Raw genomic sequence first — 40,850 nt, 5'->3', positions numbered from 1 at the left:
CGATAAGTGGTGCATCTATCCGATGTACGACTGGGCCCATGGCCTTGAGGATTCCGTCGAAGGGATTACCCATTCCATCTGCACGCTGGAATTTGAAGACCATCGTCCATTATACGACTGGTTCCTGGACGAGCTGGGCGTTTATCATCCCCGGCAGATAGAGTTTGCCCGACTCAATCTCACCTACACCGTGATGAGCAAGCGCATGCTTCTGGAACTGGTACGGGAAGGGTATGTGAGTGGATGGGACGACCCACGGATGCCGACGATATCGGGTTTGCGCAGACGTGGCTACACACCGGGGTCCATCCGCAACTTTTCCCGGCGCATTGGAGTGGCGAAGACCGGCAGTACCATCGATATTGCCTTGCTTGAGCACAGCCTCCGCGAGGATTTAAACAAGCAGGCTCAACGCGTTATGGCAGTGCTGCGCCCGCTGCGGGTGGTCATTGAGAACTATCCGGAAGACCAGGTGGAAGAAATGGATGCGGTGAATAACCCCGAGGACCCCGGCGCGGGGACACGAAAGGTACCCTTTTCGCGCGTGCTATATATCGAACGGGAGGATTTTCGCGAAGACCCACCGAAGAAGTTCTTCCGCCTGGCGCCGGGCCGTGAGGTGCGGCTGAGATACGCGTATTTTATCACCTGTGTGGATGTGGTCAAGGATGAACAGAGCGGAGAGGTGGTTGAGCTCCGCTGCACTTATGACCCGGCCACGCGGGGCGGTGACTCCCCGGATGGACGGAAGGTCAAGGCAACGTTGCACTGGGTTTCGGCTGAGCACGCCCTCGAAGCTGAAGTACGCCTGTACGAGCACTTATTCAGCAAGGAAAACCCGACTGATGTGGAGGATGGGGCTGACTTCAAGGCTTATTTAAACCCCAATTCCCTGGAAATATTGACCTCGTGCCGTGTTGAACCCGGTCTTGCCGGCGCAACACCCGGAAATCGGTACCAATTCGAGAGGCAGGGCTATTTCTGCGTCGATACCGATTCATCTGCCGGGAAAATCGTATTCAATCGGACGGTGCCGTTACGGGATACCTGGGCAAAGATAGAGAAGCAGGGGGACAGGTGAATTTCACTTAAAAACCCCTGAACACTTATTTAAGCCCCAACCACAATAGAGGTAATAATTTATGGCTAAAGATGAATATTCCAAGATACCGGCTGAAAAGCTGGTGGAGCTGTGCTCACGAGGCGCCTATACGCTTGACGGCCTCTGGGTCACGCTGGTGGAGGAGAAATACGGTCTCGACGCGGCCTTGGAAATAGATATCGAGGTCTGGCGGCGATTATGTCTGACGCAGGCAAGACGGGTGCCGAAATATTTGCCGATTAAGGAAAGCAGCCCGATGCGACAGCTTATCAGGGTCATCGAGCTCGACCCGGTTCTGAACGTTTTCAAGCCGAAGGCTGTGGAGCTTACCGATGAGCGGGCGGTGCTGCGTTTCACCGACTGCCCGCCGCAGAAGGCGAGGCTCAGGGATGGGAGGGGTGAATTTCCCTGCAAGTCGGTGGGTAAGGCATACCTCAACTCCTATATCGAGGTTATTGACCCCAGAATCAAATTGACCTGTGTGACCTGTCCTCCAGACGAACACCCGCCGGAATACTGGTGCCAGTGGCAATTCGACCTTCAAGAGTAGGCTTGCTGCCATATTAGGGTAATAGGGGGAGGTAGTCAGGGCATGGTGAAGGAGAACACTAAGCGCACAATTAAAGACTGGCTTAAAGTTACTGTCCTGCTCCTGGACGAGGCGGTAGCCATAGCTTTGGTGTTGGCCGCTCTTTGGTTTTTTAAAATCAGCCTACCGCTCTGGTTAGCGATTGTGGTCGCCTTGTTACTGGGTACTTTAGTCTTTGTCATTCATAAACTGGTCATACCCACTTTTCACGCCAGACAGGTTACCGGTCGGGAAGGCATGATTGGTCTGGTGGGTGAAGTAATTGAACCACTAACTCCCAGCGGTGTGATACGGATTGAGGGTGAATACTGGAAAGCAAGATCGGTGGAAGGAAATGTGTCGGCGGAGCAAGAAGTCGAAATCCTGGATTTGAAACAGCACGTCCTAGAGGTGAAGCGCAAAAAGCAGTAATTATTGGCCATTGTAATTATGGAACCTGAATACATTGCGTTGTATAAGTCGGGCGAATTAGCGCATCGTGCCAGGACTCTGGAGGCGCGGTTGCGTTCCTGTGATATCTGCCCGAGGAAGTGCGGCGTTAATCGACTGGAAAGCGAGAAGTGTTTCTGTCATTCCGGCTACCTGCCGATTGTGGCGGCGGCCTGTGCCCATCATGGAGAGGAACCGGCCATATCCGGGGACAAAGGCTCGGGGACCATTTTCTTCGGCAACTGCAATCTGCGCTGTGCTTACTGCCAGAACCACCAGATAAGCCAAAACCACAGAGCACAGCAAAGCAAGCAGGTTGATTATAAAAATCTGGCCAGCTATATGCTTTATCTCCAGAACGAGCTGGGCTGCCACAATATCAACTTTGTCTCGCCATCGCACTTCGTCCCGCAGATAGTAAAAGCGTTGCTGGAAGCAGTGCCGATGGGCCTGCAAATACCGCTGGTATACAATACCAGCAGCTATGATTCTGTGGATACTTTAGAATCGCTTGACGGCATCATCAGCGTTTATCTGGCCGACCTCCGATACGCCTCAAATAGCTGGGGATGGAAACTTTCGCGGGTTTCGGACTATGTGGAGCGAGCCAGAGACGCGATTAAGGAAATGTATCGGCAGGTTGGTGACCTGGCGTTGGACGAAAGCGGTATCGCGCAGAAGGGATTGCTCGTGCGACACCTGATACTGCCCAACCGGCTGGCGGGAAGTCGGGAATCGCTCGCCTGGCTGGTCAACGAGGTTTCTCCGGCGGTCACGGTCAGCATCATGGCGCAGTATTACCCGGCCCACCGTGCTACGCGGATACCTTTAATTAGTCGCAGAATCAATGAGCAGGAATATGAAGAGGTCATCGGGCTGCTGGATGAACTGGGGATAGAGAATGGCTGGGTGCAGGAAGTTGACGCTTCAGATACTTATCAACCTGATTTTGCTCGCAGGGGGCACCCTTTTGAACCGGCGATGAGCCGGCACAAATAAGGTTTAGTGTCTACTGGCTCGATTTCCCCTTCCGTTTCATCCAGGCAAAGCGTATCTTCTTGCCGTTGCGCTTATCTTTCTTGTTTACGTTTTCAATAAATGTTTTAACATCAGTCAGAGACTTCTCGGTCATGATAAAATCCTTTCGAAGATTAACAAACCAAACACATTATACTATATCAGCGAGGTAAGGGCAAAATCGGCTCTTGGCAAAGTGGGCTCGGCTACCTAAAGTATCCATTATCAGAAGTAAAAAGGTACGGCATCAATGCAGGATATTGCACCCGTAATCGTTTTTGTCGGCGTCCTGGTCTTTCTGGCCCATCTCTTCACCGCCATTTTCAGCAGGACCAGGGAATACCGGTTTAATGTCAAAGATAAAAAAGATAAAACGAAAAAATAACGCCGTTCTATCCAAATTGATTTTGCGGCTAGCAAGGTGATACACTGGTAGCTAAATATGAATTTTACCGTAACTCAGGAGAGTTTCGACCGCCTCACTTCATACTGGAATGATCCTGGCTCTGGGTTGAAGTGGGGTTCTATTTTTGTTTTACCGGCGTGGCTGGAAGTCTGGTGGCGTACTTTTCAGCCAAAATCGGAATTATACCTGACCGCGGTACGTGATAAGTCAGGTATTATCGGTATCGCCCCGCTTCATCTCAAAGGCAAAGAAGCATGCTTTGTGGGCAATGCTGATGTCTGTGATTACCAGGACTTCATCATCGTGCCCGGAAGAGAAGCTGAATTTTTCAATGTCCTGCTTGATGACCTGGCCAGGAAAGGTATCCAGCAACTGGAACTGAACCCGGTGAGGCCGGACTCAAGCGTGATTACCAGCCTGGTAGCTGTGGTCGAAAAACACGGCGGCAGTGTAATCTGCCAGGAAGGCGATGTAACCGTGGAGATGGATTTACCCGCCAACTGGGAGGAATACCTTGAGGGACTGGACAAGAAACAGCGTCACGAGGTAAGGCGCAAGCTGAGAAGGCTGTGGGGTGCCGGAGACGTGCAATATCGCTGTCATGAAGTTGGTCCACAAGATGTCAGCAAGCTGACTGACACCTTCCTAAAACTCTTTTCCCTGAGCCGTGAGGAAAAGGCGGATTTCATGACAGCTCAGATAGAGACGTTTTTCCGAGCGCTGGCTGAAGCTATGGCGGGAATCAAACTGCTGCGATATGGTATCCTTGAAGTGGAGGCGCAGCCGGCGGCCATGATCATGGGCTTTGACTGCAACCAGGTGATGTATCTTTATAACAGCGCCTACGACCCCCAGTACGATTCCCTGAGCGTTGGTTTGCTTTCCAAGGTTCTCTGTATCAAGGAGAGCATCAATCGGGGCAGAAAGAAATGGGATTTTCTCAAGGGCGCCGAGAAGTATAAATACCAGCTTGGGGGCAGTGAAATCAGACTGTACAATTGCCGGGTAACGATTAAATAGAGGTACAAGGAGAGAAATATTTTGCCAAGCGAAAAATCACTCAAGATTGCCATGCTCAGTGCGCACAGCTGTCCGGTGGGCAAGCTGGGCACCAAAGACACTGGCGGCATGAGCGTCTACGTCCTGGAGCTGGCACGTGAGCTGGGCAAACTGGGGCATCGGGTTGATATATATACCAGAGTTCACGACTCCAAGGACAAGATAATATATGAGCTGGGACAGAATGCTCGCCTCATTCATCTCAGGGCGGGCGAGGATGAAGAAATACACAAGCTGGCAGTATACCCCCACCTCCCTGATTTTGCCAGGCGCCTTGAGGATTTCCGCAAACGTAACCACCTGCACTACGACCTGGTTTACAGCCATTACTGGTTGTCAGCCTGGGCGGGAAAGCATCTGCAGAAATGGTGGCGGGTGCCTCACATGATCATGTTCCATACCCTGGGCGCGGTGAAAAACGCGGTCGGCGTTGGGGAAAAAGAGCCTGAGCTCCGCATCAAAACAGAACGCTCCGTCATCAGCGATTGTAGTCGCATTATTGCTGCTACCGAAAAAGAAAAGGCAGACCTGATACGGCACTACAGTGCTTCGGCGGAAAGAGTCAAAGTCATCCCCTGCGGCGTAAATATGGATATGTTCAGACCGATGGACAGGGTAGAGGCCAAAAAACAACTTGGTCTGAATGATGATAAGACCATTATATTCGTCGGGCGCATTGAACCGCTAAAGGGCATCGACCGGTTGATGATGGCTATGACCTATCTTCAGAATGGTTGTCGGCCGCGACTTCTAATCGTTGGTGGTGGGGGGAACAGTCGACATGAAATCGAACGACTGAGGAAGCTGGCAGAGGAGCTCCGGATAGGGGACTCGGTCGACTTTCTGGGCTTGATGAAGCAGTCTGATTTGCCACTTCTCTACAGTGCGGCCGATGTCTGCGTTGTCCCGTCATATTATGAAAGCTTCGGCCTGGTAGCGCTGGAATCGCTTGCCTGCGGCACCCCCGTGGTGGCGACGAAAGTGGGCGGAGCGGAAAACATTATCAGGCATGGTGAGACCGGTTTCCTGGTCAATGACAATGAGCCCAGCAGGCTGGCGGACGAGATAAAGCTGGCACTATCGCGCTCAGATGACAATGGGCATCTGGCATCGATAATGCGGTCTTCGCTGGAGCCGTTTAGCTGGCCGAATATCGCCGGGGCTGTAGCCAGAGAGTGCCGTGCGCTCCTGGCGAACGGAACAGACGGAGCCGGCTAATCAACCTGCTTTTCATAGTATAAGCTACGTGCCGTAACTTGAAAGCCGAAAGATTTATAGAGTGAAAAGGCCGCCGGGTTCTCGCTGTCCACGGTTAATTCCGCAACTCTAATGCTCTTATCTTCGAGGTAAGACAGTCCTGCCTGTAGCGCCAGCCTGCCGATGCCCCTGCTGCGGTAATCAGGGTCGACGCCAAGCATAAAGATGCGTCCCTTTTCCTTCCCCGTTTCCGTACTCTTTTCACAGTTTATCTTAGTCCAGCAGTATCCGACAGGTCGAGCACCATCATATATGAGGACAACGTCTTCTGCTGAGGCACCGCTCAGGTTTAAAGCGTAGGCAATCTCTTGCGGCGTATTCGGATTGAAACCCCAGGTATCGGTGAAGCAGCAATTCTGGACGTCAGCCAGTCTTTTTTCCTCGCCTTGCTGAAGGTAGCGCAGAGTGAATTCACTGTTTAACGTATCCGGCAGCTTTGCCTCGGATAAAGAAAGGCTCATTTCGAGGAACTGCCGGACTATGCTGAAGCCAAACCTGGAGAGTATCTCCCGGGCGGCGGTATTTGCCTCCAAAACATTGACGTGCATTACCTCGACCTCTAGCTCTCTGGCGCGTTGTGTAACCTGCTCAAGAAGTCGCTTCGCCAGACCTTTGTGCCGATGCTGGGGATGCACCAGGCAATCAAGCAGCACCCGGCGGGTGATCATTTCCGTCTTAATATTCAGGAAGCCAACGATTTTCCCTGATGACTCGGCGATAAAAAGGTCTTTTTCCGGGTTATAGAGAGGTCGCTCCAAATATTCCCGGAGTGTTTGCCGTGAAGTACAGAGCCCCGACCGGTCTATCTTCTCTGCTTCAATGTGTAAGTTTACGTATTCATCGAAATCTGAGGGCCGGTAATTTCTGATGTTGTAGGTCTGCTGGCTCATTATGGCATATTCCTATCCCAAAATTGTATCAAGTACCCCGATGTTATACAATGCTAATTAGTACCTCGGAAACAAGGAGATTCCCCAATGTCAGTTAAAAAAGCCGATGTCCTTGTCATCACACCGCACCCGGATGACGCCGAGTTTGGCGTAGCGGGCACCGTGGTCAAATGGGTGGCGGAAGGTAAGGAAGTTGTCTACGTTGTCTGCACCAACGGTGACAAGGGTACCAGTGATTACAGCGTAAAGCCGGAGGCCCTGGCTGAAATTCGAGAGCGTGAGCAACGCTGTGCCGCTGAAGTGCTCGGCGTGAGAGAGGTTATTTTCCTGCGCCACGCAGACCAGAGCCTGGAAGATACGCCCGAGTTCCGCAAGGAAATCGTCCGGCTGATAAGGATGTACCGACCCGACATCGTCGTCTCGGCTGACCCGTATCGCCGGTATATCTGGCACCGTGACCACAGAGTTACCGGGCAGGTGGTACTGGACGCCGTTTTCCCATTAGCCAGAGACCATCTTGCCTATCCCGACCTGCTGGAAGAAGGGCTCAAGCCACACCGGGTGAAAGAGGTCTGGATGTGGACCATCATCGACAATATCAATCACCGCTCCGATATCACGGATACCTTTCATATCAAGCTGGAGGCACTGCGCTGTCACGAAAGCCAGGTAGGCAACAGCCGTTTTCCGGACCTGGAGGAAAGGATGAGGCAGTGGGCAAAAGACAGGGCCAAGGGAACGGAATACGAGCTCGCCGAGGCCTTTCACCGTGAGGAAATCCTCTGGTAGCTGAATCCATTATTAGGACGAAAGCCAGAGCACATCACCACAGAGGTTGGGGTCGCGTGGGCGTGAGGAGAAGATTTTAAATTCTTCTTTTTCCTTCTTTATAGTGGTTGGCTCTCCGTGTCCTGGATAAACCGGCGTATTATCATTCAGCGTGAAAATCTTATCCGTTATCGATTTTACAACCTGTGCGAAGTCGGCGGGTGTTCCCGTCTTGCCCGGCCCTCCCGGGAAAAGGGTATCTCCCGATAGCAGATAGTTCCCTGTTTTGAAGCAGAGGCTGCCCGGCGTGTGCCCGGGTGTGTGCAGGACAGTAATCTGAATCTTCCCGAAGTCAATGGTATCGCCATCTTCGAGCAATATCTCCGGTGGCGGAGACAATATGCTGGAATCAGCGGCGTGAGCCGCCAGGGGTATTTTCAACTCGGAACGGAGTTGGGCAAGTGCACCGATATGGTCCATGTGGGAGTGGGTGAGCAGAATATACCGGGGAGTAGTGCCTTTCAGTCGTGATATGATTTTATCCGCTTCGGCGGGAGCGTCCACGATAATGCTCTCTTTGGTTTCCTGACAGATAAGAATGTAGGCGTTAGTGCCAAAAGGTCCCAGCTGGAGCTGTTCAATCTGCAAACTGCTATCATTGACCACGATAGTCATAGCCGTCACCTCACTTTCTCAGCATTATTATACCACTTGGGAAAAACGCTATTGCGACAAAAACCATAAAAGTATCAGCCCTTTCGTTGACGTGTTGAGGTCCGCCGATTAAAATAGCAGCAAGTGAAGGAATAAGGAGCGCTTTATGAAACGGATCTGGGCGCCGTGGCGCATGCAGTTCATCAGCATGAAAAAACCGAGGGGCTGTTTTCTCTGTGAAAATCCCACGCAGGATGACGATGTTAATAATTATATCCTTTTCCGGGGCATTAAGAACTTCGTCATACTGAATAACTATCCCTATAACCCGGGCCATTTAATGGTCGCGCCTTACCGCCACGTGGCCAACCTGGAAGACCTCACTGCTGAAGAGAGAAACGAGCATTTCGAGATAGTAAGCCGTTGTATCGAGGTTCTTCGTCAGGAAATGAATCCTGAGGGCTTTAATGTTGGCATGAACCTGGGGAAAGTGGCCGGTGCCGGGATAGCGGACCATGTCCATACCCATATAGTGCCGCGCTGGCAGGGAGATACCAACTTTATGCCCGTTCTGGCCGATGTGAAGGTGCTGCCGGAGGCTCTGGCTGAGACCTATGAGAAACTCAAAGGCAAATTCTGAATAAAGTTCACCTGTCATACTTTCAGACCCGAATCAATGCGTTGACATAACTCCATACTGGTGCTAATCTGAAATCGATAGCCTGTAGTGTATGATAAGTAAATGTTGAAAGGTTGAGAGGGGCAATAGTGAACCAGACCAATGAGCGGATAAAGGCAGAGGTTGAAGGCATCTCCCTTGTCGATACGCACGAACATATCATGCTCGAGGCGGAACGCAATGAGTGCGCCGTGGACTTCAGTTACCTTTTTGCGCACTATAATTCCAGCGACCTGATTTCGGCGGGACTGTCGCCGCGCATGATGGAGGCCATACGCTTCCCGATGCACCGCGTGAGGGTGGAGGCGTATAAGAGACGCAAAGTACGCCGCTTCATCCCTGAACCGGAAAGGGCAGATATGTCTCTGGACGAGCGCTGGCAGGCGATGGAGCCTTTCTGGGAGATGATAAGGAATACGGCCTACGCAAAGCAGACGCTGATAACCATCCGGGGTATATTCGGCATTGATGATTTGAACCGGAATACCTACCGCCAGCTTTCCGAGGCAATCGCCAAATCCAGAAAGCCGGACTGGTATCGCTATGTTATGAGGGAAAAAGCAAATATTGCCGTGTCCATCGTTGACTGGCAGAGCACGGACCTGCAGCCAGATATCTTCGTCCCGACCATGCGGCTGGACCATTTCGTAGGCGTGCTGTCGCGGGCCGACCTCGGTATCCTTGAAGGGGAATCGGGAATAACCATACATTCACTGGATGACCTGGTAAAGGCGATGCGCACCGCGCTGGAGGGATATGTAGCCGGAGGCGCTGTGGCGGTCAAAAGCGCCCTCGCCTACAATCGCGTCCTGAAGTACGATAAAGTATCCCGGCATGAGGCGGAAATCGCCTTCAACCGAATTGCCAGCCACCTTGGTGAGGGACTCGCCTGGCTTGAGGCCAAACCGCTCCAGGACTATATGATGCATCAGGTAATCCGCGCGGCCATTGAAGTCGGGTTACCGATTCAGGTACATACCGGCCTGCAGGAAGGCAATGAAAACATCATCACCAATGCCGACCCCACCCATCTGGTAAACCTGTTTATTGAGTATAAGGAGGCCAAATTCGACCTCTTCCACGGAGGATATCCATACGTTCACGAGTGGGCAACGCTGGCCAAATACTTTGCCAATGTAACGGCTGACATTACCTGGCTGCCCATTATCTCGCCGGAGATGGCTAGGCGACTGCTGCACGAACTGATAGAGACGGTCCCCGGAAATAAAATCATGGCCTTTGGTGGAGATTCAATGACGGTGGAGATGGCATACGGGCATGCGGTAATGGCGCGTCAGATGGTGGCCCGTGTCCTTTCCGAGAAGGTCGATGAGGGCTACCTTAGTGAAGATGAAGCCGTTTCAATGGCACGGCGGATGCTCAGGGACAACCCGGCATCATTATACAAGCTGAAGGCAGCATAATGACTCTGCGCAGAAAAACCCGAATTATTGTCGGCACGATGTTTCTCGGACTCATCGTTATCCTCTATTTCCTGTCCGAAAGTATCCTGCTCGATAATAATGGTGCTGGTTCAGTCAGTATCTACGAGCAGGACGTGGCCATTGCCTATCTGATGCTGATGATTGTTGGTGCCGGACTGCTGTTTGGCATTGTTACTATCCTGCTATTGGAAAAGCAGGTGCTGTCCAGGCTTACCCACCTGAGCAATGGTATCCAGAGCATTGGCACCAGCGGTGATATTACAGAAAGGGTCCAGATGCCGGGGACAGATGAACTCTCCGTTCTGGCGGGCACTATCAATGGTTTACTGGCAGCAATAGAGGAGTCGGAGGGTGAGCTGCGGGAAAGCGAAGAGCACTATCGCCTGCTGGCAGAAAACGCCACCGATGTCATTTTAGCCATGGACGTGAATTTGAAGTTCACCTACGTCAGCCCGTCGGTGGTACGGCTTAGCGGACATAGCGTCGAAGAAGCCCGGGCACAGTCGCTGGACCAGGTTCTTACCCCTGCCTCCTTCGAACACGCGATGGACGTTTTTATGGAAGAAAGTGCCAGGGAAGGCGAGGAAGCAAAAGACCTGACCCGGTCGAGGACGCTGGAGCTTGAGGTAAAGCGCAAGGATGGCTCCACGGTCTGGGTTGAGGCGATAATGTCTGCGCTTCGGGATACTGAGGGACGTGCCATTGGCATCCTGGGAGCGGCCCGCGATATTACGGAGCGCCAGAGGGCGGAAGATAAACTGCAGGAACTCTATAACAAGGAGAGAGCACTGAGAAAGACTCTGGAAGCGGAGATACAAAAGCGGATTGAATTTACCAGAGCACTGGTACACGAACTGAAAACACCGATTACGCCGGTAATGGCATCAAGCGAGCTGCTGATGCAAAAGCTGAAAGACGAGCAATTGTATGGCCTGGCGCAAAATATCAGTCACGGAGCAAACAATCTGAACCGGCGAATCGACGAACTTCTTGACCTGGCCAAAGGCGAGGTCGGTATGCTGAGGCTGAATCCGGAACCCATGGACCCAAAACAACTTTTACAGAGGGTTGTTGATGAAGAGATACCGGTTGCCATTCGCAACGAGCAGACGCTCACCGCAAAGCTTCCAGACACACTGCCAGTAATCGTGGCTGATGAAGAGCGTTTCCGACAGGTTGTACTCAATCTGGTGAACAATGCGATAAAGTTTACACATCCCGGAGGTAAAATAACCTTGAAAGCTAGGGTAGAGCGTGATAATCTGGTGGTGGAAGTTCAGGATACCGGCGTTGGGATAAGCGGGAATGAGCAGAAATTACTGTTTGAGCCATACCGCTCTCTTGAGAGCGATCGAGAGCGATTGAGTGGTCTGGGGCTTGGTTTGAGCCTGTCCAAGAAGCTGGTGGAGCTTCACGGGGGACGGATATGGGTAAAAAGTGAAAAAGGAAAGGGCAGCACTTTTGGCTTTTCCATACCGCTGGCCGGAACCGGGCAGAAGGAAAAAGTTAACACAGGAAGTAAATCATGAAAGTTCTCATCATTGAGGATGACCAGGCAATCGTGGAAGCCATATCTCTGGCACTCCAGATAAGCTGGCCTGAATCGAAGGTGCTATCTACTCACCTCGGAGAGAGGGGAATTGAACTACTCCAGTCCGATAGCCCGGACGTCATCATCTTGGACCTCGGTCTGCCTGATATCAGCGGCTTTGAAGTACTGAAGCGTATCCGCCTTTTCTCAGATGTGCCAATCCTGATTCTGACGGTCAGGTCGGACGAGACTGATATTGTCAAGGGTCTGGAGTGGGGGGCGGATGATTACGTTATTAAACCTTTCCGACAGATGGAGCTTTTGTCACGGATAAAGCTGGTGACGCGACGCCGTGGCGTGTTTGGCGAAGGAACGCCCCTGATTTGCGGGCCGTTGAAGTTTGACCCCTCCGCCGGCCAACTTTTTTGCGGAGAACAGGAGATAAGCCTGACGCCTACTGAAGGCTCTATAATACATCACCTGATGAAAAACGCCGGGCGGGTGGTTACCCATTCCGGGCTGGCCGAGTCGGTGTACGGCATAGATTATCCAGATGCGGCGGATAGCATCAGGGTACATATAAGACGTCTGCGTACCAAAATTGAATCCGACCCCAGCGACCCCAAAATCATCCTCACCCGTGCCGGGGTGGGTTATCTGATGGCCAGGCAGGAAGAGTCATGAACTGGCTGCGGGATGCTTGACCTGTTCCTCAATCTACAGGCCAGCGAATTCCTCAAGAAGTTGAAAAACCGAGATGGCGTCTTTCTGACCAAGGCCACGGGCTCTGGCCATTCGATAAATCTGGTAAACGGTGCTGGACACCGGAAGGGGTATCTCCAGTGCTCGGACAGTGTCCATTATAATACCCGTATCCTTGATAAGGATGTCCACGGTAACCTTGGGTACGAAATCTCTGGCAATCATCGACGGACCCATCCGTTGTAGCACTTCGCTGGTTCCAGAGCTTCTGGTGATGACGTCATACACGGTCTGAAGGTTGATGCCCAGCTTTTCCGCCATGACCATCGCCTCGGCCACTGAGACGATGTTGGCGCTGACCAGGATTTGATTGACCATTTTCATTGCCTGACCCTGCCCGACCTTTCCCACGTGAAACACATTGCTTCCCACCGCTTTCAGGACATCTTCGTTTTCTTTTACCACCGCATCCTCCCCGCCCACCATCAATGCCAGACTGGCATCCTCTGCTCTTAACCTGCCGCCGCTTACCGGTGAATCGATAACCGATATACCATGCTCGCGGGCAACGCTTTCTACCTCGGTCACGTTCTGCGGTGTAATCGTGCTCGTAATTATGAGAGTGGTTCCCTTGCGCATACCGCCGAGTGCACCTTCGGGAGGTAACACTGCTTCTTTCACCTGTTGGAAATCGAGCACCATAACGATAACCGTATCGCTCTCTTCGCCGACTTTCCTGGCGCTTTTAGCCACCCGTGCGCCAAGCTTCTCCATCTCAGCGAGAGGCTCCTTTCTGACATCAAACACAGTGAGCGGGTAACCGGCCCTGGCAATATTCGTTGCCATCGCTTTGCCCATTGAGCCCAGACCGATGAAACCGACCTTCCTTGTTTTCATTGGCGTGCTCCTTCCTTATTACGTTTATCCTGTGATTCTGGAAAACTTTTCCCATTATGCTCTCTAACACCGCAAATGGCAAACCAGAGCATTGACACCCCGGAACAAAAATAGAAGCACCGGGGAAGCCTGTCAAAGGCAATTCAGAATTCAACCCCCTTTACTACTTGTCTTTACTGATTTATGATATATACGTCGTTCATGAAACGGGAGATAGTGTGATTAAGATGACGGTGGCAACAAGTTCAACGTATCCAGCACAGTACGAGACTGAAGTACTTCTGAAAGATGGCTCAAGGATACTGCTGAGACCGATACGTCAGGATGATACCGAGCGCTGGCTTGCCTTTTTCCAGCGACAAAGCCAGCAAACCAAATACTTTCGCTTTCAACGTGACCCGGGCGAAATGGGACCTGAGGACGCCCTGCGCTTCTGTACCGTGGATTATAACAACACCTTTGCGCTGGTTGGCGAGGTGCAAAAAGAGCAGCGCAAGGAAATCGTTGCCATCGGGCGTTATTACCGCCTTCCAGATAAGCGCTCGGCGAGAGTTGCCTTCGCCATCGAGGACGCCTACCACGGCAAGGGAATTGGCACTAAGCTTATCGAGTGGCTGGCTAACATTGCCCGTGATAATGGTATCGCCTTTTTTAAAGGCGACGTCCTCGCCGAGAACGAACGCATGATGTCCGTTCTCAAAGATTACGGATTCCACATTGACAGCGAACTCAGAGGCGGTGTCTACCACCTTACCATTCCCATAGCCAGAAGTCGGCGGGTGGAAAGGAAAGAGGCGGAAAGGGAACGCCTATCGACGGTCGCTTCAATACGAAACGTTATGGCGCCGCGCTCAATCGCGGTGGTCGGCGCTTCCAGGCAACCGGGCAGCATCGGGCAGCTGGTCTTCCGGAACATCATGGAAGGCGGATTCGCCGGCGTTGTCTACCCGGTGAACCCGAAGGCGGATGCCATAATGGCGGTGAAGGCCTATCCTTCCATACTTGATGTCCCGGGAGAAGTGGACCTGGCCATAATCATCGTGCCTACGCAGTTTGTCGCCAAAGTGGCGGACGAGTGCGGGCGAAAGGGTGTTCGTGCCATAATTGTCATCACCGATGGATTCAAAGAAAGGGGGCCGGAGGGAGCCGCCCGTGAGGAGGAGCTGCGTGATGTGGCGCTGGGCCACGGTATGCGGCTGGTGGGCCCCAACTGCATGGGAATCCTCACCACCGACCCTGAAGTGAGACTGAATGCCTCTTTTTCCCGCATCTATCCACCCCGCGGCAATATCGCCTTTCTGTCCCAGAGTGGCGCCATGGGGCTGGTCATTCTGGAGTACGCGAACGACCTCAATATGGGTATCTCCGACTTTGTCAGCGTGGGCAACCGTGCCGATATCTCTTCCAATGACCTGCTGCAGTACTGGGAAGATGACCCGGCGACGAGAGTCATCCTGCTCTACCTGGAGTCGTTTGGTAATCCGCACAGGTTCAGCCGTATCGCCAAACGTGTTTCAGCCAAAAAGCCAATCGTTATCGTCAAAGGCGGGACCACGCTGGTCGGCTCCCGCGCTGCCTCATCCCATACCGGCGCGCTGGCGACACCCGAAGTGGTCTCGGACGCTTTGTTCCGCCAGGCAGGAATCACTCGCGTCGATAGTATCCAGGAACTTTTTGACGTGGCAACGCTGCTTTCCAGCCAGCCGCTCCCTGAAGGTAAAAGACTGTTCATCGTGACGAATGGCGGTGGGCCGGGGATTCTGGCCGCCGATGCCTCGGAGCAGCAAGGGCTGACCCTCTCCGAGCTTTCTTCTGAAACGGCAGGGAAACTCGACCAGCTCATCAAACGGGATATCAGGATTGGCAATCCACTGGACCTCACCGGCAGTGTTACCCCGAAGGAATTTGAAGGTTCCCTGAGGGTGCTGGCCGAGGATGATAATGTCGATGCTGTCCTGGCGGTATTTGTCCCTGCGGCGGTCATAGACTCATCGCTGGTGGAAGAGTCCATCCGACGCGTCAGCACCCTTTATCAGCGGCGCAAGAAACCTCTGCTCGCCTGCTTCATGGGGCAGCGGGGATTCAGAGCCAGATTGGGAACGACAGGCAGCTTTGTGCCGTGCTATCCCTTCCCCGAAAACGCTGTCTCAGCGCTGGCCAAAGCGGTTGAGTACCGCGAGTTAACGAAAAAGCCAAGAGGCATCGTGCCCCGCATCAAGGGCATTAAACGGGAACAGGCACGCCGTATCATAGAAACGGCAATGAGCCGGAATAAGCAGAGGCCGTTCTGGCTTCCCGCAGAGGATACAGTGGACCTGTTAAATTGTTATGGCATTTGTATTGTTGAGACATCGGTCGCTAAGAGCGCGGATAAGGCAGCTGCCATCGCGGCGCAGGCAGGCTTTCCGGTGGTCGTTAAATTAAACTCGCCGTCCATCACGCACAAGACTGACGTGGGTGGTGTGATATTGGACCTCAATTCGAAAAATGAAGTGAAAACCGCATTTAATACCATTAAAGATAAGCTGGCGGCCATCGGGCGTGAATCTGAGATGGAAGGTGTAACCATCCAGAAAATGATTACGGGCGGCGTTGAAATAATTGCCGGGGTAACGCAGGACCCGACGTTCGGACCGCTCATAATGTTTGGCCTGGGCGGCGTGCAGGCCGAGCTGTTAAAGGATATCGTCCTCCGTCTGCATCCACTCACCGAGCTGGATGCCAGCGAAATGGTCAGTTCAATCAAAATGGCCAGTCTGTTCGAAGGTTTCAGGGGGGCGCCGCCCAGCGATATCCAGGCAATGCAGGATTTGCTGCTCAGGTTGTCCGCCATGGTTGAGGATATTCCACAGATTGCGGAGCTGGACTTCAATCCGGTGAAAGTAATGGCGAAAGGGGAGGGATACCGGGTGGTGGATGCCAGAATCAGCCTGAAATAAGCATAGCTGCTTCATTTGATGTTTTGTTCGACAGTGAATTAGAATAAGAGTAAGTAGAAAGGGATAAAAATGACTAAGTGGCTACTCCTGGCAATGATACCTGTAATAGTAATTGGTCTCCTGGCCGGATGTGGTGAGAAAGAAGAAGAGCAGCAAAAGTACGGCTTCCTGCCGGTGGAGAAAATTGAAGTTAAGGTAAACAATGAGTTTACCATCGCCCGATCGTTCGACCTTAATTCCGGCTATATATGGCGGGAAAAATACGATGAATCAATGCTCGAGCTACTGGAGAGTATGGTTGATAGTGAGACCAAGGAAGGCGGAACCATTGTGCTCTTTCAGGTCTTCCGGTTCAAGGCAAAGCAAAAAGGCAATACGCAAATATTTCTTGCTCACATCAGGGCATCCATGGAAGGCGATGATGTCCGCACGCAGGAGATATTCGACATTTACATAAAGTAATCAATCTTACTGATCCCAGCAGTATTACCCCAGCCTGTTCTGAACCAGTTTCACCACGTCCAGCGGGTATTCCGCCACATCAACACCTGCTTTTTGAAAAGCGCTGATTTTACTTTTTGTCGTGCCCCGGTCGCCCTGTACGATGGCTCCAGCATGGCCCATGCGCTTTCCCTCGGGCACGCTGTGGCCGGCGATGTAGGCTATCACAGGCTTTTTCATACGGTCGGCGATAAACCGGGCAGCGTGCTCCTCCTGCATGCCTCCCACCTCGCCGACGATGACAACAAGGTCCGTGGCTGGATCGGTATCAAAAAGAGCCAGCAGTTCGGACATGCCGGTGAATGGCACCGGGTCGGCACCCATACCCACAACAGTGCTCTGGCCCAAACCAGATTCGGCCAGGTCGACACATATCTCGTAGGCGAGTGTACCGCTCCTCGAAATGACCCCGATTCGACCGGGCTGGAACATGTTTCCGGGCATAATGCCCATCTTGGCCTCTCCCGGAGTGATGATTCCGGGACTGGTTGGCCCCAGAAGCCGAACGTTGCGTCCTGAAGCGTAATCCTTTATCTCCATGGCATCGTGTACCGGAACGTGCTCGGTGACCACCACAATAAGACTGACGCCAGCGTCTATGGTCTCAAAGGCGGCGTCCTTAACCGCTGCCGGCGGTACGAAAAAGACGGAGGCCTCCGCTCCGCGCTCGGCAACGGCCTGGGCGACGCTATCATAAACCGGTACGCCCTCCACCTCCTCGCCGCCCTTCCCCGGAGTCACGCCGGCCACGATATTCGTCCCGTACTCCAGCATCCATTTTGTCTGAGCCCGGCCCACCCGACCGGTGATGCCCTGCACCAGCACCCTGGTATCGCGATTCAAAAGGATGCTCATCTTGTTTCTTCCAGTCTTCGGAAAAGGTATTCCACACTTTTTTCCGTGGCCACGTCGGTGACCACCTCAACTCCTCCCTCTCTCAGTATCTGCCAGATTTCCTCCTGCCGATTTCCTCGCGCTCTGGCCACGATGGGGATGCTTGTCGGGTGCTCCTGAAGGAAACGGACGATTCCCCTGGCGCCTTCATGAATGGGGTTGATTCCGGCGAGAAGGTTGAGGAACACGGCCTTGAGACCCTTCTTCTGCATAACCAGTTCCATGACGCGGTAAAGAAGTTCTTCGGAGATGCCTCCTCCCGTTTCCAGGAAGTTGGCCGGGCGGTATCTGCGCCCGATGATGTCCATGGTTGCCATGCCCAGGCCTGCCCCGCTGGAGACGATGCCGACCTCGCCGTCCAGTTCCACGTAGGTTACCCCGATCTGACGCCCCTTCCTCTCCAGGAGGCTGGCAATGCGGTCTTCGGGTGATATTTGCAGCTCCGGATGACGGAACAGACCGGAATCGTCGATATCCATCCTGGCATCAAGGGCCAGGTAATCACCTTTTACGGTGCATACCAGCGGATTGATTTCAGCAATGGTGGCATCATATTTGCGAAAAACATTGTAGAGCCTGTGCAGAATCTCGGCTATGCGGGCTGATTCATCGCCAGTAAGCCCGGCTTTTTGAGCCATTTGCCTTGCTTCGGGCAGGCTCAGGCCGGCCGAAATGGAAACCTGCCTGGGAACAACCATTTCAGGGTGAGTCCTGGCCGTCTCCTCGATGGAAACGCCGCCGGAGGTGCTCAGGATAACCACCGGGCTGCCAGCGACACCATCTATGGTCACTCCCAGGTAGAACTCCCGGGCCACTTCCGCTTTTTTCACCACCATTACCCTGTCTACCGGTAGCCCTCTGATGGACGATTGCAGAATCCGCCGGGCAAATTCCTCTGCCTGCTGTGGAGACTCCGCAGGTTTAACCCCCCCGGCCAGCCCGCGTCCTCCGATCAGGACCTGAGCTTTAACCACGACGGGAACCCCGATTTTTTCGGCTGCTTTACGTGCCTGCGCAGGGCTGTCAACGACTGCGAAATCGGGGACGGGTATACCTTCCTGTCGAAACAGGTCGCCGGCTTCAAACTCGTAAAGCTTCATTTCTGCCTGAGGGAAGTTTACTCCAACCGGAAAGCAGCGTCAAAAGGCACCGCATATGTGGCTTAATTAACAGCAATAGACTGGAGACTGAGTACACGCTCTAATGTGTTCCCAATCTCTTACGGGCGGGGATTAGTATTTACCGCGTTATTCTGAAGGCAGAATCGGCACTATCACAGGTTAAGCGGGTATTTACCATACTCTCTTATGGCCCGTATCATCTCGGCATAGTTATCCGGGTTAACGGCGCCATGAATGGAATTGCCGGACATGCAGATGTAGCCTCCACCCTTGCCCGCCTTGCGGATGCAGTCCTTGACCGTTTCGCGGACCTCCTCTTTACTTCCCCAGCTCAGCAGTCTGCCGCAGTCAACGTTGCCCATGATACAGACCCTGTCGCCGTACTTTTCCTTTGCTTCTCCAATGTCCATGCCGGCTACGGGGTCGATCGGGTGGACGCCATCAGCGCCGGCCTCTACAATAAGGTCGAAGATGCTCCAGATGTTCCCGTCGGTGTGCTTGAGACACGGTATGTTCCGGCTGTGGCAGTAATCAACGACCTCTTTGAAGCCGGGGATGAGAAATCTGGCCGTATGCTTAGGTGACACCATGGGGCCATTGGTAAATGCCCAGTCAGCGGTTTCAATGATTATATCAGCCCCGACATCTATCAGGTTTTTGGTATAACGTTTGTAGTAATTGGAGGTAATTTCATTTAAACCCTCCACCAGTTCGGGGTCTCTTATCATGTCCTTTAACAGCTCATCCTGGTTGCGGAGGCTGCCATAAATGGTGCCGAAGGGTCTGACCACGGACATAATAGCCCGCTTCCCCTTGAATCTTTTCACCGCCTCTTCTAGTCTCTTGAACCGCCCTGGCAGGTCGGGGTCGGGAGGGACGTATTTGGCCAGGTCTTCCTTGGACTTGATTGCCGGCTCCAGAACCATGGGGATGGTACGTGATACCCCGGAGTACTGCTTGATGGCGCCCCACTGGTCGCGGACGAGGCCCTTGGCTTTATCCAGTACTTCAAAGGAGTCCGTTTTTAGCTCGTGATAGCAAATGGCATCCAAATCCATGTATTCGATAAAATCCTCGTAGGTGGCGCCAGGTTTGAGCGCCTCAATAATCCTCTCATCAATATCGAGTTCAAAAGTTGGGACGGTATCAGGCTCCTGGAGGTGAACCGCCTTCATCACACGCTCTCGATTGGTAAGCGTCTGCATCTTTATTACCCCCAATTATTTATTTAAAAGGCCCTTTGCTTTTGTCACCGCTTCCACGGCGTCCCGGGCAAAGGCATCAGCCCCGATCTGGTCGGCAAAGGCCTGATTCAGTGGAGCGCCGCCTACCATTACCTTGACTTTGTCTCTTAGGCCGGCTTCCTTGAGGATATTTATCGTTTCCGGCATCTTGGGCATGGTGAAGGTCAGCAGGGCGGACAGCCCGAGGATATCATAGTTTCCTTTTCTAATTTCCTCGCAGAAACGGTCCGGGGTGATATCTATGCCAAGGTCGGTGACTTCCCAGCCGTTTCCCTCAAGCATGAGAACGACGATATTCTTGCCGATGTCATGGAGGTCGCCCTCAACCGTGCCAATGGCGTACTTCCCGGCGTAGGCAGCCCCTTGGCTTGAAAGTTCTGGTCTCAGCAGTCCAATTGAAGTTTTCATGGCATCGCCGGCCATAAGCAATTCGGGCAGGAAAATCTCCCCGCTTTCGAAGTCGCTGCCCACACGGTTCATCGCTGGCAACAAGCCTTTGTCCAGTATCTCTTTGGCGGGCACCTGTGCCGCCAGCGCTTTCTGCGTTGCTTCGGCTGCTTTGGCAACCTGTCCATCAACAATGCTATTGGTTAGTTCATCGAAATTAAACATGATTTAGCATTTCACCTCCAATGATTTTTCAATTCTACCGTACTTGATATTGTATCACAGAACGTCAAGCAAGTCGGCTTAATCTCAGTTCAGGCCCAGCAGCGCCAGTGCATCCTGGTGGATTATTTGTTCCAATAGCTCCTGTGGAACCTCCGGGAGGTGGTGTTTTTTAATAAAATCATTCAGGCTGCGTAACCCGTCTATCGCCTCCTGCGGCATCGTTATGGGATAATCAGAGCCCAAAAGCAGCTTATCCATCACTCCCCATTCGTAGGCCATACGGATACCGTTGTAGAACGACCAGGGTCGATAAAACCGCCCCGAAATATCGGCGTATACGTGCGGATGTTTCCGTATCACGATGAGACAGTCCTCTTGCCAGGGGTGGCCGATATGGGCCATGACGATGCGCAGGTCGGGAAAACGAATGGCGATTTCGTCCATCACCAGCGGGTGGGCATAGCGGAGGGGTGCATCGCGTATGGGAGAGGTTCCCTGGTGGAACAGGACGGGCAGGTTCCATTCTTGGGCTTTGGTATAGACACGAAGCGCGTTTTGCCCCAGGGGTTCGAAGTTCTGATAGTTTGGCCCCAGCTTCAGTCCACGCAGCTTGAGCTCGTGGTAGGCCCTCTCCATTTCCTCAACTGCGTCCGGCGCATCCGGCCACACAGACATGAAGCCGATAACTTTCTCCGGTGCCTTAGCCACCAGTGCGGCTGTAGCGTCATTGGCCTTCTTCGCGTCTTTTTCCCCGATAACGGCGGGACGGTCCGGTGGCATGGCGATGCCGAAGGAGATGACCCGGTCCACCGGCTCCATTGCCTTGAAGAAATCACGGTGGGTGGTGGTGAGCCTGACCGGCTTATCCGGCCGCATCTGTTTGTTCACGATTTCTTCTGCCGGTGGTACCTCTGAAACATGGGTTGGCACGTGGGTGTGTACATCAACTATCATTGTTCACGCTCCTGTTAATGTAATCTGGTGACTGTTGCTCTGTGATACATTTTACCATTAAGCTAAATTTTACACCTGTTTATACTCACAAATCCAGCACGAAGAAAGGGGAGCCGATATCGGCTCCCCCTGAATGAAGACAGGTTGGAGACATTTCAAACGCAATCGCTTACTATGGTTGCGCCAATGCATCCTTTATCTTTTTGTAGGCATCGTCGGTAACCCAGGTCTTCCACGTGCTTTCGTAGTTCTCCAGATAGTAGACGGCGGCCTGTGACCACTCCTGGACCTCGTTTTCCAGGGCCCAGGCGGCTACCCTGTTGATGGCCGCAAGGCCCAGCTCCATTTTATCCATGACATCGACAAGCTCAGGCGCTTTATCGCGCAGCTGTGGGTTGATGCCCTTGTTGGTGGGAAGGGTTTCGTAGGCGCAGGCCTCTGACAGGGGACGCAGGCTCTGGTCAGTTCTGGCGGCGGTTATCTGTTCCCAGATCGCCTCGTTGTACGGGGGCTCTTCGAGGACATACCAGTCATACGCGCCCATGAGCGCTGTAGGTGCCCAGTAGTAACCAAAAACCGGTTCTTTCTTCATCTGCGGGCCTAAGAGGGCGGCATCCAGGGCGCCGGAGCTGCCAGGTGAGATGATGTTGTAGTACTCGGTGAGCCCGTAGGCTTCCATCTTCACCTCGTTGATTTCGGCGCATTCCCAGCCGATGATACAGCTGATGAAGGCGCCCTTGTTCGGGTCCTCGGGGTCTTTCACCAGCTCCCAGTGGTCCTTCATATCGAAGACCGTCTTTATGTTGTACTCGTCAGCCATCCACTGCGGAATGACCCAGAACTGGGGGCCACCCTCGTAGACAGGTCCCATGTTCTCGATTTTGCCCTCGGCGATGTACTCGTCGTATTTATCCTTCCAGTTCTGCTCCCAGAGCTCCACCCAGATGTCTATCTCACCGTTGGACAGGGCCAGTTCGGCGATGGGCGTGGTCATCTCAATGGTCTCCACCGGGTAGCCGTAGCCGTTCTCCGAGATATATTCGAAGACCGCGTTGATGATCCAGAGGGACTCCCACTGGGCATCAGCGAGTTTGATGGTCGGCTTCTCCTTGGGGCCGGCGCAGCCCACCACCATGGAAACTACGAGCAGCAACACGGCCAGAACCAGTATGCCTCGTTTCAAATGTGAATTGATTCTCTTCATTTTCCCTCCTAACTATGGTATCTCAAGTTGCTTGAGCGCAACCAGTCAGTTAACGAAAACGTTTATCGCTTATCTCTGAATTCATTCACCCCCTTTCTGCCGTAATCTTGGCTATTTGTTACCGAGATGCTGGTGCTATCTTGTCATAACTCTGCGTTCCTTCTTGGCAAATCCCTGGCTGATACGGTCCAGGATAATCGCGGTGAATACGATGCTGATGCCGCCAGTGAAGCCCCGGCCGACCTCAAGACGGGCGATACCGTTGAGGACCTCTGTCCCCAGCGTCTTGGCACCTATCATGGAGGCGATAACGACCATGGCCAGTGCCATCATGATGGTCTGATTTAGCCCGGCGAGTATGGTCGGCATGGCAAGCGGTATCTGAATTTTGCGCAGGAGCTGCGAGGCCGTGGCGCCGAAGGCTCTGCCGGCCTCGACCACCGCGGCATCTGCCTGCCGTATGCCCAGATTGGTGAGGCGTATGATGGGCGGAATGGCGTAAATAGTCGTGGCCATAACCGCCGGTGTTTTACCCAGCCCGAACAGCATGAGCGCGGGAATAAGGTAAACGAAGCTAGGGAGCGTTTGCATCCCGTCCAATACCGGGCGGAGCAATTCGTCAAAGCGATTATTTCTGGCTGCGGCTATCCCGAGTGGTAGACCCAGGATGACGCATATCAGGCTGGCGGTAAGAACGATGGCAAGGGTGCTCATGGTCAGGTCATACAGGCCGAGAAAGGACATCGCTATCAAGAAAGATACCGCGATGATGCCGAATTTCCAGCCGGCAGCGCGCCAGGCGATGAAGCCAATTAATATGATAAATACCCACCAGGGAATCAGCAGCAGGAATCTTTCAAAGGGCAGCAGGATGTGAAGAACACCGCTGTTGATTGCCGAGAAAAACGGGTCCCAGTTGACCACGACCCATTCAACCACCCCGTCTATGAATTTAATTACTTCCCAACCAAAATCCCATTCCTTGGGGAAATCCAGCATCAGGCTTTATCCTTTCCTCTCTTGGTGTATGAATGAAGGCACAGCGAACATCCGCATTTGGCTTCTGACAGGCTAGCGTTTCCCATTGGAGCCGTTCTGGGCGCCGTTACCACCGGTAGCCTGGATTATGGCCGTTCTGGTGACCATCCCCTGCAAGCGCTGCGCCTCGTCGAGAACAGCCACCGGGATGTTACACTCCGCTACCAGCTGCAGGCAGTGCTCGAGGGTCGCATTGGGCAGCGCAGTGGGGCATTCCCGTTCGACTATTTCGCCCGCTTTTACCGACCCGTTATCCTTGGTGTCAATGGCATGCTCCTTGGTTAAGGCACCTTTGAATATGCCGGTACTATCCACCACGAAGGCAAAGTCGACTTCCTTCTTCTCCATTTCTCCGATGGCTGCCGCAACCGGCTGTTCTTCCGTGATGACTACCAGAGGTTCCTCCATGATATCGCGAACCGGCAGCACTTTACCACGAGGCACATCTTTAACGAACTCGCGTACATAGTCATCCGACGGATTGTTAACAATTTCCACGGGAGTACCCAGCTGGACTATCTCTCCATCCCGCATGATGGCGACACGGTCGCCCAGGGTGAGAGCCTCAAGAAGGTCGTGGGTGATAAAAATCACGGTTTTCTTCAACTGCTGGCGCAGATTTATGAATTCTTCCTGCATCTGGCGGCGGATGAGCGGGTCAAGGGCACTGAAAGGCTCGTCCATGAGCAGAATCTCTGGTCCTACCGCCAGGGCGCGAGCAAAGCCCACCCGCTGCTGCATGCCCCCGCTGAGCTCATTGATGCGGCTCCTCTCCCAGCCTTTCAAGCCCACCAGTTCTATCGCCTCCTGAGACTTTTTATACCGTGCCTCTTTTTTCTCTCCCCGCACCTCCAGGCCGAAGGCGACATTGTCAAAAACCGAACGATGGGGGAGAAGGCCGAAGTTCTGAAAAACCATGCTCAGTTTATGGCGGCGCAGCTCCCTGAGTTCCTGGTCATTCATCTTGGCAATATCGGTATCGTCAATGTAGATAGAACCCCTGGTCGGTTCCATGAGGCGATTGATACAGCGCGCCAGTGTGGACTTGCCACTTCCGGAAAGACCCATAACAACGAAAACTTCGTTTTCCTGAACTTCAAAGGAGACATCCCGGATGGCGATAACGTGACCAGTCTTTTCCATAAGCTCCTGCTTGGAGGCACCGTTTTCGATTAAATCAAATACGCTCTCCGGGTTGGGCCCGAAGATTTTCCATACCTCTTGGCAGCGTATCTTATGGCTTTTATCAGACATAGTATTACTTAATATTTGATATCAGGGAATCAGAAGCGGAGGGATTGGCTGGGGGAAAAATCCGCCGGATATAATGAAGTTAAAGTAACAGCCGATTGGCTGAAACTTTACATAACCTCCTTACAAGTATCGTTAAACTTCATATTATGCTTGTAAGCCCGGAAAACTAGTGTACTTTAGCAAACAGAAAATGATAAGTCAAAAGGAAAAAACCCGAACAAGGCAGTTTAAATGGAACAATAAACCATTATATTACCCCTTACCAGAGTAACGAAGATAATACGTCTATATACTCCAAATAACTCCCAGATACTCCCACTTCTGTACCATGCCGTATGTAATAGTATCATCGGTGAAATTTTACAAGAATTATCCAGTATGCGGCATTATTTTAATGCCGTTGCCCGATGGTGGCCCTAATTTTATCATTGCAAATATCATCTTGCAGCGTTATTATTAGTTGCGGAAAAATCCTGGCGGGAAGGAAGTGATAGGCGTCATGGCAGAATTGAAGGAAAGGAAAAAAGAATTCAAGACCACAGTTGATGGAATCGTGGTTGACAGGGTATATACCGCAGATGAAATACCGGAAAATGAAATCGATGCCAGTCCGCCGGGAGAATATCCCTTTACCCGGAACATAATGCCAGCCGGTTATCGCACCAGACTATGGACCATGCGGCAGTATGCGGGTTTTGCCACCGTGGAGGAAACAAACAAACGTTACAAATACCTCTATAAGCAAGGGCAAACCGGATTCAGCGTCGCTTTTCACTTGCCGACCCAAATGGGCTATGATTCAGACCATCCCCTGGCGCTCCCCGAAGTGGGCCGGGTCGGCGTGGCCATTGATTCATTGCAGGATATGGAAGACCTCTGGGATGGTATCCCGCTTGGCGAGGTGAGCACCTCGATGACCATCAATGCGACGGCTCCCATTATACTGGCGATGTACATCGCTGCTGCGGAGAAACAGGGCGTGGCACAAAACCAGCTTATGGGGACCGTTCAGAATGACCTGCTGAAAGAATATGTGGCCAGGAACACCTATATATTTGCTCCCGAACCTTCGATGCGGCTGACAACGGATATCTGCGGCTACTGCGCTCAGAATATGCCGAAATGGAACTCGATTAGCATTAGCGGCTATCATATGCGCGAGGCCGGGGCGACCGCCGTTCAGGAGGCCGCCTTTACTTTATCCAATGGAATCGCTTATGTACAGGCCATGGTTGACCGGGGAATGGATGTTGATTCTTTTGCCCCGCGCTTTTCCTTTTTCTTCGCGGCTTTTACCAATCTCTTTGAAGAAGTGGCTAAATTCCGGGCACTGCGCCGTATCTGGGCAAGGATTATGAAGGAGCGATTCAATGCTCAAAATGAGCGGTCAATGATGCTCAAATTCCACGTTCAAACCGGCGGTTGCACCCTGGCCGAGCAGCAACCGCTCAACAATGTGGTAAGGGTGGCCCTACAGGCGCTGGCGGCGGTCCTGGGCAGCTGTCAATCCCTGCATACCAACTCGTATGACGAAGCCATGGCCCTGCCCAGCGAGGAAGCGGTACAGCTGGCCCTGCGAACGCAACAGATAATCGCCTACGAGAGCGGTGTCGCCGATACGGTCGACCCGATGGGCGGTTCATACTACGTGGAATGGCTGACCAAGCGGATAGAGGAAGGTATACAGAAGTATATCGCCACCATTGACGGGATGGGTGGGGCGCTGGAAGCGATCAAAAGGGGATATATGCAGAGGGAGATAAGGCGGTCAGCATACAACCATCAGAAGGCGGTGGATTCCGGCGAACAGGTTATGGTTGGCGTCAACAAATACACCTCAGATGAGCCACCGGGTCTGGAACTGCTGGAGATTGATGAGGGTGTTGCCCAGAAGCAGATCGAGCGACTGAAGAGGTTGAGAAGCAGGCGAGATAACGACAAGATAAGCCAGATTCTGGACCGGGTACGCCAGGTAGCCGGGAGCCAGGAAAATGTCATGCCGGTTCTCATTGAGGCGGTAAAGGCCTATGCCACGGTTGGAGAGATTTCTGACGCTTTAAGAGACGTGTTCGGCGAGTATAAGGAACCTAGCGTGCTGTAAGGTGCGTTTTTAGTATTAGTGGAGTGTACTATGGTAGATAAAAAAATACGGGTGCTGATAGCCAAACCGGGCCTTGACGGACATGACCGCGGCGCCATCGCCGTGGCTCAGGGATTGCGGGACGCGGGAATGGAGGTCATCTATCTGGGGTTGCGTTTAACTCCGGAGCAGATTGCTGAGGCTGCAATACAGGAAGACGTTGACGTTATCGGGCTGGGCTGCCTTTCCGGCGGTCACCTGCCACTCTTCTCAAAGACGATTGACAGCTTCAGAAAGAAAAGCAACAAGGACGTTATATTCATCGGCGGTGGTATCATCCCGAAGAAAGATATACCGGCGTTGAAGGAAATCGGTATCACGGGAACCTTTGGCCCGGGAACGACGATTAATCAAATTGCCAGCTTTATCAAGGCCGAACTGAAGAAGGGAAACGATGATAACCAGGATTAACCATATTGGCATTGCCGTTAATAACATCGACCAGGCTCTGAAGCTCTATACCGAGGTGTTGGGCCTAGGCCTCAAGGAAATTGAAGTTGTTGAAGAGCAGCGGACTAAGACGGCCATTCTGCCGGTGGGCGAAAGCAAGATCGAGCTGCTTGAGTCGACGGACCCCGAAGGCCCGATTGCCAAATACATTGAAAAATTCGGCGAAGGTATGCACCATCTGGCTTTAGAGGTGTCTGATATTGAGGGTGCCCTGAGTGAAATATCAAAAAGTGGCATACCTCTGATAGACGAGGCACCCCGGAGGGGCGTTGGAGGTACACATATCGCTTTTCTGCATCCCAAGGGTACCGGCAGGGTGCTTCTGGAGCTGGTCCAGAGTTGATGATAAAAATACTACCCTTACTTATAATCTTGACCATTGTATCTGCCGCCGCTTTCTCTTCTTGCCAACCAGGTGCGCCCGTCACCGAAGAGCAGAGATTAGAACTGATAGAAGAGATAAAGGCTTTCGAGAAAGAACTTGGCTTTCTTGAGACCGAGAATTTCAGAACATACAGCCCGGAAATAGGAGCGTATGACTACCTGTTTTACACATCCAGCATGCAACTGCCGTACTCGCTCGATGACCCCGCGTTGATATCGGCCCTTGGCACGCGGGACAGCGTATCTCTTGATTATCAGAAGTATGATGCCTATTTTTATTCCATTCCTTCTATAGCCGGAAAGGGTACACCCGTGACCGCGTCTTTGATGCAGGCACCCCTTCACCGCTTCATCCATATCGTTTTTCATGAAGACTGGCAGGAGCAGATAGACCTTCCCTACGGACTGGAAGAGCCTTCCGCAGAGATAATCAGCTACACCGCCGCCATGCTTTTCGCCAGGGATAAGTACGGACAGGGTTCACCGGTTTACCGGACCCTGAAACAAAAATTGAGTAACAAACTCAGAGAAAGTGAAGTCTACCGGGAATATTACGACAAGCTCACCGCCCTCTATGCGCAGTATCATGGGGGAAAGCTTTCCGAGCTGGATACGCTAATCATGAAAGCCCAGTTACTTGAAGCAATGGGCAGCGAGCTTCATGACATATGGGGTGGCAAACCGGACCAGCTGAATAACGCTTTCATCGCTTTCCAGATGACCTACTACCGGCACATGCCGTTGATGCACGAAGTTTTGAAGGCCAACGACTTTGACCTTCCTGAGACAATCCGGATATTTTTATCCATGCCGGAGCAGGGAACGGACTTCAATTCTCTGGAGCAGGTACAGGGTATAGAAGCGAGCGTCGTCGATTATTTATCCCGTAATATGTAGAAATACTGTGATTTCTACCCCTTATCCTTCCGTCTGCCCGTTTATTCCCCACAATATGGTGATGAATCACTACCTCAGGTCTGGGTATATAAGGTCATCGGGTGAATACTTGAATTACACTGCCATACGCTCGGCGAACTTGCCTGAAGAAGGTGTCAACTTGACCCTGCGGGGCAGACTTTGAGGCATTCGTCACAGGGAATGATCCGTCCCTGTTGTTCTTTCATTAAAGCGACGCGGGAAAGACACCTGGAGACATCGGCCATTCTATACGGCTCAAGTATATAGACCGGGCACACCTTGAGGCACAGAGAACAGTTATGGCAGACCGGGCTCTCCACCTCTTTCAGAGCAGGCTCATCTTGTAGTTGAAACGAGGCCCCTATCTTAATCGCAGCAAAACGAAGGCGCGCCCCGTATTTATCATGCAGAACCACCGAGTGTTTGCCCCGTTTTCCCATCCCCGCCTGCACGGCAAGCTCTTTAAGGTTCAACTGCCCTGGTCGGGGATAGCCGCATCTGCCGACCAGTTCGGGCCTATAGCCTTTATCTCTGATGAAACTGAGCACCGATTCCAGTAACGGGGATAGGTGCTTCTCAAAGCCAAATAACTTGATTTCACCGTTTTCCCGTCCGAACTCATCAGGGTTACGTTTCGGTGTCGATTCAAGACCAACCACTATCAATGTACCGTAGCCCTGCTGCTCCGTTATCCCAACAACGTCGAACAGTGAACCGGTGAAGTCTAATATATCTCTTATCGCATCTTTCATTTTACCGACCTTCTGAGTTTCAACCATAAATAGGTAACTATATATTCAGCGCCTCAGACAATCGCAGAAGGTCCAGGTCCAGAGGCTTTTTATTGGCTACGACCTCCGCCAGCGGGGTTGGTGTTATCTGTCCCTTATTCAAACCGGCCAGCACGCCAAACTTGCCCTGTTTAATGTACTGGGTGGCGGCGGCACCTAACCGGGTTGCCAGCAGGCGGTCGAAAGCGCCAGGGCTGCCGCCGCGCTGTACGTATCCCAGCGTTGTTATTCTCAGGTCGAATCCCACTTCTGCATGGTGCTCCGAGAAGTAGTGATTCAGGCCGTGGGCGTTGTATTTTGCACCTTCGGCAACGACAATAAGGGCATGGGCCTTGCCTCGCTCATAGGCCATGCGGATGGCATTGACCACGTCTTCAGCGTCCGTTTCAAACTCGGGGATGACAATGTATTCCGCGCCGCCGGTGATGCCCGTCATTAAAGCCAGGTAACCGCAGTCACGGCCCATCACCTCGACGATGAAGGCGCGATGGTGCGAAGAGGCAGTCACCTTGAGCTGGTCTATCGCCTGCAGCGCCACATCAAGGGCGGTGTCAACTCCTATGGTGATTTCGGAACCATACAGGTCGTTGTCTATCGTTGAGGCCACGCCGACCACCGGGAAGCCCATCCGGGACAGCGCATGGGCACCGCTCTGTGAGCCATTGCCGCCGATAATGACGAGTGCTTCGATAGCATGTTCCTCAAGGGTACGCAGTGCTTTTCGCCGGCCTTCCTCGGTCAGGAATTCAGGACAGCGGGAACTGCCAAGCGTGGTGCCGCCCTGCTGGATTATACCGCCCACATCACGGGCACCCATTGCGACCACGTTGTTGTCGCAGAGACCGGTATAGCCGTGCTGAATACCCATAACCTTCCAGCCTTTACTGAGACCGGTACGTACCACGGCACGGATGGCAGCGTTCATGCCCGGAGCATCGCCGCCGCTGGTTAAAACACCAATCCGCTTCATTTTTCCTCCTTGGCAACTGATACAAACTGAAGTATGCTCTTTAAGTTTAGGTAAAAGGCCGATGTTTTGCAACGGGTTGATTATAAACGACACGTATCGTGTTCATCCGTATTAACCGTTTGCTAAACGCAGGAGCACATGTATATAATCGTTACTCAGGTAACAGGGAAATAGTAATGCGCATTAAGTACTTAATGGTCATCATTCTGATATTTACACTGGGCCTTGGTGCCTGCGGCCCAGCTGAGATAACTTTTCCCGACCCGAATCTTGAAGCCGCGATGCGGGAGGCTATTCACAAGCCTGAGGGCGCAATACGTGCTTCAGACCTGAAGAAAATGGTTGCTTTCAGCGCTTCCGGCAGGGAAATCGCCGATATCACAGGGTTGGAGCACTGTACCAACCTGCAGGAGCTTGTCCTCTGGAATAACCGGGTCAGCGATATTTCAGCGCTGGCTTCACTACCCAAATTGAAGAAACTTTACATTGGGAATAACCAGATAGCCGATATCTCTCCGCTTACCCCCCTCACCGGGCTCACTGAACTGAACCTCGGGATTAACCAGATTCATGATATAGCACCATTGTCGTCAATGACCAAACTTGTCTGGCTCGACCTCTGGAACAACCGGATAAGCGATATATCGCCCGTCGCCTCTCTTATAAATCTAAACTCGCTCTACCTCAGCAATAATCAAATCACAAATATATCATTGCTGGCCCCCCTTACCAATCTCACCAAGCTCTACCTGAGCAACAACGAGATAAGCGACATCGCCACACTGGCTTCGTTCACGAAAATGAGGTGGCTGCGCCTTCAGGGCAATGAGATAACAGATATCTCGCCCCTGGTTAACCTGTCGAACTTGGAAGAACTCTGGCTGCAGGAAAATCGCGTAGGCGATATTTCACCCCTCATTGGGAATGGAGGGCTGGCTGCGGAAGATGAGGTTCATCTGGAGGACAACCCACTGGATGATAAATCAGTCAGCGATTTTATCCCGCAGCTTGAGGAAAGAGGCGTGGTGGTGACCTGGTGATATTCTAGGGCACCCCAACGCCCGGGCTTAAAATATTATTGGGGTCGAAAACACGCTTGATGCCGCGCATCAACTCCCAGGTCTTACCATCAGGGCAGAGGTCCAGGTCGGCAAGCCTGATTACCCCAAGCCCGTGTTCACCGGTGATAACGCCGCCCAGCTTGATTGCTTCCCGGTATATCGCTCGCTTCACATCGCGCAGTATGCCTTTTTCGACCAGCTTCGTCATAAGATGGGGATGGAGATTGCCATCGGCGGCGTGTCCATAGGCAGGGATTTTTACATTGTACTGCCGGGCAATCTCGTCCACCCGGTCCATCATCACGCCGATGCTTGCCGGTGGTACGGTTATATCCAGAACGTCAGCGACAGATGGTTTTAATGAAAAATAGATTTCACTTCTTATTTTGAGGATATTCGCCTGTTCTTCCCGCCTTTCCGCAATCAAAATATCAACCGCATCGTTCCGTTCACAGATATCCGATACCCGTTCGCCCTGAGAGTAAACTTCGTCCTCGCTATCGCCAGCCAGAATCACAATCAGGTACGCCTGCCCTTTGGTGGCCGGCCAGGTCATACTCAACGCTCTGGCCGAACTTTCGATGACGTCGCGCTCAACGTACTCTATGGCCAGCGGTATTATGCCGCTCTGCAATATCTGGGGAACGGTATCGATGGCTTTATGGCGGCTGTCGTAGGAAACGACGAGGGTGCCGCTGCTGTTGAACTTCGGACACAGACGGAAGATGACTTTGGTTATCACACCCAGCGCGCCATTACTGTTGATGAGCAGGTGCATCAGGTCAAATCCCTGGTTATTTTTCATCAGCTTGCCTCCGGTGGTGATTATTTCACCGGTCGGCAGCACCACTTCCAGCCCACGGACAAAGTTGCGGATGACGCCGTATTTTACGGCCCTTGCCCCTCCGGCGTTACAGGCGACCAGCCCGCCAATATGCGCTCCCTCGGCACCGGGGTGAGGAGGGAAGAACAGCCCGGCCTCTTCCACCGCTTCCAGCATGTTGCCATATGGTACGCCGGCATCGACAACAACCATCAGGTTGTCCCTGTCCACCTCCACAATCCGGTCCAGTCTCTCCATAGAAAGAAGAATGCCATCGGCAATGGGCACGGCACCGCCGCATATCCCGGTGCCACCTCCCCTGATAAAGACCGGGGTCTTTTCCTCATTGGCCATTTTCAATATGGCAGATATCTCTTCGGCACTCGCCGGCTTTACCAGAACCACGTTGTCAGCCGGTTTTGGCCTTGTAGCGTCGGCCGTTTCGTCAGCAAGGTAGCTCTCCATCTGCTCCCGGTTCGTGACCACCCAGTCGCTGCCCACAATCTCCTGTAATTTCTCTACTGTACTCATGCGCGGCACCTCTTGATTTTTTCTATTAGTTTCGGAACTACCTCATAAAGGTCGCCGACAATCCCGTAGTCGGCAATATTAAATATAGGGGCTGAGGGGTCAGTATTTATGGCGATGATGACATCTGATTCTCTCATGCCGGCCAGATGCTGTGAGCTGCCGGAAATACCGCAGGCAAAATAAATCTTGGGTTTGACGGTATTGCCGCTGAATCCCACCTGATGCTCTTTGCGTATCCAGCCGCTGTCTACCGGAGGTCGGCTGGAGCCGACGGTTGCGCCCAGAAGCCCGGCCAGATTTGCCAGCAGGGAGAAATCTTTTGCCTTTTTCAACCCGGCACCGCCGGAGATAATCACTTCAGCATCAGCGATGTTGACCTCGTTCCGCCTCTCCTTGCGTGCTATGGTGAGCAGAGAAGGTATAATTTCCGTATTTTTTCTGATTATTTCTCCCTTGCGGGTTACGTCTCGCGACAGACTCCGCATGACCTTATACCGCACCGTGGCCATTTGGGGCCTTGTTTTCGTTCTGATATGGGCCAGGACATTGCCGCTGAAAGCAGGCCTGATTTGAATGAAATTTCCGTTTGGGTCAATATCCAGGCCGGTGCAGTCCGCCGTCAGACCGGTGCCAAGTGCCGCCGCTACCCTGGCCCCCAGCGACCTCCCCCAGTGAGTCGCCCCCAAAATAAATATCTCCGGATTCACCTCTCTTGCCAGCCTGACCATATTATGCTTGTAGTTCAGCAAGTCTAGTTCGTGAAAAGTAGGGTGGTCGTACAGATATACCCTGTCTGCGCCGTGATAGATAAGTTCCGGTGCGGCGTCAGCTATCCTGTCGCCGAAGAGAACACCGGAGAGGCGTTCTCCCAGCTTATCGGCCAGTTCTCTTCCTTTGCCCAGCAACTCATACGATATCGGGTTGATTTCGCTTTCCTGCTGCTCGGCGAAAACCATAACCTCTTTATCCGAATTCACGATGCATCTCCCGCATTAAATTCCTTAGTTCAGGTGATTGAGTAGCTCGGAGGCAATTTCATCGATTGCCTCCTCCACTGCATTCCGAAAAATCTTCCCCTTTCTGTTTTCCTCGGAAGGGATAATGACCCTGTGCACCCTGGTCGGTGACCCGCGCACTCCGTACCTGCTGGTATCGGCGACGCTGGCAAGCTCTCTGGCGCCCCATACTGCCACCGCGACCTGGCGTGCTTTAGCTTTATCACGGAAGCCGGGCAATCTCGGGATGTTCAAATCCTTGGTTATGGTGAGCAGCACCGGAAAAGCGGACTCCACGGTGTAGGCACGTCCGCCCATTTCGCACTGGGCGACCATCGTCCCGCCTCTCACTTCCAGCCAGGATACATAGGCGATATGCGGTATGTTCAAATGCTCGGCAATCTCGGGCCCAACCTGACCGGTATCTCCGTCAACCGTTTTTTCGCCACAGAGGATGAGGTCAAATGCCCCAAGCTTCCTGATGGCGCAGGCAATGGTGTATGATGTGGCCAGCGTATCGGCGCCGGCAAATTTCCGGTCTTCAAGCAGTACGGCGTCGTCTGCCCCTCTGGCCAGCGCGTCCCTCAGCGATGATTCCGCCCGGTGCGGCCCCATGCTGATGGCAGTAACGGTACCACCCGCGTCCTCTTTTATTTGAACCGCTGCCTCCAGCGCATTGAGGTCGAAGGGATTTATTTCCACACCGGCGGAGCTGCGGTCGACCCTGCCCCTGTCCACCTCGAACCTCACCTGGTTCATGTCCGGGACCTGCTTGATGGGCACGATTATTCTCACGCTATGCTCTCCGCCTGAATCGGGATGCTTATTTAAAATTTAATATTACAGCGAGATACGCTTCTTGAGCAGCTCAAGATTAGCCGGGTCAGGCTCGGCTTCACCGCTCTCTATTTTCAGAGTAAGGTCAAGAAGCGCCTGGTTCATGGGTGTGGGCACACCAGCTATCCTGCCTTTTCTGACCACCTCTCCGTTGAGATATTCCACTTCCGTTCGTCTTTTCTTTATTATATCCTGCAGGAGCGACGGGCGTTGCGGAGCGCCTACTTTCTTTTGCAGCTGGTCAGCCGGGAGAAATTGCTTGCTCCAGATTGCGGCCATCTTTTCCTTCAATTTCTGCACGGTTTCCATGGTCGTTGCTTCAGCGAACTCAACAGACGGGACTCCCCATATCGGCTCTATGCTCACGCCCAGGGCGATACCGACCCGGGCGACCTCACCGCCGAGAATGATTCTGAGCAGGTATGCCGTATCCCTCTGCTTTTCGTTCAGAGTGGATAGCGATGGGCCGGTAATGCCAGCCAGGGCATTGGCCATGGCATTGATAGTCAGCTTCGACCAGCGCGCTCCCCAGATATTGGTGGTGGCCTCGCTTGGGCCAACCGCGCTGAGCAAGGCAACTACTTCTTTAACCCGATTGGATACCAGGCCGGAAAGCTCGCCAACGGTAAAGCAGTGCCTGTCTAAAGGGTCGTGACGCATGACATGGCCCGGCTCATAAACACCGGCGCTGACAGTCGTCACGCAGCCCACGGTGCGGTTGAAGCCGACCACGCTGGCCACGACTTCGTCATTCAACGCGTTCTGAGTCGGCAGGATGAAACCCGTTGTCTTGAGGTGGGGTTCAATCAAATACGCGGACCAAAGTGTATCATAGGACTTGACTGACAGGAAGACGATGTCAAAAGGTTCCTTCAGGTTGCTGGCGTCGCTGAGATGCAGCGCCTTGGCCGGCACGGTGAACCCGCCGTCGAGGTCGGACACTTTCAGGCCATCGCTGCGGATTTTTTCTATGTGCGCCGCCCACTGGTCAATCAAGGTGACATCATGTCCCGCTCTTGTTAGATATGCCCCCACAGTTCCGCCTATGGCTCCAATTCCAAGAACCGCGATTTTTTTATCCATGCATTTACCTCCTGTTTTAAATTAATTAGAAAATTTATACTTTAAGCAGTAAAATAGTATAACGCAAAGGAATAAGCTGAAACAAATTATGAAGCTGTGTTAGCAATTCAATTTTATCAGGAGGCACATTGGAAATGGCAGAGCAGAAAATACTGTACCCATCATTGAATACACCTGCAGCACTCATTGATTTGGATACTCTGGAGGCAAATATAAGCGGGATGTCCCTGCGGGCAGCTGAGGCGGGGCTAAAACTCAGACCACACGCCAAGATTCACGAGAATGCGACAGTAGCCAAAAAACAGATTGCGTCTGGCGCCTGCGGTGTGGAGGTAGGCGTTGTAGAGCAGGCGGAGGCCATGGCCGAGCAGGGAATCGATGATATTATCATTGCCCACCCCGGCTATTATGGCGGTCCCAAAGGAGAAATACTCAAAAAACTGCTGACCAAGTCCGGGCTGAAGCTTGCCCTTGTGGTTGATATGCTGGAGCAGGCTGAAATCATATCGCAGCTGGCTCAAGCCGCGGGCAGGAAAGCAAGCGTGCTGATTAAGATTGACCTGGGCAGGAGTACTCGCTTTGGTGTACCGCCCGGCAAGCCCGTTCTGGATTTGGCGGTGCAACTCCGCAAGCTGCCGGGCATCGAGTTTATCGGTATCTACGCACACGAAATGGGTATAAAACCGACCCCCGAGGACATCGATGAGGTGGCTCTGGAAGCGGCCGAGATAATGACGGAAAATGCCAGAATGTTGAGAGATAAGGGCATGGAAATAGAGCATGTCTCAGTGGGCGCCTCTTCCACCTTTTCTTCCACGTGCCGTTTCTGCAAGGAAGGGAAATTCCCCGAATTAACCGAGGTTCATCCTGGAGCATTCGCTGTCGGCGATATCCGGTATATGAAAATGGGCGGTAACACGCGGGAAGCGTGTGCCGTAACGGTATTAACTACGGTGATAAGCACGTCGCATAGCGACTGGGCGGTTATCGATGCTGGCTACAAGACTTTCGGCAGCGACTCTCTCTTTGAGTACCGTGACAGCCCTGATTTCTGGTGGCAGGGCAGGCTGAGCTATGGTTCGGTCCAGGGGCGCCCCGACCTGTGGTTCGGACGTATGTCGGCTGAGATAGGCTTTTTATACTATATGAAACCGGGGAAAAAGTTAAACCTGGGCGAGCGTCTGGAAATCGTGCCCAATAATGCCACCCTGACCATCAACATACACGACCAGATATATGGCGTGAGAAACGGCGTCGTTGAGGAGGTAATACCGGTAACCGGTCGTGGACGCGGCAACTAACCATTAATGCCTCTCGGTTATCAGCGGCTTATCCTGAGGTCTCCCTTGCCGGCGATAAGCTTCTCCACCTCCTCCAGGGTAAACCAGACCAGGTCTCCGGGGCAGGAGTGTTTCAATACCGCCCCTGCATTGCCATATTTTAACGAGGCTTCAATACCTTTGTCGGTAAGGTAGCCGTACAGGAAGCCGCCGGCGAAGGCATCGCCGCTGCCCACCCGGTCCACAACCTCGACCTCATATGTCTGGTCTTCGTAAATCCGTCCGTCCGCCAGGATTATGGCGGTCCAGTTATTGCGCCATACGGTGATGTTTTCTCGCAGGGTGATGGCCACGATTTTGCAGCCAAAGGTATCGGCCAGCTTTCGGGCGACCTCTTTCCAGTCCTTGCCCTCAATCTGGAATACCCGTGCCGTATCTTCCTCTGTGGTAATCAACACATCCACATATTTCATCAATGGAGACAGGCCGGCTTTGGCCTGTTCCTGGCTCCATAATTTGGCCCGGTAGTTGAGGTCGAAGCTAACGAGTAGCCCTTTTTTGTGGGCTTTGCTCATGGCTTCACCGGTGGCCTCCAGACAGCTGCTGCTCAGGGCAGGGGTGATGCCGGTAACGTGAAAAGCCTTTGCCTGAGAAAAGACATTATCCCAGTCCACCATCCCCGGCTGTATTTTGGAGATGGCGGAATTGGCCCGGTCGTAGAGGATGGAACTGGGGCGGGGCAATGCTCCGAATTCGAGAAAGTAGACGCCAAGCCGGTCTCCGTCCGACCAGATAACGTGCGAGGTATCAACGCCGTGCTCTCTGGCTTTATTCTGCACCATCCTGCCCAGCGGGTTTTTCGGCAGGCGTGTGACGTATGAGGTCTTAAGCCCCAGCCTCTGCATGGTAACCATGACGTTAAGCTCGGCACCCCCGATAGTAGCGTCGAGGCTTGATGCCTGCTCAAGTCGCTGGAAATTCTGGGTCGCCAGTCTAAGCTGCACCTCACCAAAGGCAACGATATCAAACATTTACCCCTCCTTAAATAAGCCGACTATTTTTTACGGGCGAACTTCTGTATGGTTCGGGAGCCTTTGTCAACGCCGGCACTGGTCATGGACACCTCGCCAACGTATAAATCCCCTCGTGAGTCAACCGCGATGGCGTGGGGGGCATGGAAAAGCGCCGTTTCCTTGTCCTTGCCCTCGTTACCCCAGCGCGCTATCAGCTTGCCATCTATGGTAAAGATGCTTACCCGCAGGCACAGTTCGGAGACATAGACCGTGTCCTCCTCATCGATGAAAACATCGGTGGGTCGGATAACATCCGTCCATTCCGTTATGAATTCGCCCTGTGAGCTGAAAATTTGAATCCGACTGTTCTCACGGTCTGCAATCCATACTCTCTCCTGCCTGTCCAGTCGGATGTTGTGGGGGAGTCGGAACTGCCCCGGGGCGCCACCGGGTTCTCCCCAGGAAAAAAGCAACTTGCCATCAGGTGAAAACTTATGCACCCGCGCGTTGCCGTAGCCGTCGGCGATATACATCTCACCTGATGGAGTTACCGCCACGCCGGTGGGACGATTGAATGGCGGGGCACCTCGCTGTATCCTGGCCAGGCTCTCCCAGAAATCCCAGGTGCGGAGATATCCGCTGTCCGACGCCTGCCCTTTCGTGCCCAGCGTCATGAGCAACTTGCCTTCGGGAGTGAATTTGGCGACGATATGGTTTCTATCGTCGGTACAGTAGATGTAACCGTCAGGGCCGATGCAGCTGCCGTGGGCACGGTTGAAAAATCCCTCACCCCACGAATTGAGCAGGTTGCCCTCACGGTCAAAGACCATTATCGGTTGCTCGCTGCGGTTCAGGATGTAAAGCGTGTCCTGAGCGTCTATGCAGATACCGCCGACATCTAAAAAGGACCGACCTTCAGGCAGCTTCGCCCATCCGTCAACCAGTTCATACGTGTATTTGCCGGTACCGAATGACATTTTAAACTTCCTCCTTGTTTTAATTATTTTAAATGACTTTTGTTCTCGGTCGCTATCGGGCGGAAGGGTGAACCGTGTTCGTGCCCTGAGCAAAGCCACCATCTACCTTGATATACTCGGCGGTGACAAAATCAGAGGCCCCGCTGGCCAGAAAAATGGCAGCACCAGCAAAGTCACCCGGTACTCCCCAGCGGCCGGCCGGCACCCGGTCCAGCACAAAATCATCCAGCCCGGGGAAGTCCCGTCGCGCGCCTACGGTCAGAGGAGTGTCAATCCAGCCGGGGAGGATGGCATTAATCTGGATATTATCTTTGGCCCAGGCGAGGGCCAGGGTGTATGTTAGCTGAACCATGCCTGCCTTGCTGCAGGCGTAACACAAAACCTTGGCCAACCCGAAAAGAGAGGTCATGGAACCGATGTTGATGATTTTGCCGCCGCCGGCCTCTTTCATGGTCGGGTAAACCGCTTTGGCACAGAGGAAAGCGCCGCGGAGGTTAATGCCCAGAACCCAGTCCCATTCCTCAACGGTATATTCCTCGGGCATTTTACGGATATTGACGCCGGCGTTATTGACCAGGATACTGGCTTTCCCGAACTCATCGAGCACCTGTTTCACGCCGTTCTGAATGCTTTCTTCCTGGCCAACGTCAACCTGCAAACCCAGTACTTTTACCCCGTATTTCTTTTTAATGTCGTCCACTGCCTCTGCGGTCTTTTTTTCATTGCGGGCAAAAATGACGATATCGCTTCCGGCTGACGCCAGGCCGTCGGCGATTCCCTTGCCGATGCCACCGTTGCCGCCGGTAACGATGGCCACTTTCCCGTGCAGGTCAAATAAATCTCCCATCGATTACTGCCTCCTCAATTTCGTTATTAAAGATAATAAACATATTTTCATAATTGTTTTGGTAAAGCCATTCCGCAATCTGCCTGGTCGTCTTTGCACTCATGTCATAACCTCCTCTCTGGTAATGTTAATTGCGTCTGAACCTTGATTATCGCAGAGAATATATTATCGGTCAACAACCGCGATTGCCTCTATCTCGATAAGAAGTTCAGGGAGTATCAACTTTGAGACTTCGACACCGGTACTGGCGGGCATGGGAGGGCTGAAGTAGCGGGACCTGATTTCTCTGAATCTGACGATATTGTCCATATCCGTTACATAGATGTTTAACTTGACAACATCCTTCAGAGAAGCCCCCGCCACCTCGAGAACGAGTTTAATATTTTCAAAAGTTTTAATCGTCTGCGCTTCAAAGCCGCCCTCCACGATATTTCGATGCTCATCGAAGCCCACCATGCCGGCGAGGTAAATAGTATTACCCGCCCTGATGGCGTGTGACCAGCCCATGGGCTCAAATATGCGTTCAGGTGAAATACCTTCTTTTTTCATCGTTTTTAACTCCTT

Annotated in this window: 40 protein-coding genes; 19 read left to right on the top strand and 21 right to left on the bottom strand. The window is 52.8% G+C overall.

What is annotated here, in order from left to right; translation table 11 throughout:
* The 6 genes from glnS to KKD83_01785 form a co-directional block, all read left to right on the top strand.
* The coding region (gene glnS / locus KKD83_01810; protein MBU2534885.1) for a glutamine--tRNA ligase at positions 1 to 1,081 on the top strand (1,081 nt) is incomplete at its 5' end.
* A gap of 61 nt (positions 1,082 to 1,142) precedes the next feature.
* A complete protein-coding gene (locus KKD83_01805) occupies positions 1,143 to 1,652 on the top strand; it encodes a hypothetical protein (GenBank protein ID MBU2534884.1) in 510 nt (169 codons plus the stop codon).
* A 42-nt stretch (positions 1,653 to 1,694) separates the two neighbouring features.
* Positions 1,695 to 2,102, top strand: a complete 408-nt coding sequence (locus KKD83_01800) for a hypothetical protein (protein ID MBU2534883.1) — start codon at positions 1,695 to 1,697, stop codon at positions 2,100 to 2,102.
* A gap of 18 nt (positions 2,103 to 2,120) precedes the next feature.
* Positions 2,121 to 3,119, top strand: coding sequence for a radical SAM protein (locus KKD83_01795; GenBank protein ID MBU2534882.1), 999 nt, complete (start codon positions 2,121 to 2,123; stop codon positions 3,117 to 3,119).
* 460 nt (positions 3,120 to 3,579) lie between these two features.
* Positions 3,580 to 4,563 carry a GNAT family N-acetyltransferase gene (locus KKD83_01790; GenBank protein ID MBU2534881.1) on the top strand — a complete coding sequence of 328 codons (984 nt, stop codon included), beginning with the start codon at positions 3,580 to 3,582 and terminating at the stop codon, positions 4,561 to 4,563.
* Positions 4,564 to 4,584: 21 nt separating this feature from the next.
* A complete protein-coding gene (locus KKD83_01785; protein ID MBU2534880.1) occupies positions 4,585 to 5,820 on the top strand; it encodes a glycosyltransferase in 1,236 nt (411 codons plus the stop codon).
* Here KKD83_01785 and KKD83_01780 read toward each other — a convergent pair.
* A complete protein-coding gene (locus KKD83_01780; protein ID MBU2534879.1) occupies positions 5,817 to 6,749 on the bottom strand; it encodes a GNAT family N-acetyltransferase in 933 nt (310 codons plus the stop codon). The genes KKD83_01785 and KKD83_01780 overlap by 4 nt on opposite strands.
* Before the next feature lie 87 nt (positions 6,750 to 6,836).
* Here KKD83_01780 and KKD83_01775 point away from each other — a divergent pair, with 87 nt between their 5' ends.
* Positions 6,837 to 7,538, top strand: coding sequence for a PIG-L family deacetylase (locus KKD83_01775; GenBank protein ID MBU2534878.1), 702 nt, complete (start codon positions 6,837 to 6,839; stop codon positions 7,536 to 7,538).
* A gap of 12 nt (positions 7,539 to 7,550) precedes the next feature.
* On the opposite strand, the gene KKD83_01770 is transcribed toward KKD83_01775, so the two are convergent.
* Positions 7,551 to 8,192, bottom strand: a complete 642-nt coding sequence (locus tag KKD83_01770; GenBank protein ID MBU2534877.1) for an MBL fold metallo-hydrolase — start codon at positions 8,190 to 8,192, stop codon at positions 7,551 to 7,553.
* A gap of 145 nt (positions 8,193 to 8,337) precedes the next feature.
* On the opposite strand from KKD83_01770, the gene KKD83_01765 reads away from it, so the two are divergent.
* The 4 genes from KKD83_01765 (at position 8,338) to KKD83_01750 (ending at position 12,510) form a co-directional block, all read left to right on the top strand.
* Complete coding sequence (locus KKD83_01765; protein MBU2534876.1) at positions 8,338 to 8,811, top strand: HIT domain-containing protein; 474 nt, start codon at positions 8,338 to 8,340, stop codon at positions 8,809 to 8,811.
* Positions 8,812 to 8,939: 128 nt separating this feature from the next.
* On the top strand, positions 8,940 to 10,274 hold the full coding sequence (locus KKD83_01760; protein MBU2534875.1) for an amidohydrolase family protein: 1,335 nt from the start codon (positions 8,940 to 8,942) through the stop codon (positions 10,272 to 10,274).
* The gene (locus tag KKD83_01755; protein MBU2534874.1) at positions 10,274 to 11,824 is read left to right on the top strand and encodes a PAS domain S-box protein; all 1,551 of its coding nucleotides are present in this window, start codon (positions 10,274 to 10,276) and stop codon (positions 11,822 to 11,824) included. The genes KKD83_01760 and KKD83_01755 overlap by 1 nt, the downstream gene beginning before the upstream one ends.
* Complete coding sequence (locus tag KKD83_01750) at positions 11,821 to 12,510, top strand: response regulator transcription factor (protein ID MBU2534873.1); 690 nt, start codon at positions 11,821 to 11,823, stop codon at positions 12,508 to 12,510. The genes KKD83_01755 and KKD83_01750 overlap by 4 nt, the downstream gene beginning before the upstream one ends.
* A gap of 33 nt (positions 12,511 to 12,543) precedes the next feature.
* Here KKD83_01750 and KKD83_01745 read toward each other — a convergent pair whose 3' ends face one another.
* Positions 12,544 to 13,425, bottom strand: coding sequence for an NAD(P)-dependent oxidoreductase (locus KKD83_01745; GenBank protein MBU2534872.1), 882 nt, complete (start codon positions 13,423 to 13,425; stop codon positions 12,544 to 12,546).
* Positions 13,426 to 13,643: 218 nt separating this feature from the next.
* On the opposite strand from KKD83_01745, the gene KKD83_01740 reads away from it, so the two are divergent.
* Both KKD83_01740 and KKD83_01735 read left to right on the top strand, forming a co-directional pair.
* The gene (locus KKD83_01740; GenBank protein MBU2534871.1) at positions 13,644 to 16,364 is read left to right on the top strand and encodes a GNAT family N-acetyltransferase; all 2,721 of its coding nucleotides are present in this window, start codon (positions 13,644 to 13,646) and stop codon (positions 16,362 to 16,364) included.
* 69 nt (positions 16,365 to 16,433) lie between these two features.
* A complete protein-coding gene (locus KKD83_01735) occupies positions 16,434 to 16,826 on the top strand; it encodes a protease inhibitor I42 family protein (GenBank protein MBU2534870.1) in 393 nt (130 codons plus the stop codon).
* 24 nt (positions 16,827 to 16,850) lie between these two features.
* Here the strand turns inward: KKD83_01735 and sucD are convergent, their stop codons facing one another.
* The 8 genes from sucD to KKD83_01695 form a co-directional block, all read right to left on the bottom strand.
* Positions 16,851 to 17,720: a succinate--CoA ligase subunit alpha gene (gene sucD / locus KKD83_01730; GenBank protein ID MBU2534869.1), complete on the bottom strand. Its 870-nt coding sequence runs from the start codon at positions 17,718 to 17,720 to the stop codon at positions 16,851 to 16,853.
* A complete protein-coding gene (locus KKD83_01725; GenBank protein ID MBU2534868.1) occupies positions 17,717 to 18,859 on the bottom strand; it encodes an acetate--CoA ligase family protein in 1,143 nt (380 codons plus the stop codon). The genes sucD and KKD83_01725 overlap by 4 nt, the downstream gene beginning before the upstream one ends.
* Positions 18,860 to 19,032: 173 nt before the next feature.
* Entirely contained in the window at positions 19,033 to 20,085 is a 1,053-nt protein-coding gene (locus KKD83_01720; GenBank protein MBU2534867.1) for a hypothetical protein, read from the bottom strand.
* 15 nt (positions 20,086 to 20,100) lie between these two features.
* Positions 20,101 to 20,736, bottom strand: a complete 636-nt coding sequence (locus tag KKD83_01715) for a corrinoid protein (GenBank protein MBU2534866.1) — start codon at positions 20,734 to 20,736, stop codon at positions 20,101 to 20,103.
* An 84-nt stretch (positions 20,737 to 20,820) separates the two neighbouring features.
* Complete coding sequence (locus KKD83_01710) at positions 20,821 to 21,690, bottom strand: amidohydrolase family protein (protein MBU2534865.1); 870 nt, start codon at positions 21,688 to 21,690, stop codon at positions 20,821 to 20,823.
* 172 nt (positions 21,691 to 21,862) lie between these two features.
* On the bottom strand, positions 21,863 to 22,894 hold the full coding sequence (locus tag KKD83_01705) for a hypothetical protein (protein MBU2534864.1): 1,032 nt from the start codon (positions 22,892 to 22,894) through the stop codon (positions 21,863 to 21,865).
* Between the two features lie 135 nt (positions 22,895 to 23,029).
* Positions 23,030 to 23,893: a proline/glycine betaine ABC transporter permease gene (locus KKD83_01700; protein MBU2534863.1), complete on the bottom strand. Its 864-nt coding sequence runs from the start codon at positions 23,891 to 23,893 to the stop codon at positions 23,030 to 23,032.
* A 72-nt stretch (positions 23,894 to 23,965) separates the two neighbouring features.
* Entirely contained in the window at positions 23,966 to 25,186 is a 1,221-nt protein-coding gene (locus KKD83_01695) for a glycine betaine/L-proline ABC transporter ATP-binding protein (GenBank protein MBU2534862.1), read from the bottom strand.
* 499 nt (positions 25,187 to 25,685) lie between these two features.
* Here KKD83_01695 and KKD83_01690 point away from each other — a divergent pair, with 499 nt between their 5' ends.
* Genes KKD83_01690 through KKD83_01675 form a run of 4 tightly spaced genes read left to right on the top strand, consistent with a single transcriptional unit; the run spans position 25,686 to position 29,057 of the window.
* Complete coding sequence (locus KKD83_01690) at positions 25,686 to 27,287, top strand: methylmalonyl-CoA mutase family protein (protein MBU2534861.1); 1,602 nt, start codon at positions 25,686 to 25,688, stop codon at positions 27,285 to 27,287.
* 30 nt (positions 27,288 to 27,317) lie between these two features.
* A complete protein-coding gene (locus KKD83_01685) occupies positions 27,318 to 27,737 on the top strand; it encodes a cobalamin B12-binding domain-containing protein (protein ID MBU2534860.1) in 420 nt (139 codons plus the stop codon).
* Positions 27,721 to 28,119 carry a methylmalonyl-CoA epimerase gene (gene mce / locus KKD83_01680; protein ID MBU2534859.1) on the top strand — a complete coding sequence of 133 codons (399 nt, stop codon included), beginning with the start codon at positions 27,721 to 27,723 and terminating at the stop codon, positions 28,117 to 28,119. The genes KKD83_01685 and mce overlap by 17 nt, the downstream gene beginning before the upstream one ends.
* Positions 28,119 to 29,057: a hypothetical protein gene (locus KKD83_01675; GenBank protein ID MBU2534858.1), complete on the top strand. Its 939-nt coding sequence runs from the start codon at positions 28,119 to 28,121 to the stop codon at positions 29,055 to 29,057. Before mce ends, KKD83_01675 begins: the two co-directional genes overlap by 1 nt.
* A gap of 155 nt (positions 29,058 to 29,212) precedes the next feature.
* On the opposite strand, the gene KKD83_01670 is transcribed toward KKD83_01675, so the two are convergent.
* Together KKD83_01670 and KKD83_01665 are read right to left on the bottom strand one after the other, a co-directional pair.
* A complete protein-coding gene (locus tag KKD83_01670) occupies positions 29,213 to 29,830 on the bottom strand; it encodes a hypothetical protein (protein MBU2534857.1) in 618 nt (205 codons plus the stop codon).
* 37 nt (positions 29,831 to 29,867) lie between these two features.
* The gene (locus tag KKD83_01665; protein MBU2534856.1) at positions 29,868 to 30,839 is read right to left on the bottom strand and encodes a 6-phosphofructokinase; all 972 of its coding nucleotides are present in this window, start codon (positions 30,837 to 30,839) and stop codon (positions 29,868 to 29,870) included.
* A gap of 176 nt (positions 30,840 to 31,015) precedes the next feature.
* Here KKD83_01665 and KKD83_01660 point away from each other — a divergent pair, with 176 nt between their 5' ends.
* Positions 31,016 to 31,879 (top strand): leucine-rich repeat domain-containing protein, encoded by an 864-nt coding sequence (locus tag KKD83_01660; protein ID MBU2534855.1) that lies wholly within the window; start codon positions 31,016 to 31,018, stop codon positions 31,877 to 31,879.
* A gap of 4 nt (positions 31,880 to 31,883) precedes the next feature.
* Here the strand turns inward: KKD83_01660 and KKD83_01655 are convergent, their stop codons facing one another.
* The 4 genes from KKD83_01655 to KKD83_01640 are packed head-to-tail and all read right to left on the bottom strand — an operon-like array spanning position 31,884 to position 36,169.
* Complete coding sequence (locus tag KKD83_01655) at positions 31,884 to 33,254, bottom strand: FAD-binding oxidoreductase (protein MBU2534854.1); 1,371 nt, start codon at positions 33,252 to 33,254, stop codon at positions 31,884 to 31,886.
* A complete protein-coding gene (locus KKD83_01650; GenBank protein ID MBU2534853.1) occupies positions 33,251 to 34,210 on the bottom strand; it encodes an electron transfer flavoprotein subunit alpha/FixB family protein in 960 nt (319 codons plus the stop codon). The genes KKD83_01655 and KKD83_01650 overlap by 4 nt, the downstream gene beginning before the upstream one ends.
* Positions 34,211 to 34,255: 45 nt before the next feature.
* Positions 34,256 to 35,044, bottom strand: coding sequence for an electron transfer flavoprotein subunit beta/FixA family protein (locus tag KKD83_01645; protein MBU2534852.1), 789 nt, complete (start codon positions 35,042 to 35,044; stop codon positions 34,256 to 34,258).
* 45 nt (positions 35,045 to 35,089) lie between these two features.
* Positions 35,090 to 36,169: a 2-dehydropantoate 2-reductase gene (locus KKD83_01640; protein ID MBU2534851.1), complete on the bottom strand. Its 1,080-nt coding sequence runs from the start codon at positions 36,167 to 36,169 to the stop codon at positions 35,090 to 35,092.
* Between the two features lie 134 nt (positions 36,170 to 36,303).
* On the opposite strand from KKD83_01640, the gene KKD83_01635 reads away from it, so the two are divergent.
* A complete protein-coding gene (locus KKD83_01635; GenBank protein MBU2534850.1) occupies positions 36,304 to 37,470 on the top strand; it encodes an alanine racemase in 1,167 nt (388 codons plus the stop codon).
* A 20-nt stretch (positions 37,471 to 37,490) separates the two neighbouring features.
* Here KKD83_01635 and KKD83_01630 read toward each other — a convergent pair whose 3' ends face one another.
* The 4 genes from KKD83_01630 to KKD83_01615 all read right to left on the bottom strand — a co-directional run.
* Complete coding sequence (locus KKD83_01630; GenBank protein ID MBU2534849.1) at positions 37,491 to 38,480, bottom strand: sugar kinase; 990 nt, start codon at positions 38,478 to 38,480, stop codon at positions 37,491 to 37,493.
* A 23-nt stretch (positions 38,481 to 38,503) separates the two neighbouring features.
* Positions 38,504 to 39,439, bottom strand: coding sequence for a peptidyl-alpha-hydroxyglycine alpha-amidating lyase family protein (locus KKD83_01625; GenBank protein ID MBU2534848.1), 936 nt, complete (start codon positions 39,437 to 39,439; stop codon positions 38,504 to 38,506).
* A 52-nt stretch (positions 39,440 to 39,491) separates the two neighbouring features.
* Positions 39,492 to 40,286, bottom strand: a complete 795-nt coding sequence (locus KKD83_01620; GenBank protein ID MBU2534847.1) for a glucose 1-dehydrogenase — start codon at positions 40,284 to 40,286, stop codon at positions 39,492 to 39,494.
* 165 nt (positions 40,287 to 40,451) lie between these two features.
* Positions 40,452 to 40,850: RidA family protein (locus KKD83_01615; protein MBU2534846.1), on the bottom strand; the 399-nt coding region annotated here is incomplete at its 5' end.

The sequence above is a fragment of the Chloroflexota bacterium genome (assembly GCA_018829775.1).
In the GTDB taxonomy this organism is placed as follows: Bacteria; Chloroflexota; Dehalococcoidia; order Dehalococcoidales; family RBG-16-60-22; genus E44-bin89.
The sequence above is the reverse complement of the archived record's forward strand: the minus strand, read 5'-3'. Positions and strand labels throughout refer to the sequence as shown.

Bases quoted from the DNA above. Each gene is read 5' to 3' on its own strand.
- KKD83_01805 (MBU2534884.1), top strand. From the start codon at position 1,143: ATGGCTAAAGATGAATATTCCAAGATACCGGCTGAAAAGCTGGTGGAG.
- KKD83_01800 (MBU2534883.1), top strand. From the start codon at position 1,695: ATGGTGAAGGAGAACACTAAGCGCACAATTAAAGACTGGCTTAAAGTT.
- KKD83_01795 (MBU2534882.1), top strand. From the start codon at position 2,121: ATGGAACCTGAATACATTGCGTTGTATAAGTCGGGCGAATTAGCGCAT.
- KKD83_01790 (MBU2534881.1), top strand. From the start codon at position 3,580: ATGAATTTTACCGTAACTCAGGAGAGTTTCGACCGCCTCACTTCATAC.
- KKD83_01780 (MBU2534879.1), bottom strand. From the start codon at position 6,749: ATGAGCCAGCAGACCTACAACATCAGAAATTACCGGCCCTCAGATTTC.
- KKD83_01775 (MBU2534878.1), top strand. From the start codon at position 6,837: ATGTCAGTTAAAAAAGCCGATGTCCTTGTCATCACACCGCACCCGGAT.
- KKD83_01770 (MBU2534877.1), bottom strand. From the start codon at position 8,192: ATGACTATCGTGGTCAATGATAGCAGTTTGCAGATTGAACAGCTCCAG.
- KKD83_01765 (MBU2534876.1), top strand. From the start codon at position 8,338: ATGAAACGGATCTGGGCGCCGTGGCGCATGCAGTTCATCAGCATGAAA.
- KKD83_01755 (MBU2534874.1), top strand. From the start codon at position 10,274: ATGACTCTGCGCAGAAAAACCCGAATTATTGTCGGCACGATGTTTCTC.
- KKD83_01750 (MBU2534873.1), top strand. From the start codon at position 11,821: ATGAAAGTTCTCATCATTGAGGATGACCAGGCAATCGTGGAAGCCATA.
- KKD83_01745 (MBU2534872.1), bottom strand. From the start codon at position 13,425: ATGAAAACAAGGAAGGTCGGTTTCATCGGTCTGGGCTCAATGGGCAAA.
- KKD83_01735 (MBU2534870.1), top strand. From the start codon at position 16,434: ATGACTAAGTGGCTACTCCTGGCAATGATACCTGTAATAGTAATTGGT.
- sucD (MBU2534869.1), bottom strand. From the start codon at position 17,720: ATGAGCATCCTTTTGAATCGCGATACCAGGGTGCTGGTGCAGGGCATC.
- KKD83_01725 (MBU2534868.1), bottom strand. From the start codon at position 18,859: ATGAAGCTTTACGAGTTTGAAGCCGGCGACCTGTTTCGACAGGAAGGT.
- KKD83_01720 (MBU2534867.1), bottom strand. From the start codon at position 20,085: ATGCAGACGCTTACCAATCGAGAGCGTGTGATGAAGGCGGTTCACCTC.
- KKD83_01715 (MBU2534866.1), bottom strand. From the start codon at position 20,736: ATGTTTAATTTCGATGAACTAACCAATAGCATTGTTGATGGACAGGTT.
- KKD83_01710 (MBU2534865.1), bottom strand. From the start codon at position 21,690: ATGATAGTTGATGTACACACCCACGTGCCAACCCATGTTTCAGAGGTA.
- KKD83_01705 (MBU2534864.1), bottom strand. From the start codon at position 22,894: ATGAAGAGAATCAATTCACATTTGAAACGAGGCATACTGGTTCTGGCC.
- KKD83_01700 (MBU2534863.1), bottom strand. From the start codon at position 23,893: ATGCTGGATTTCCCCAAGGAATGGGATTTTGGTTGGGAAGTAATTAAA.
- KKD83_01695 (MBU2534862.1), bottom strand. From the start codon at position 25,186: ATGTCTGATAAAAGCCATAAGATACGCTGCCAAGAGGTATGGAAAATC.
- KKD83_01690 (MBU2534861.1), top strand. From the start codon at position 25,686: ATGGCAGAATTGAAGGAAAGGAAAAAAGAATTCAAGACCACAGTTGAT.
- KKD83_01685 (MBU2534860.1), top strand. From the start codon at position 27,318: ATGGTAGATAAAAAAATACGGGTGCTGATAGCCAAACCGGGCCTTGAC.
- mce (MBU2534859.1), top strand. From the start codon at position 27,721: ATGATAACCAGGATTAACCATATTGGCATTGCCGTTAATAACATCGAC.
- KKD83_01675 (MBU2534858.1), top strand. From the start codon at position 28,119: ATGATAAAAATACTACCCTTACTTATAATCTTGACCATTGTATCTGCC.
- KKD83_01670 (MBU2534857.1), bottom strand. From the start codon at position 29,830: ATGAAAGATGCGATAAGAGATATATTAGACTTCACCGGTTCACTGTTC.
- KKD83_01665 (MBU2534856.1), bottom strand. From the start codon at position 30,839: ATGAAGCGGATTGGTGTTTTAACCAGCGGCGGCGATGCTCCGGGCATG.
- KKD83_01660 (MBU2534855.1), top strand. From the start codon at position 31,016: ATGCGCATTAAGTACTTAATGGTCATCATTCTGATATTTACACTGGGC.
- KKD83_01655 (MBU2534854.1), bottom strand. From the start codon at position 33,254: ATGAGTACAGTAGAGAAATTACAGGAGATTGTGGGCAGCGACTGGGTG.
- KKD83_01650 (MBU2534853.1), bottom strand. From the start codon at position 34,210: ATGGTTTTCGCCGAGCAGCAGGAAAGCGAAATCAACCCGATATCGTAT.
- KKD83_01640 (MBU2534851.1), bottom strand. From the start codon at position 36,169: ATGGATAAAAAAATCGCGGTTCTTGGAATTGGAGCCATAGGCGGAACT.
- KKD83_01635 (MBU2534850.1), top strand. From the start codon at position 36,304: ATGGCAGAGCAGAAAATACTGTACCCATCATTGAATACACCTGCAGCA.
- KKD83_01630 (MBU2534849.1), bottom strand. From the start codon at position 38,480: ATGTTTGATATCGTTGCCTTTGGTGAGGTGCAGCTTAGACTGGCGACC.
- KKD83_01625 (MBU2534848.1), bottom strand. From the start codon at position 39,439: ATGTCATTCGGTACCGGCAAATACACGTATGAACTGGTTGACGGATGG.
- KKD83_01620 (MBU2534847.1), bottom strand. From the start codon at position 40,286: ATGGGAGATTTATTTGACCTGCACGGGAAAGTGGCCATCGTTACCGGC.